Source organism: Cellulosimicrobium sp. So1_17 (assembly GCF_055181235.1).
Genome location: NZ_CM143702.1, coordinates 3151389 through 3208588 on the forward strand (window position 1 = coordinate 3151389; position 57200 = coordinate 3208588).

The 57200-nt window shown below is 73.8% G+C and carries 48 protein-coding genes and 1 pseudogene (1 of these 49 only partly in view); 28 read left to right on the forward strand and 21 right to left on the reverse strand.

Annotated features, from left to right (window positions below; all coding sequences use genetic code 11):
• The 4 genes from ACZCLJ_RS13915 to ACZCLJ_RS13930 form a co-directional block, all read left to right on the forward strand.
• Window positions 1–706, forward strand: partial view of a PIG-L family deacetylase gene (locus ACZCLJ_RS13915; protein WP_463104133.1) — the 3' end only. It extends 740 nt beyond the left edge of the window; the window shows 706 of its 1446 coding nt (coding positions 741–1446); its start codon lies off the left edge, out of view; the stop codon is at window positions 704–706.
• Window positions 707–789: 83 nt separating this feature from the next.
• Complete coding sequence (locus ACZCLJ_RS13920; protein WP_463104134.1) at window positions 790–1482, forward strand: glycosyltransferase family 2 protein; 693 nt, start codon at window positions 790–792, stop codon at window positions 1480–1482.
• A 77-nt stretch (window positions 1483–1559) separates the two neighbouring features.
• Window positions 1560–2246: a GAF domain-containing protein gene (locus tag ACZCLJ_RS13925; RefSeq protein WP_463104135.1), complete on the forward strand. Its 687-nt coding sequence runs from the start codon at window positions 1560–1562 to the stop codon at window positions 2244–2246.
• A 94-nt stretch (window positions 2247–2340) separates the two neighbouring features.
• Window positions 2341–2970, forward strand: coding sequence for a PAS and ANTAR domain-containing protein (locus ACZCLJ_RS13930; RefSeq protein ID WP_463104136.1), 630 nt, complete (start codon window positions 2341–2343; stop codon window positions 2968–2970).
• On the opposite strand, the gene ACZCLJ_RS13935 is transcribed toward ACZCLJ_RS13930, so the two are convergent.
• The 3 genes from ACZCLJ_RS13935 to ACZCLJ_RS13945 form a co-directional block, all read right to left on the reverse strand.
• Window positions 2971–3771: an SDR family NAD(P)-dependent oxidoreductase gene (locus ACZCLJ_RS13935; RefSeq protein ID WP_463104137.1), complete on the reverse strand. Its 801-nt coding sequence runs from the start codon at window positions 3769–3771 to the stop codon at window positions 2971–2973.
• Window positions 3768–4352 (reverse strand): DUF2231 domain-containing protein, encoded by a 585-nt coding sequence (locus tag ACZCLJ_RS13940; protein ID WP_251152833.1) that lies wholly within the window; start codon window positions 4350–4352, stop codon window positions 3768–3770. The genes ACZCLJ_RS13935 and ACZCLJ_RS13940 overlap by 4 nt, the downstream gene beginning before the upstream one ends.
• A gap of 130 nt (window positions 4353–4482) precedes the next feature.
• Window positions 4483–5145: an ANTAR domain-containing protein gene (locus ACZCLJ_RS13945; protein ID WP_251152832.1), complete on the reverse strand. Its 663-nt coding sequence runs from the start codon at window positions 5143–5145 to the stop codon at window positions 4483–4485.
• Between the two features lie 200 nt (window positions 5146–5345).
• Between ACZCLJ_RS13945 and ACZCLJ_RS13950 the strand changes: the two genes are divergently transcribed.
• The 4 genes from ACZCLJ_RS13950 (at window position 5346) to ACZCLJ_RS13965 (ending at window position 9189) form a co-directional block, all read left to right on the forward strand.
• Window positions 5346–6236 (forward strand): SDR family oxidoreductase, encoded by an 891-nt coding sequence (locus ACZCLJ_RS13950; protein WP_285821143.1) that lies wholly within the window; start codon window positions 5346–5348, stop codon window positions 6234–6236.
• 211 nt (window positions 6237–6447) lie between these two features.
• A complete protein-coding gene (locus ACZCLJ_RS13955) occupies window positions 6448–7329 on the forward strand; it encodes a manganese catalase (protein ID WP_463104138.1) in 882 nt (293 codons plus the stop codon).
• A gap of 10 nt (window positions 7330–7339) precedes the next feature.
• Window positions 7340–7825, forward strand: coding sequence for a DUF4383 domain-containing protein (locus ACZCLJ_RS13960; RefSeq protein ID WP_463104139.1), 486 nt, complete (start codon window positions 7340–7342; stop codon window positions 7823–7825).
• On the forward strand, window positions 7822–9189 hold the full coding sequence (locus tag ACZCLJ_RS13965) for a cytochrome P450 (RefSeq protein ID WP_463104140.1): 1368 nt from the start codon (window positions 7822–7824) through the stop codon (window positions 9187–9189). The genes ACZCLJ_RS13960 and ACZCLJ_RS13965 overlap by 4 nt, the downstream gene beginning before the upstream one ends.
• A gap of 28 nt (window positions 9190–9217) precedes the next feature.
• Here the strand turns inward: ACZCLJ_RS13965 and ACZCLJ_RS13970 are convergent, their stop codons facing one another.
• The 3 genes from ACZCLJ_RS13970 to ACZCLJ_RS13980 all read right to left on the reverse strand — a co-directional run bounded on the left by ACZCLJ_RS13970 (window position 9218) and on the right by ACZCLJ_RS13980 (window position 11365).
• Window positions 9218–9907 carry a GAF and ANTAR domain-containing protein gene (locus ACZCLJ_RS13970; RefSeq protein ID WP_463104141.1) on the reverse strand — a complete coding sequence of 230 codons (690 nt, stop codon included), beginning with the start codon at window positions 9905–9907 and terminating at the stop codon, window positions 9218–9220.
• Window positions 9904–10614 (reverse strand): ANTAR domain-containing protein, encoded by a 711-nt coding sequence (locus ACZCLJ_RS13975; protein ID WP_463104142.1) that lies wholly within the window; start codon window positions 10612–10614, stop codon window positions 9904–9906. The genes ACZCLJ_RS13970 and ACZCLJ_RS13975 overlap by 4 nt, the downstream gene beginning before the upstream one ends.
• Before the next feature lie 79 nt (window positions 10615–10693).
• A complete protein-coding gene (locus tag ACZCLJ_RS13980) occupies window positions 10694–11365 on the reverse strand; it encodes an ANTAR domain-containing protein (RefSeq protein WP_251152828.1) in 672 nt (223 codons plus the stop codon).
• 160 nt (window positions 11366–11525) lie between these two features.
• Between ACZCLJ_RS13980 and ACZCLJ_RS13985 the strand changes: the two genes are divergently transcribed.
• On the forward strand, window positions 11526–11966 hold the full coding sequence (locus tag ACZCLJ_RS13985; RefSeq protein ID WP_463104143.1) for an SRPBCC family protein: 441 nt from the start codon (window positions 11526–11528) through the stop codon (window positions 11964–11966).
• Between the two features lie 4 nt (window positions 11967–11970).
• Here ACZCLJ_RS13985 and ACZCLJ_RS13990 read toward each other — a convergent pair whose 3' ends face one another.
• Genes ACZCLJ_RS13990 through ACZCLJ_RS14010 form a run of 5 tightly spaced genes read right to left on the reverse strand, consistent with a single transcriptional unit; the run spans window position 11971 to window position 18196 of the window.
• Window positions 11971–13563 carry a phytoene desaturase family protein gene (locus tag ACZCLJ_RS13990; protein WP_463104144.1) on the reverse strand — a complete coding sequence of 531 codons (1593 nt, stop codon included), beginning with the start codon at window positions 13561–13563 and terminating at the stop codon, window positions 11971–11973.
• A gap of 52 nt (window positions 13564–13615) precedes the next feature.
• Entirely contained in the window at window positions 13616–14821 is a 1206-nt protein-coding gene (locus ACZCLJ_RS13995; RefSeq protein ID WP_463104145.1) for a zinc-dependent alcohol dehydrogenase, read from the reverse strand.
• A gap of 40 nt (window positions 14822–14861) precedes the next feature.
• A complete protein-coding gene (locus tag ACZCLJ_RS14000; RefSeq protein ID WP_463104146.1) occupies window positions 14862–15821 on the reverse strand; it encodes a carbohydrate ABC transporter permease in 960 nt (319 codons plus the stop codon).
• A gap of 13 nt (window positions 15822–15834) precedes the next feature.
• The gene (locus tag ACZCLJ_RS14005) at window positions 15835–16809 is read right to left on the reverse strand and encodes a carbohydrate ABC transporter permease (protein ID WP_463104147.1); all 975 of its coding nucleotides are present in this window, start codon (window positions 16807–16809) and stop codon (window positions 15835–15837) included.
• Window position 16810: 1 nt separating this feature from the next.
• Window positions 16811–18196 (reverse strand): type 2 periplasmic-binding domain-containing protein, encoded by a 1386-nt coding sequence (locus ACZCLJ_RS14010; protein WP_463104148.1) that lies wholly within the window; start codon window positions 18194–18196, stop codon window positions 16811–16813.
• Between the two features lie 197 nt (window positions 18197–18393).
• Between ACZCLJ_RS14010 and ACZCLJ_RS14015 the strand changes: the two genes are divergently transcribed.
• Complete coding sequence (locus ACZCLJ_RS14015; protein WP_463104149.1) at window positions 18394–19614, forward strand: SLC13 family permease; 1221 nt, start codon at window positions 18394–18396, stop codon at window positions 19612–19614.
• 59 nt (window positions 19615–19673) lie between these two features.
• On the opposite strand, the gene ACZCLJ_RS14020 is transcribed toward ACZCLJ_RS14015, so the two are convergent.
• Window positions 19674–20180: a nucleoside deaminase gene (locus ACZCLJ_RS14020; protein ID WP_463104150.1), complete on the reverse strand. Its 507-nt coding sequence runs from the start codon at window positions 20178–20180 to the stop codon at window positions 19674–19676.
• A 29-nt stretch (window positions 20181–20209) separates the two neighbouring features.
• Window positions 20210–21637, reverse strand: coding sequence for a nucleobase:cation symporter-2 family protein (locus ACZCLJ_RS14025; RefSeq protein ID WP_463104151.1), 1428 nt, complete (start codon window positions 21635–21637; stop codon window positions 20210–20212).
• A gap of 144 nt (window positions 21638–21781) precedes the next feature.
• Here ACZCLJ_RS14025 and ACZCLJ_RS14030 point away from each other — a divergent pair, with 144 nt between their 5' ends.
• Window positions 21782–22699 (forward strand): LysR family transcriptional regulator, encoded by a 918-nt coding sequence (locus ACZCLJ_RS14030; RefSeq protein WP_463104152.1) that lies wholly within the window; start codon window positions 21782–21784, stop codon window positions 22697–22699.
• Between the two features lie 157 nt (window positions 22700–22856).
• Entirely contained in the window at window positions 22857–24581 is a 1725-nt protein-coding gene (locus ACZCLJ_RS14035) for an alpha/beta fold hydrolase (protein WP_463104153.1), read from the forward strand.
• 43 nt (window positions 24582–24624) lie between these two features.
• Here ACZCLJ_RS14035 and ACZCLJ_RS14040 read toward each other — a convergent pair whose 3' ends face one another.
• Window positions 24625–25575, reverse strand: a complete 951-nt coding sequence (locus ACZCLJ_RS14040) for an SDR family oxidoreductase (RefSeq protein ID WP_463104154.1) — start codon at window positions 25573–25575, stop codon at window positions 24625–24627.
• Between the two features lie 105 nt (window positions 25576–25680).
• Window positions 25681–26433: a DUF3159 domain-containing protein gene (locus ACZCLJ_RS14045; protein ID WP_463104155.1), complete on the reverse strand. Its 753-nt coding sequence runs from the start codon at window positions 26431–26433 to the stop codon at window positions 25681–25683.
• A gap of 240 nt (window positions 26434–26673) precedes the next feature.
• Between ACZCLJ_RS14045 and ACZCLJ_RS14050 the strand changes: the two genes are divergently transcribed.
• Window positions 26674–27519 carry a helix-turn-helix transcriptional regulator gene (locus ACZCLJ_RS14050; protein WP_251152814.1) on the forward strand — a complete coding sequence of 282 codons (846 nt, stop codon included), beginning with the start codon at window positions 26674–26676 and terminating at the stop codon, window positions 27517–27519.
• 138 nt (window positions 27520–27657) lie between these two features.
• Here the strand turns inward: ACZCLJ_RS14050 and ACZCLJ_RS14055 are convergent.
• Together ACZCLJ_RS14055 and ACZCLJ_RS14060 are read right to left on the reverse strand one after the other, a co-directional pair.
• A pseudogene (locus ACZCLJ_RS14055) lies at window positions 27658–28692 on the reverse strand (MFS transporter); the annotation flags it as partial.
• A gap of 25 nt (window positions 28693–28717) precedes the next feature.
• Window positions 28718–29200 carry a glutathione peroxidase gene (locus tag ACZCLJ_RS14060; protein WP_251152812.1) on the reverse strand — a complete coding sequence of 161 codons (483 nt, stop codon included), beginning with the start codon at window positions 29198–29200 and terminating at the stop codon, window positions 28718–28720.
• Between the two features lie 74 nt (window positions 29201–29274).
• Here ACZCLJ_RS14060 and ACZCLJ_RS14065 point away from each other — a divergent pair, with 74 nt between their 5' ends.
• The 3 genes from ACZCLJ_RS14065 to ACZCLJ_RS14075 are packed head-to-tail and all read left to right on the forward strand — an operon-like array spanning window position 29275 to window position 31155.
• Complete coding sequence (locus tag ACZCLJ_RS14065; protein WP_463104156.1) at window positions 29275–30042, forward strand: SDR family NAD(P)-dependent oxidoreductase; 768 nt, start codon at window positions 29275–29277, stop codon at window positions 30040–30042.
• 1 nt (window position 30043) lies between these two features.
• Entirely contained in the window at window positions 30044–30760 is a 717-nt protein-coding gene (locus ACZCLJ_RS14070; protein WP_463104157.1) for a DNA alkylation repair protein, read from the forward strand.
• Window positions 30745–31155, forward strand: a complete 411-nt coding sequence (locus tag ACZCLJ_RS14075) for a nuclear transport factor 2 family protein (protein ID WP_463104158.1) — start codon at window positions 30745–30747, stop codon at window positions 31153–31155. Before ACZCLJ_RS14070 ends, ACZCLJ_RS14075 begins: the two co-directional genes overlap by 16 nt.
• Window positions 31156–31174: 19 nt before the next feature.
• On the opposite strand, the gene ACZCLJ_RS14080 is transcribed toward ACZCLJ_RS14075, so the two are convergent.
• On the reverse strand, window positions 31175–31966 hold the full coding sequence (locus tag ACZCLJ_RS14080) for a CPBP family intramembrane glutamic endopeptidase (RefSeq protein WP_463104159.1): 792 nt from the start codon (window positions 31964–31966) through the stop codon (window positions 31175–31177).
• Window positions 31967–32108: 142 nt separating this feature from the next.
• Here ACZCLJ_RS14080 and ACZCLJ_RS14085 point away from each other — a divergent pair, with 142 nt between their 5' ends.
• The 10 genes from ACZCLJ_RS14085 to ACZCLJ_RS14130 all read left to right on the forward strand — a co-directional run bounded on the left by ACZCLJ_RS14085 (window position 32109) and on the right by ACZCLJ_RS14130 (window position 47491).
• Entirely contained in the window at window positions 32109–32738 is a 630-nt protein-coding gene (locus ACZCLJ_RS14085; RefSeq protein ID WP_463104160.1) for a nucleoside/nucleotide kinase family protein, read from the forward strand.
• Between the two features lie 76 nt (window positions 32739–32814).
• Window positions 32815–33315 (forward strand): ATP-binding protein, encoded by a 501-nt coding sequence (locus tag ACZCLJ_RS14090; RefSeq protein ID WP_463104161.1) that lies wholly within the window; start codon window positions 32815–32817, stop codon window positions 33313–33315.
• A gap of 82 nt (window positions 33316–33397) precedes the next feature.
• Complete coding sequence (locus ACZCLJ_RS14095; RefSeq protein WP_463104162.1) at window positions 33398–34513, forward strand: N-acetylglucosamine kinase; 1116 nt, start codon at window positions 33398–33400, stop codon at window positions 34511–34513.
• Complete coding sequence (locus tag ACZCLJ_RS14100) at window positions 34503–35390, forward strand: MurR/RpiR family transcriptional regulator (protein ID WP_251152804.1); 888 nt, start codon at window positions 34503–34505, stop codon at window positions 35388–35390. The genes ACZCLJ_RS14095 and ACZCLJ_RS14100 overlap by 11 nt, the downstream gene beginning before the upstream one ends.
• Window positions 35387–38365: an FAD-binding and (Fe-S)-binding domain-containing protein gene (locus tag ACZCLJ_RS14105; protein ID WP_463104163.1), complete on the forward strand. Its 2979-nt coding sequence runs from the start codon at window positions 35387–35389 to the stop codon at window positions 38363–38365. The genes ACZCLJ_RS14100 and ACZCLJ_RS14105 overlap by 4 nt, the downstream gene beginning before the upstream one ends.
• Before the next feature lie 259 nt (window positions 38366–38624).
• Entirely contained in the window at window positions 38625–39605 is a 981-nt protein-coding gene (locus ACZCLJ_RS14110; protein WP_251152802.1) for a sugar phosphate isomerase/epimerase family protein, read from the forward strand.
• Window positions 39606–40087: 482 nt separating this feature from the next.
• Window positions 40088–43765 carry a PQQ-dependent sugar dehydrogenase gene (locus tag ACZCLJ_RS14115; protein ID WP_463104164.1) on the forward strand — a complete coding sequence of 1226 codons (3678 nt, stop codon included), beginning with the start codon at window positions 40088–40090 and terminating at the stop codon, window positions 43763–43765.
• 92 nt (window positions 43766–43857) lie between these two features.
• A complete protein-coding gene (locus ACZCLJ_RS14120; RefSeq protein ID WP_463104165.1) occupies window positions 43858–44886 on the forward strand; it encodes a sugar phosphate isomerase/epimerase family protein in 1029 nt (342 codons plus the stop codon).
• Between the two features lie 39 nt (window positions 44887–44925).
• The gene (locus tag ACZCLJ_RS14125) at window positions 44926–46200 is read left to right on the forward strand and encodes a hypothetical protein (RefSeq protein ID WP_463104166.1); all 1275 of its coding nucleotides are present in this window, start codon (window positions 44926–44928) and stop codon (window positions 46198–46200) included.
• A gap of 154 nt (window positions 46201–46354) precedes the next feature.
• Window positions 46355–47491: a WxL protein peptidoglycan domain-containing protein gene (locus tag ACZCLJ_RS14130; RefSeq protein WP_463104167.1), complete on the forward strand. Its 1137-nt coding sequence runs from the start codon at window positions 46355–46357 to the stop codon at window positions 47489–47491.
• Window positions 47492–47523: 32 nt separating this feature from the next.
• On the opposite strand, the gene ACZCLJ_RS14135 is transcribed toward ACZCLJ_RS14130, so the two are convergent.
• Both ACZCLJ_RS14135 and ACZCLJ_RS14140 read right to left on the reverse strand, forming a co-directional pair.
• Window positions 47524–48783 carry an MFS transporter gene (locus tag ACZCLJ_RS14135; protein WP_463104168.1) on the reverse strand — a complete coding sequence of 420 codons (1260 nt, stop codon included), beginning with the start codon at window positions 48781–48783 and terminating at the stop codon, window positions 47524–47526.
• A gap of 168 nt (window positions 48784–48951) precedes the next feature.
• Window positions 48952–49878 (reverse strand): PhzF family phenazine biosynthesis protein, encoded by a 927-nt coding sequence (locus tag ACZCLJ_RS14140; protein WP_463104169.1) that lies wholly within the window; start codon window positions 49876–49878, stop codon window positions 48952–48954.
• Window positions 49879–50040: 162 nt separating this feature from the next.
• Between ACZCLJ_RS14140 and ACZCLJ_RS14145 the strand changes: the two genes are divergently transcribed.
• Window positions 50041–53370 (forward strand): 3-keto-alpha-glucoside-1,2-lyase-like domain-containing protein, encoded by a 3330-nt coding sequence (locus ACZCLJ_RS14145; protein ID WP_463104170.1) that lies wholly within the window; start codon window positions 50041–50043, stop codon window positions 53368–53370.
• Between the two features lie 187 nt (window positions 53371–53557).
• On the forward strand, window positions 53558–55978 hold the full coding sequence (locus ACZCLJ_RS14150) for an MMPL family transporter (protein WP_463104171.1): 2421 nt from the start codon (window positions 53558–53560) through the stop codon (window positions 55976–55978).
• A gap of 214 nt (window positions 55979–56192) precedes the next feature.
• Here the strand turns inward: ACZCLJ_RS14150 and ACZCLJ_RS14155 are convergent, their stop codons facing one another.
• The gene (locus ACZCLJ_RS14155; RefSeq protein ID WP_251152793.1) at window positions 56193–56699 is read right to left on the reverse strand and encodes an FBP domain-containing protein; all 507 of its coding nucleotides are present in this window, start codon (window positions 56697–56699) and stop codon (window positions 56193–56195) included.
• Window positions 56700–57200 lie beyond the last annotated feature (501 nt).

Genomic DNA, 57200 nt, shown 5'->3' on the forward strand with positions numbered 1-57200 from the left:
GCTGCGCCACGCGGCCCGACCGGTCGAGGTGCTCGTCGAGACGGACGGGCCCGACCGGGAGGCAGGCCCGTCCGAGGCGGCCGGCGGGAGCGGGCGTGCCGACGCCGACCGCTCCCTGGCACGGGACTTCTTCGACCGCTTCTACACCGGTCGCGCCGACCCCTGGGGATTCGAGTCGCGCTGGTACGAGGAGCGCAAGCGCGCCGTCCTCCTCGCGTCGCTGCCGCGGCCGCGGTTCCGCGCGGCGCTCGAGATCGGGTGCTCCACCGGGGTGCTCACGGCGGAGGTCGCGTCCCGCGCCGACCGTGTCGTGGGCGTCGACGTCGCCGACGCGCCGCTCGCGGCGGCCCGCCGCCGCCTCGGCCCGGAAGTCGAGCTGCTCCGGCTCGACACCCCGGACGAGTGGCCGGAGGGCGAGTTCGACCTCGTCGTGCTCTCCGAGGTCCTGTACTACTACGGGCGCGAGGACCTCGACCGCGCGCTGGACCGGGCCGTCGGATCGCTCGCGGACGACGGGGTCCTCGTCGCGTGCCACTGGCGCCACGACGTCCCCGAGTACCCGCTCGCCGGGGACGAGGTACAGGCGCGCGTCGTCGCACGGCCCGAGCTGGGCGTCGTCGCGCACCACGAGGAGGAGGACTTCCTGCTCGACGTCCTGGCCCGGCGCCCCGCACGTTCGGTCGCGCGCGAGACGGGGCTGGTATGACCGCGGGGCGTCACGGCACGCGGGCAGCCGGCCCGGGCGGCGGTCGTGAGGGAGGTGCTCCTCCTGTCGGAGCGGTCCTCGTCGTGGTCCCCGCGCACGACGAGGAGGAGCTGCTCCCGGCCTGCCTCGACTCCGTGGGGCGTGCGGTCCGCACCCTGGGGGACGCGCGGCCCGGTCTGTCCGTCGTCGTGCTCGTCGTGCTCGACGGCTGCACCGATGCGAGCGCGGACGTGGTCGCCTCCGTCGGTGTGCCCGCCCTCGTCCTGGACCGCGCGGGCGTGGGCCCGGCGCGACGCGCGGGCGTCGAGGCGGCGTTCGACCTCCTGGGCGCGGGTGGGCAGGCCCGGGAGAGGGTCTGGCTCGCGTGCACCGACGCCGACTCGGTGGTGCCCGACCACTGGCTGACGCACCACCTCGCCCTGGCCGACGACGGTGCGGACGTGGTCGTGGGCACGGTACGACCCCGGCTCGACGACCTCTCGCCCGACCGTGTCGCGGCGTGGCGGGAGCGCCACGTCCCGGGGCAGGCGAACGGGCACGTGCACGGCGCCAACCTCGGCATCCGCCTGGCGACCTACGACGCGGCAGGCGGCTTCGCGGCCGTCGCCGAGCACGAGGACGTGGGGCTCGTGCACGCGGCGCAGCGGTCGGGCGCCCGGGTCGTCGCCGACGCGGTCGGGGAGGTGCTGACCTCCGGACGGCTCGTCGGCCGGACCCCGGGCGGCTACGCGCGGCACCTGCGAGAGGACCTGATACCCCTCGGACGGTCCGCCTAGGCGCGGCACCGCGACCCCCCGAAGAGGCGAGCGGGAGCGTGTGATGCAGACACTGAGGTGACAGGAGGGGAGGCTCAGTGGTCGACGCACTGCAACCGGGTCGGGTCGCCCGCCTGCTGGCCCGGCTGGATCCGGGACTGCCGCTGGCGAGCGGGCTGTGCAGCGCCTGCGTGGAGGTGCTCGGCGCACAGGGAGGGGCACTGACGCTCCTGCCGACCGGCGTCGAGCGCTTGAGCGCCAGCACGTCGGACGCGGTGACGCGACGGCTCGAAGATCTGCAGGAAGTCCTGGGCGAAGGGCCGGGCCGGCTGGCATACGTCGAGAACCGCCCGGTCGCCCTGTCGCTCTCGAGGGACGCGGAGGAGCCTCCGGCGCTGTCGCTCTTCGCCTCCGCGGCCGCCGGTGTCAGGGCGTCGGCGGGGGTGGTCGCCGTTCCCCTCCGCCTCGACCGGCGACCGCTGGGGTCGCTGACCCTGTACCAGGAGACCGGTCGAGCACCGATCCCGACCGACGACGCACAGCCGCTCGCGGACACGGCCTGCGCCGTGCTGCTCGGCTCTCGTGCCCCGCTCGAGCAGCAGTGGCCCGACCAGACGAGGAGGCATCGCGCGATCGGGATGGTGATCGCCCAGCTGCGGGTCGGGCCCGACGACGCGCTCGCGGTCCTCCGCGGGCGTGCCCTGTCGCGCGCGTCCACGCTCGCGGCCGTGATCGACGACGTCCTGGAACGCCGTCTGAGCTTCGGGTCGGCGCGAGCCTCGTGAGCGGTCGTGTCCCCGACCGGGTGAAAGTGGGCTAGGTTCGGACCGTCGAGTCTTGCCCTGGCTCCTCGCCGACATCGAGAACCGGTGGTCAAGGATGTCCGTCCACGACGCAGAGATCGAGCACGCCCTGGCCCGGGGCGCCGGCCAGCAGATCGGCCGCTACCGGCTCGACCTGGCCACCGGCGTGTGGTGGTGGTCGTCCGAGACGTTCCTCATGCACGGGTTCGCGCCTGGTGACGTCGTGCCGACCACCGCGCTCGTCCTCGCGCACAAGCACCCCGACGACCGTGACCGGGTGCGACAGGTGCTCGAGCAGGCGCGTCGCACGGGGGAGCCGTTCTCCAGCCTGCACCGGATCATGGACGCCCGTGGGCGCGAGAGGTCGCTGGTCGTCGTCGGCCAGGGACGACGACGCGCCGACACGGGGCAGGTCGTCGAGTTGCTCGGCTACTTCATCGACGTCACGCAGACGGTCCGGGCCGAGGCCGCGGCCCGGGCCGAGCGCGACATCGCCGCCGCAGCGCACAGCCGTGGACCGATCGACCAGGCCAAGGGCATGGTCGCCCTGGCCTGCGCGGTGGACCCGGAGGAGGCGTTCCGCCGTCTTCGCCGCGTGTCGAACGACCGCAACGTCCCGTTGCGCGAGCTGGCCGAGCAGGTCGTCGGCACGGCGACCAGCGGCGCACCGGACGTCGTGCGGCGCGTGGTCGAGATGCTCCGGTAGTCAGGCCCTCGGCCCGTAGAACCACCCGTGGAACGCGCTGCGGGCGCGCTGCGGGAGCACGCGGGACGCCAGGAGCATCGTCGTGCCCGCCGATCCCGTGGTGACCTCCGGGCGCCCCGCCTCGAGCGCGTCGAGGGCCTTGCGTGCCACCATGGCCGCGCCGGGTTTCGGCAGCCGTCCCACACGGGTGCGGCGCATCCCGGCCTCGGCGAAGAACGGGGTGCGCGTCGGCCCGGGCAGGAGCGCGGTCACGGTGACGCCGGTGCCGGTCAGCTCGCCCCGCAGCGACCAGGCGAAGGAGCGGAGGAACGCCTTCGACGCCGCGTACGTGCTGAACAGCGGGGCCGGCATGGTCCCGGCGACGGACGACGTGACGAGCAGCCGCCCGTCGCCCTGCGCGAGCAGCTCCGGCAGCAGCAGGTGGGTGAGGTGCACGACGGACCGGACGTTGAGGTCGACCAGCCCCAGCTCGGCCTCGAGAGGGGTCCGGAAGAACGGCCCGTGGACGCCGACGCCGGCGTTGAGCACCACGGTCCGCACGCCCAGGGAGCGGGCGCGGGCCGCGGCCGCCTCCACACCGGAAGGGGCCGTCAGGTCGACCTCCAACCCGGTCACCCGGACGCCGTCCCTGCTCCCCAGGTGCCGCACGGCGTCGTCGACCTCGCGGTCGGCGACCACCAGCACGTCGTGACCGCGCTCGACGAGCTCGCGCGCGATCGCGAGCCCGATGCCGCTCGAGGCGCCGGTGACCAGCGCGACGTCGCGGTCCGCCGGCCCGGCGGCCGGGCCCCGGGACCTCACGCCGCCCCCGAGGCGTCGTCCTCGGAACCCAGCGCGACGTCGGCCGGCGGCTCGCGCAACGCCTGCGCGAGGTGCCCGCCGAGGTAGGCGCTCGCTCCGGCGACGCCGTACGCGAGCAGCGAGACCGCGACACCCGCGCGTCGTCGGCCCCCGCGTCGCAGGAGCCACGACGCGCCGTACAGCACCGACACCCCGCCGTTCAGCGTCGCGTGGACGGAGCCCACGCGACGGGCCCGACGGTCGACCGCGAGGTAGTCCGCCAGCCCGGTGAGCGCAGTCGGGACCGCGGCGAGGAGGCCGAGACCCACGAGGCGCTGTGCCGCGGGGGCGCTGCGTTCGCCGCCCGTCAGGTCGAGCACCGCGGCGCTCGTCCACAGGCCGACCGGGACGTCGGTCAGGGTCGAGTGCAGCGCGTGGCCGAGCGACCGGCCGTGCAGCTCCTCGCGGAGCCTGCCGTGCGCGGGCACGACGGCGAGGGCGACACCCCGCACGATGCCCGAGAGGCCGTCGACGCTCGACGACTCCTCGAGCCGTCGCACGGCACCCAGCAGGGCGGGGGTGTCGGTCGGTTCGGTGGACATGGCGCCTCCTCGGTCGGTGCGCACAGGTCTCGACGCCTCGTCGTCGACCGTAGGCAGGATCCGCTCCGCACGCTCGCGCGCAGGACCGGGGTGAGAGGCCCCGAGGAAGGGTGCGGGACGACCCGGTCGCTCAGCCCCCGCTGACGGAGTCGTCGTCGGTGACCACCAGGGCCCGCAGGACCGTCTCCGCGACCTCCCGCCGGCTCACGTTGCGGTGCTGCGAGGCGGACTCCAGGATGCGTCGGGCCTCCGCCTCGCTGCAGCCGTTCGTGTGCATGACGGCACCGACGGCACGCTCGACGGCGACGACGTCGGACATCTCGCGGTAGAGGCCGGCGGTGCGGTCCTCCAGCTCGGCGAGCTCGAGGTGCAGCCGCACGGTGGACGCGACGAGCTGGGCGTACGAGTCGGCCGCCGCGCGCAGACGATCCGTCCAGGGGTCGGGCGACCGCGAGTAGAGGTTGAGCGCGACGCCGACGTCCGGTTCCACCAGGGCCGGGACGCCCAGCGAGGAGACGAAGCCCTCGCGCACGGCCTGGTCGCGCCACGCCTCCCAGCGGTCGTCCGTCGCGATGGCCGGCACGAGGACGGCCGTCCCGCGGCCGATCGCGTCGATGCACGGGCCGGCGTCGGCGAGCGCCTCCGCCTGGTCGCACCGCGCCGCGGACTCGGTGCTGCTCCCTGCGCGCAGGCTCAGTCCGTGCTCGCGCAGCGTGATGCTCACCTCGAGGTCGGACCCGAGGACCGCGGCCGCACGCTGGGCGAACTCGGACGGGTAGCGGGAGATGCTCATGGCGTCCGTCCTGTCTGACGGTGCACGCCGGTGTCCTGCGAGCGTGGCCGTCGTGTCGGCATGACGGCGGTCGTCGGACCGCCCTGACCTTCACCGTACGCAGGGCGCATGCGCTCGCACCGCAGGGTGCGTGCCGCTGCGAGCGCCGGGCGTCGTGCCCATGCTGGACGGACGACCGACCGACCGAGACGGGAGCACCCATGACGGACCAGACCACGCCTCAGGACCCGACCACGCAGCACCCGGAGCCGGAGCAGCCGGCCGACGACCTCCAGCCGCCCGGCCGCACGGGGGACATGTCGCAGGAGCCCGACCACGGGGAGGAGTCCTACGAGGGCTCGGGGCGCCTCGAGGGGAAGCGGGCGCTCATCACGGGCGGCGACTCCGGCATCGGGCGCGCGGTCGCGATCGCGTTCGCTCGCGAGGGCGCCGACGTCGCGATCTCCTACCTCCCCGAGGAGGAGGAGGACGCCCGCACGACGGCGCGCTGGGTCGAGGACGCGGGCCGCAAGGCCGTGCTGGTCCCGGGCGACATCCGGGAGGAGGCATTCTGCCGGCAGCTCGTCGAGGACGCGGTGGCGGGACTCGGCGGCCTCGACGTGCTGGTCAACAACGCCGCCTACCAGATGGCGCAGGACGACGGGCTCCGCGGCATCACGACCGACCAGCTCGACCGGGTCCTCAAGACGAACGTCTACGCGCTGTTCTGGATCACCCGGGCGGCGCTCGACCACCTGCCCCGCGGCGGCTCGATCATCAACACGACGTCGATCCAGGCGACGCAGCCGAGCCCGCAGCTGCTCGACTACGCGTCGACGAAGGCCGCGATCCTCAACTTCACGCGCGGGCTGTCGCAGCAGCTCGCCGAGGAGGGCATCCGCGTCAACGCGGTCGCCCCGGGCCCGATCTGGACGCCGCTCATCCCGGCGACCATGCCGGAGGAGAAGGTCGAGCAGTTCGGCGCGGACACGCCGCTCGGCCGCGCGGGCCAGCCCGCCGAGCTCGCGCCCGCCTACGTCTTCTTCGCCTCGCAGGAGTCGAGCTACATCACCGGCGACCGTCTCGGCGTCACGGGCGGCCGGCTGCTCTGAGACGTCGTGCCGTCGGCCGGGGTCGCGTCTCCCGGCCGCCTCCTCGCCGCATCCCTCCCGGTCGCAACCTCGGACACGTCCCGAGATGCGACCGGGAGGACGCCGGTCGACGCTGGTCGCACGTTCGACGCGTCGAGAACGAGGCGCGTGCCGGGGTCGTCCGGGCACGCGGTGCCGTGCCGCGGCGGCCGACTCTCTCGAAGGAGAGACCATGTTCTTCCACCGTCAAGAGCTGCAGCACAGCGCCAAGCCCGACAGGCCCGACGCGGTCTACGCCCGCAAGCTCCAAGAGGTGCTCGGCGGGCAGTACGGCGAGATCACCGTCGCCATGCAGTACGGGTTCCAGTCGTGGAACGCCCACCTGCCCGGGAAGTACCGGGACCTCCTCTACGGCATCGGAGCGGAGGAGATGGGCCACGTCGAGATGCTCGCGACGATGATCGCGCAGCTGCTCGAGAAGGCGCCGGTCGGGGTCGTGGAGGGCGCCATGCAGGACGACCCGACGATCGCGGCGATCGTCGGCGGGACCGACCCGCAGCACGCCATCGTCGCCGGTGCCGGCGCGCGCCCGGTCGACTCGAACGGCAACCCGTGGACGGCCGGCTACATCACCGCGAGCGGCAACATGCTCGCCGACTTCACGGCCAACGCGAACGCCGAGATGCAGGGTCGGCTCCAGGTCGCCCGGCTCTACCACATGACCGACGACGCGGGGGTGAAGGACCTGCTCTCGTTCCTGCTCGCGCGCGACACGATGCACCAGAACCAGTGGCTCGCCGCGGCGCAGGAGCTGCGCGACGAGGGCATCGAGGAGCTTCCCGTGCCGAGCACGTTCCCGCTGAAGCAGGAGGACCGGTCGGTGTCGTACCAGTACATCAACTTCTCCGACGGTGAGCACGCGTCCGAGGGCCGCTGGGCGAGCGGTCCGACCCCGGACGGCAAGGGCGAGTTCGAGTACGTGCCGACGCCGCCGGCGGGCGTCCCCATGCCGCCGCCCACCCAGCCCGACGAGCGGTTCCACGGCACCACGCCGAAGCCGTCCGGGCTCGAGAAGGCCGCAGGGGTCGTCAAGGACGCCCTGCACAAGGACTGAGGAGGACGCCATGACTGCCGCATCGGCCTCGGGCGCCTCGGGCGCCTCCGCGCGCCCGGCGCGCGCGCACCGGGGCGTGCACCAGTACCTCGCCCTCGTCATCGGGGTCGTCTACCTCCTCGTGGGAGCGGTGGGGTTCGCGATCACCGGGTTCGACGACTGGACGGTGCACGACCACTCGCAGACCCTCCTCGGGTTCGCGATCAACCCGTTGCACAACGTGGTCCACCTCGTGATCGGCCTGCTCGGCGTCCTGATGTGGAGCCGGTCGGGCAGCGCGCGCACCTACGGGTGGATCCTGGCGATCGGGTACGGGGCGGCGTTCGTCTACGGGCTGATCGTCGTGGACGACCCGGAGGCGAACCTGCTCAACATCAACGGCGCGGACAACGTGCTGCACGCCGTGAGCGCGCTCGCCGGTCTCGCGATCGCGCTCTGGCCCGTCCGGAAGGACACCACCGCGACCACGGGCACGACGACGGCCCGGCGTCCGTGACCGGCACCCCCGTCGACCTGACGGCGAGCGAGACCGGGCGCGTCCTGCAGGGCGTGCTCGGTCCGCTCGTCGCCCAGGGGGCCATCGTCCGACGGCCCGTCGCGACGGCGTGGGCGGAGCGTCGGCAGGTCGACCGGCGTGCGCGCCGGCTGCTGCGCGAGCTGCGCACCCGGTACGACGGCGCGCCGCTCGTCGTGCGCCTCGGCGCACGCCGGCTGGTGCTCGCCATGCGGCCCGAGCACGTCGAGCGGATCCTCGAGGGATCTCCCGAGCCGTACACCCCGGCCTCCTGGGAGAAGCGGGGAGCGCTCGCGCACTTCCAGCCCGACGGCGTCCTCGTCTCCTCGACCGAGGACCGGCGCGCACGCCGTCCCCTCAACGAGACGCTCCTCGACATGCGAGAGCCGGTGCACACGGACGGCGACACGTTCACGGCGGTCGTCGACCGCGAGATGCGCGACCTCGCCGACACGGTGGGCGCGAGCGGTCGCCTCGACTGGGACACGTTCGCGGCGTCGTGGTGGCGCGCGGTGCGAACCCTGGTCCTCGGCAGCGCCGCGCGTGACGACGAGCGCCTGAGCGACGTCCTGGACGCGCTGCGCCGGGACGGCAACTGGTCGTGGTTCCGTCCTCGGCGCCCGTGGCTGCGCGCGGAGCTCGAGCAGCGGGTCGCGGACCACGTCGCCGTCGCCGAGCCGGGCACGCTCGCTGCACGCGGTCGCGACGTCGGTGGGGCGGACGCCGTGCGCGGCCAGATCCCGCACTGGCTGTTCGCGTTCGACGCCGCCGGGGCCGCGACGTTCCGCGCGCTGGCCGTCGCCGCGGCCCGTCCCGTGGTCCGGGAGCGGCTCGTGACCGAGCTGACGACGTCCGGACGCGGACCGAGCGTCCTGCCGTACGGACGTGGCTGCGTCCTCGAGGCGGTCCGCCTGTGGCCGACGACGCTCGCCGTCCTCCGCGACACGACGCGCCCCGTGCAGTGGGGCACGCGCACGCTGCCCGTCGGCACCGGTTTCGTCGTGCTCAGCGCGTTCTTCCACCGCGACGGCGACCGGCTGGGGTTCGCGGACGCGTTCGCGCCCGAGGCCTGGCTGGACGGCCGCGCGGACGCCGACTGGGGCATCGTGCCCTTCAGCGGCGGTCCGGTCTCGTGCCCCGGCCGGAACGTCGTCCTGCTCGTCGCGTCGCACGCGCTGGCCCGGCTCGCGACGCTCGACCTGGCCGTGAGCCGGGGCCGCTACCTGGCGGAGGACCCGCTGCCCTGCACGGTCGACCACCTCGGCCTGCGGTTCGGCGCCCGGTCCGGCCCGCGTCCCGGGGCGGAGCCCGGCGGTGTCACCGTGGTGCGGGCGAGGGCCGCCTGAGGCGGTCCGGCCACGGTCCGGTGGCTGCTCAGCCTCCCTGGGCCTCGAGGAGGACGTCGTGCGCGACGGCGGTCAGCGAGACGCCGTCACGCTCGGAGCGGGCGACCAGCTCGTCGTAGGCGGCGGAGACGTCGACGTCGAGGAGGTGGGCGAGCGCTCCCTTCGCCTGCTCCACCACGACCCGGTCCCGCAGGGCCCGTGCGATGCTCCGGCCGAAGTCCAGCGTGCTGAGGCGGTAGGGCTGGCCCACGACGAGGGTGAGCATGTCGGCGCACGCCTGCACGCCACGGCGCTGCTCGTCGGTGAGGGGCTCGCGACCGAAGACGTTGAGGCCGCCGACGACGCCTCCCTGCCACGCGAGCGGCGCCGCGTGCACGACACGGAAGCCCGCGGCGACGATCGCGGGCCCCACGGTCGGCCAGCGGTCCACGATCTCCTGGCGGCCGACCGCCTCGACGGGTTGGCCCGTCTCGACCACGTCGACGCACGGGCCTTCTGCCCGCTGCGACTGGAACGCCTCGAGGTGCTCGGCCGCGTGCGACGTCGTGGTCAGCGTCTCCAGCCGTCCGTCCGCTCGGACGAGGAGCCCGGCCGCGTCCGCTCCGGCGAACAGCACCGCATCCCGGGTGAGGCGCGCGAGCAGGTCGGTGACGTCGTGCTCGCCGAGGAGCGCCCGGGCCGCGTCGGCGAGGGAGTCGGTGGGGGTGCGCGGCGTCATGGCTCCTCGGTCCTCTCGGTCGTGATCGCGTCGGTCTCGTGGTCGGTGAAGGCGATGCGTCGCGCGAGCACGTCCTGCGCGACGTCCTCCAGCGTGGCGGAGCCGGCGAACGCGTGCGCGCGCAGGACCGCCAGCGCGTCGCGCGGCGAGATGTGCAGCTGAGCCGTGACCATGCCCGTCGCCTGGTGGATGCGGGACCTGGCCGACCAGTCGATCGACTCGATCTCACCGAGCAGGGCGGTCCCGACGGCGTCGGCGAGGAACTGGACGTCGTCGGCGTCGCGCGCGAGCCGGGTGGTCGTGACGTAGAGGCTGAGCACCCCGATGACCCGGCCCCCGGCGTGCATGGGCACGGCGTACGCCGTGGCCGGGCCGCTGATGGTGGCCACGAGGTGCGAGAAGACGGGAAAGGACCGGTCCGTCGGACTGTCGCCGTCGAGCTCGGTGACGACGATGCGGTCCTCGTCGAGCGCGAGCTGGCCCGGCCCTTCGCCGAGCAGCTCCTCGAGGTTCTCGATCTCCGCCGACATCCCGTCGGAAGAGCTGACCGTCACGCGGTCCTCAGGCGTGGCGCGCACGGTCAGCGCGCCGCTCTGCGCCCCGAGGATCTCGACGCACGCACGGCACAGCCGCGAGGGCATCGCCATGTCGGGGTCGATGCCTGCGAGCGACCGCGCGAGCAGTCCGAGCAGCGCCGACGCGTTCACCGCGCCCCCTTCCTCCTGTCCACCCTCACCCTGCCAGACCGACAAGTTTTTCACCGATCCGCGTGCTCGCGCGCTGTCGTCAGCGCTCGCGGTCGTCGACGACGTCGTCCCCGCTGCCCGGCGCGAGCGAGCGGAGGATCGACTCGGCGATCACGCGCCGGCTCACGCCGCGGTGCTCCGACGCCGACCGCAGCACCTCGCGGGCCTCGTCCTGGGAGCAGCCGTTGGTCTCCATGATCGCGCCGACGGCCCGCTCGACGGCGACGCCGTCCGACATGCTCCGGTACAGCCCGGCCGCCGCGTCCTCGACGTCGGCGAACTGCAGGTGCAGGCGCACACCCGCGGCGATCAGGCGCGCGCAGGCGTCGGCCGTCCCGAGCATCTCGGCGGGCCAGCCGTCCGGGGACCGGGAGTACAGGTTGAGCGCGACGGACACGCCCGGGCTGACCTCCGAGGGCACGGCGAGCGCCTTGGCGAACCCCTCGCGCGTCGTCTGCTCGCGCCACGCGTCCCACCGTGACTCCTGCGCGACGTCCGCGACGACGAGGACGGACTTCCCGATCATCGCGTCGATGCAGGGCCCGGCGTCGGCCCTGGCCTCTGCCTGGTCGCACCGTCCGGCGCCGTCCCCGCTGCTGCCGGCGCGCATCGTGATGCCGTGCTCGCGGACCGTGATGGACGCCTCGAGGTCTCCGCCGAGGGCGTCCGCGGCACGCGCCGCGAACTCGTGGAGATAGCTGGAGAGAGCCATGGGTCTGCGTCCCGTCTGGCGACCGACGCCAGTAGCGAGTCCGCCGCGCTGGATCGCCCATCACGGTCTCTCGGTCCCGGGGGGACGCGGAGTCTCCCCGAACTTCCACCGTACGCCCCCCGCGGGTTGCCAGTGGGCGGGTCGTGGCTACGGTCGGACCATGGTGACCGTCACGCGGACCGTGCGCTGCTCGAAGGACGCGGTCCTGGCCGTGCTCGCCGACGGCTGGACCTACGCGACCTGGGTCGTGGGCACCGCCCGCATCCGCGCCGTCGACGACGGCTGGCCCGCACCCGGCGCACGCATCCTCCACTCGGTGGGCCTCTGGCCGGCGCTGCTCGACGACGAGACGGTCGTGCGCGCGTGGGACCCGCAGGGCTCGATCGACATCCAGGCCCGCGGCTGGCCGGCGGGGGAGGCGCACGTCCGGATCGACGTCGTCGGGTCGGGCCCCGACACGTGCCGGGTCCGCATCGTCGAGGACGCCGACCGCGGCCCGGGCACGCTCGTGCCGAAGCCCCTGCGCAGCGCCGTGATCGCGCCGCGCAACCGCGAGACCCTGCGCCGGCTGGCGTTCCTCGCCGAGCGGCGCACGGCCTGACGCGTCAGGTCTCCCGGAGCAGGCGGGCCCACGCCGAGCGCGCGAGCGCGCGCGGGACGGCCTGCCACCGGCCTGCGGCCCCCAGCGCGGCCCGGGCGGCGTTCCAGCCGCACGCGCCGTGCACGCCGCCCCCGGGGTGGGCGGACGCGCTCGCGAGATAGAGCCCGGCGACCGGCGTCTCCGGTCGCCCGAGCCCCGGGGTCGGTCGGAGGAACAGCTGCTGGTGGATGGCCGACGTCCCGCCGTTGACGGCTCCGCCGACGAGGTTGGCGTCGGCGTGCTCGAGGTCGGCCGGGCTCTGGACGTGGCGGCCGACGACGGCGTCGCGGAAGCCCGGTGCGACGCGCTCCACCGCGTCCTCCATGCGCTGGACCTCGTCCTCGACCGCCTCGGGCGTCCACGCGACGCCGTGCGGGACGTGCGTGTAGGCCCACGCGGACTCGGTCCCGCGCGGCGAGCGCGACGGGTCGGACGTCGTCATCTGGCCGAGGACGAGGAACGGGCGGGCCGGGACGTGGCCCTTCGAGAGGTCCGCCGCCACGTCGACGAAGCCGGACCGGGCCACGCCGAGGTGCACGGTCCCTGCGCCGACGGCTCCCTCGGCGGTCCACGGCAGCGGCCGGTCGAGGGCCCAGTTGAGCTTGAACGTCGGGTGGTCCCACTGGAACCGCTCGAGGTCGCGGACGAGGCGCGGGGGCAGGTGCGAGGCGCCCACGAGGTCCCGGTACAGCGTGGGCGCGGTGACGTCGGCGAGCACGGCGCGCCGGGCGCGGACGTGCTCGCCCTGCGCGGTGCGCACGCCCACCGCGCGACCGCCCGCGACGTGCACCCGGTCCACGCGGGCGCCCGTGACGAGCTCCCCGCCGCCCGCGGCGAGCCGCGACGCGAGCGCCTCGGCGAGCATCCCCGCCCCGCCGACCGGCACGGGGAAGCCGACGTCCTGGCCGAGCATCGCGAGCAGCCACCCGTACACGCCGCTGCCCCCGGCGTCGGGCGGGACGTCGGCGTGCATCGCGTTGCCCGTGAGCAGCAGGCCGCCGCCCTCGCCGCGGAAGGTCTCGTCCGCCAGGCGACGCACGGGCAGCGTGGCGAGGCGCGCGAGGTCGAGCGCGCCGGGCACGCCGAGCCGGCGCAGCAGCCGCACGACCGGACCCGCGGCCGGCAGTGGGCTGAAGAGCGCGTCGAGCAGCGGGTCGCGGACGCGTGTCCAGGACTCGAACATCCGCAGCCAGGCCTCGCCGTCGCCCGGGGCGAAGCCCTCGAGCCCGGCCGCCGTGTCCTCGGGGTCGTCGTGCAGCACGGCGGCGCGGCCGTCGTCGAGCACGTGCGCGAGGACCGACGGCGCGCGCGACCACGCGAGCCCGTGGTCCTCGAGGTGCAGGCCGCGGATCACGGAGGAGCCGGCGGCGAGCGGGTAGAACGCGCTGAACAGGTCGGTGCGGAAGCCGGGCGCTGCCACCTCGGCGGTCCGGACGGCGCCGCCGGGCGTGTCCTGGGCCTCGAGGACCAGGACGTCCCACCCCGCGTCGACGAGCGCGTTCGCGGCCACGAGGCCGTTGGGCCCCGCGCCGACGACGACGGCGTCTACCGTGCGCACCAGCGGTCGCCCTCGCTCGACCGGTGGCCCTCGCCCGCCCGACCGCCCGGGCTCACCCGGTGGTCTCCGCCCACGGGTCGAGCACGACCTTGATGCACCCGTCCTCCTTGCGCTGGAACGTCCGGTAGGCCTCGGGCGCCTGCTCGAGCGGGACGCGGTGGGTGCGCAGGTCGAGCGCGCCCAGCGGGTCGGCGTCGTCCTGCACGAGGGGCAGGATGTCGTCGGTCCAGCGCCGCACGTTGGCCTGTCCCATGCGCAGCGTCACCTGCTTGTCGAAGAGCTGCATCATCGGCATCGGGTCCTTCGCGCCGCCGTAGACACCGGAGATCGACACCGTCCCGCCGCGCCGCACGACGTCGAACGCCGTGTAGAGCGCGGCGAGCCGGTCGGCCCCGGCGCGCTCGGTGAGCGGAGCGGCGACGGCGTCGGGCAGCATGCCGACGACCTTCTGCGTCGCCTCCGCGACGGGCGAGCCGTGCGCCTCCATCCCGACGGCGTCGATCACCGAGTCCGGTCCGCGGCCGCCCGTGAGGTCGCGCACGGCGGACGCGAGGTCGTCGACCGTCGTCGGGTCGACCGTCCGCACGCCGTGCCGGTGCGCCATCGTGCGGCGCTCGGGCACCAGGTCGACGCCCACGACGAGACCCGCGCCGCGGTGCAGCGCGACGCGAGCGGCCATCTGCCCGATGGGCCCGAGGCCGAGCACGACGACGCTCCCGCCCTCGGGGACGTCGGCGTACTCGACCGCCTGCCACGCGGTGGGCAGCACGTCCGAGAGATAGAGGTACCGCTCGTCGGGGGTGCCGTCGTCGGGCACGACGACCGGCCCGTAGTGCGCCTGCGGCACGCGCAGGTACTGCGCCTGGCCGCCCGGGACCTGGCCGTAGAGCTTCGTGTATCCGAACAGGGCGGCGCCCTTGTCCTGCGAGTGGACCTGCGTCGTCTCGCACTGGGTCTGCAGACCGCGGGTGCACATCCAGCAGTGCCCGCACGCGATGTTGAACGGCACGACGACACGGTCGCCGACCTTGAGGTCGCCCGCCGCGGAGCCGACTTCCTCGACGACGCCCATGGCCTCGTGCCCGAGCACGTCCCCGCTGTCGAGGAACATCCCGAGCACGCCGTACAGGTGCAGGTCGGAGCCGCAGATCGCCGTCGACGTCACGCGCACGACGGCGTCGGTCGGTTCCTCGATCCGGGGGTCGGGGACGTCCTCGACGCTCACGCTCTCGCGTCCTTGCCAGGTCAGTGCTCGCACGGTGTCTCCTTAGGGTGGTGGTGCGTGGTGCGGAGGGGGGTCAGCCCTTGCTGCCGGTCGTCGCCACCCCCTCGACGAAGTGCCGTTGGCCCAGGAAGAACAGCAGGATCATGGGGATCGTCGTGATGACCGACGCCGTCACGACGATCTCCCACTGCGACTCGCCGCCCGGGCCGAACTGGTCGATGAGGGCCTTGAGCCCACGGGGGATCGTGAACGTGGACGAGTCCTGCAGGTAGATGAGCGGGCGCATGAGGTCGGTCCACGACGCCTGCGCCTCGAAGAGGAACGTGAGGATGAGCGCGGGTCGGCACAGCGGCACCGCGAGGCGCCAGAACTGCTGCCAGTTGTTCGCGCCGTCGAGCTTCGCCGCCTCGAACGGCTCGCGCGGCAGGCCGAGGAAGAACTGGCGCAGCAGGAAGATGTAGAACGCGCTGCCGAAGAGGTTGCCCGCCCACAGCGGCACGTTCGTCCCGACGAACCCGAGCTGGTTCCAGATGAGGAACGTGGGGATCATCGTCACCGCGCCGGGGAGCATCATCGTCGCGAGCACGAGGCCGAAGAGCGGCCCCCGACCGCGGAAGCGGAAGAACGCGAACCCCCACGCGACGAGCGCGCTCGACAGCGTCACGAGCCCGGCCGCCAGGACCGTGACCACGACGGTGTTGCCCAGCCACAGCGCGAGCGGCGCCTCCTGCCAGACGGTGACGTAGTTGTCGAGCGTGAACGTGCTCGGGATCAGGCGGTTGTCGAACACGTCGGCCCGCGGCTTGAACGACGCGGAGAGCAGCCACAGCAGCGGGTAGACGAACGCGACCGTCGCCAGGAGGAGCGCGACGAGCACGACGACGCGCAGCACGCGGCGCCGGGGGCTGCGGCTCCGCGCGGGGGCGCCCGGGGGCGGGGGAGGGACGACGGCGCTCGCGTCACCCGTCGCGGGGTCCGGCGCCGCGCCGGGTGCGGGGACCGCGGGGCGCGGGAAGGACGGGGCGGTGGTCATCGCTGTGCCCCTCTCATCGCTGTTCCCCCTCGTAGTAGACGAGGCGTCTCGACACGAGGAGCTGGACGACCGTCACGAGCATGATGACGACGAACAGGAGCCACGCCAGCGCCGACGCGTACCCCATGTGGAGCTCCTGGAAGCCCTCCTGGAACAGGTAGATGACGTAGAACAGCGCGGCGTCGTTGCTGTACGTCGAGTTGCCCGCGCCGAAGTAGGCCGAGTACGCCTCGGTGAACATCTGGAAGGCCGCGATGGTGTTGACGACGACGACGAAGAAGATCGCCCCGCTGATCATCGGGATCGTCACGGTGCGCGTACGGCGCCAGAAGCCGGCGCCGTCGACCCGCGCGGCGTCGTACAGGTCGTTCGGCACGTTGCGCAGCGCCGCGAGGAGGATGATCACGGCCGCGCCCACGGTCCACAGGCTGATGAGGACGAGCCCGGGCTTGATCCAGTCCTGGTCGGTGGTCCACGACGGGCCCTGGATGCCGAACCAGGACAGCACCTCGTTGACGACGCCGTACTGCCCGTTGAAGAGCAGCAGGAGCAGGACGCCCACGGCGACCGGCGGCGTCATCTTCGGGATGAAGAACGCCGTGCGGAAGAACCCGGCCGACCGGCCCGCCTGGTTGAGCAGCAGGGCGAGCCCCAGCCCGACGACCGTGTACAGCGGCACCTGGAGCACCGTGTACACGAGCGTGTTCCACAGGGAGAGCGAGACCTTCGGGTCCTGGAACATCTCCCGGTAGTTCTCCAGACCGACGAACGTCGGGTCGTTGATGACGTCGTAGTCGGTGAACGACAGGTAGGCGCTGTAGAGGATCGGCCACGCGGTGAAGACGAGGAAGCCGACGATCCACGGGCTGATGAACCGCAGCGCCGCGTTGCGCTCACGGCGCGCGCCCGGGCTGAGGCGCCGTCGGCGGCGCGTGTCGGCGCGTCCCTGTGACGCGGCGCCCGGTGCCGCGACGTCGACCGCGGTCACCTCACTCCTCCTCGTCCCACTGCGCCCACGCGTCGTCGAGGGCGCTCTGAGCCTCCTCCTGCGCCTGGGCCATGGCCTCCGCCGGCTCCTGCTGCCCGTTGAGCACGCGGTTCACCGCGTCCTGCCACGCCGTCTCGAACTCGTTGTCGGCAGGGTTCGCGGGGAGCGCGAACGTCGCGTCGTTCGCCTCGTACATCGCGTCGATCGCGTCCTGCCACGGCTGCGGGGCGTCGTCGGGCACGAGCTCGGAGCGGATCTGCTCGTCCGCCTCCTCGTTGCCCGTGAGGACGCCGGTGAAGACGAGGCCGTCCTGCTCGCGCGCGTCCGCGCGCGCCTGCGCCGCCGCGACCCACGCGTCGGTCTCGGTCATGAGCCGGGCGAACCGGCACGCGGCACCGGCGTTCTCGCTCCCGCGCGGCACGGCCCAGGCCGAGCCCGACGCGAAGGCGATCGGGTCGCCGTCGGTGGTGCGGACCGCGTCGAACGCCATGGGGGCGTCCGGCGACGACTCGTTGAGCACGTTGATGTACCACTGCTCCATGGGCATCGCGCCGAGCACGTCCGTCGCGAACTGGTTGCCGGCGCCGAAGAAGTCCGCCGAGTCGCGGTACGTCTTCACCGCGGGGAACCCGCCCTGGGCGTCGTAGATCGCCACGGCCCACTCGAGCGACTCGACGACCTCCGGGCTGTCGAGCTGCGCGGTCCGACCGTCCTCGGAGAGCAGGTCGGCGCCGACCGACTTGGCCCACAGCGGGAGGAACTCGGGCAGCTTGGAGTCGTAGCCGATGACGCTCAGCGTGCCGCCGTCCGCGGACATCAGCGCCTCGTTGGCCGCGGTGACCGCCTCGCGGTCGGAGCCGTTGACGTCCTCGACCGCGAGCCCCGCCGCGTCGAGGAGCTCGGCGTTGGCCATGGTCACCTGCACCTGGTTGAACTCCGGGATCCCGTAGACGCTGCCGTCGAACGTGACCTGCTCGACGGCGGTGTCGACGAACGCGTCCATGTCGACGTCCTCGGCCTCGACGCACTCGTCGAGGGACAGGATCGCGTCGCGCGAGGCGAACGTGCCGATCTGGTCGCGGTTCGCGTAGACGAGGTCGGGCGGGTTGCCGGACGCGACCGCCGAGAGGAACGCCTGGATGTCCAGCTCCCCCTCGGAGAGGTTCACGTCCGCGCCGAGCTCCTCGACCGCGCGCTCGTACCGGACCTCGCCGATCTCGTCGCCCGTGCCGAAGCCCATGACCGAGATCTCTCCGGGCGTCTCGTCGACCGAGAAGTCGGCGTCCGTCTCGGTGTCGCCCGTTCCCTGCGCACACGCGGCGAGGGCGAGAGCCCCGACCGCCAGCATGCCTGTCCGTGCGGCTGCGGTGCCGCGTCCTCGTCGCATCTCCGGCCTCCTCGTGGGATCCACGGGGGCGGACGCAGGGGTCGACGACGCCACCGTGCTGCTCGACGGCGTCGGCGAGTCTCTGCACCGACGCCGTCAGTGAAGCACCGCCCTCCGGTGCTCACACCCCGAAGCGCTCCTCCGCCGCGACGGCACGCCCGGGAGCGACCCGGGAGGCCGTGCCGTAGCCTGCCGCGGTGACGTCTCCTGGTCCGGACGCCGCGGGCCGGGACGTCGCGGCCGCGGGCTCCCGCCGCCGACGCCGCCTCCCGCTGTGGGCGGTCGCGGCGGGCCTCGTCGTCGCGCTGCCCGCGACGGGCCTCCTTCCCGCCGCCGACGCGCGGGACCTCGTCGTGCGCACCGGTCCGGTGCTCGTGTTCCTCCTCGCGATCACCGTCGTCGCGGAGCTCTGCGCGGGGGCGGGGCTGTTCGACGCGGTCGCCGGGCGCGCTGCTCGCGCAGCGCGGGGTCGTCGCCTCGTGCTGTGGGCGCTCGTCGTGCTCCTCGCGACCGTGAGCACCGTGGTGCTCTCCCTGGACACGACGGCGGTGCTCGTCACACCCGTCGTGCTCGCCCTCGCGCGCCGCACCGGGACGCGGCCCCTGCCGCTCGCGCTCACCGTGCTCGCGCTCGCCAACACGGCCTCGCTGCTGCTCCCCGTCTCGAACCTCACGAACCTCCTGGCGGCGCACCGGTTCGGGGCCGGGTACGTCGGCGTGATGTGGCGGCCGGCGCTCGCGGTGCTCGTCGTGACGGTCGTCGTGCTGCTGTGCCTGCACGGGCGGCTGGTCACGGGCCGGTTCGTCCTCACCGCAGCGGGTCCCACCCCGCCCGACCGCGTGCTCCTCGTGGTCACCGGCGTCGTGGTGGCCCTGCTCGCGGTCGCCTTCGCGGCCGAGCTGCCGGTCGCGCTCGCCGCCCTCGCGGGCATGGCCGTGCTCGGGCTCGCGACGTGGTGGCGCCGGGTCCCCCTCCTCGTCCCCGTCCGCGAGATGGTCCCCTGGCGGTCCGCCGTCGTGGTCGCGGGCCTGTTCGTCGCCGTCGAGACGTGGCACGCGCACGGGCTCGGCGACCTCCTCGCCGCGGTCGCCGGGGACGGCACGGACGGGGGAGACCTGGCGCGGCTCGCCGCGACGGGAGTCCTCGCCGCCAACGCGGTGAACAACCTCCCCGCGTTCCTCGCCCTCGCGCCGACGGCGGGCGAGGACGTCGACCGCCTCGCGACGCTGCTCGTCGCGGTCGACGCCGGGCCGCTCGTCACGCCGTGGGCCTCGCTCGCGACCGTCCTGTGGTGGCAGCAGTACCGGCGCCACGCGTTCGAGCACGGCCCGCCACCGACGTGGCAGGTCGTCCGGCAGGGTCTCGTGCTCGCGCCGCTCGCCGTCGCGGCGGGGGTCGCCGCCGTCGCGCTCGCGTGACCACGCCGCCGGTCGTGCTCGGCGACGCGCGACGTCGTGCTCGACGGCGCGTGGTGTCGTCAGCGCCAGAAGCCCTCGTGGGCGAGCGCGGCCTCGTCCTCGACGAGCGGCCCGACGACGTCGACGTGCCGCTGGCCGCGCGCGAAGACCTCGCGGCAGGGGAGCGCGAACGTCGGGTTCTCCGGGTTGTCGCCGGTCAGGCGCAGCAGCCGCTCCTCGGAGAGCGCGTAGACGACCCGCCCGACACCTGTCCAGTACACGGCACCGGCGCACATGGCGCACGGCTCCGCGCTCGTGAACAGCGTGGCGTCCCGGAGCTCCTCGAGCGGGACGGACCGGGCGGCCGCGGCGACCGCGGAGAGCTCGGCGTGCTGCGTCGGGTCGCCCTCGGGCGGCATCGAGTTGTTCCCCGCCTCCGCCAGGATCGTGCCGTCGGCCGCCGCGACGAGCGCGCCGAAGGGGTGGCGCCCGCGGTCCTTGGCCTCCTGCGCGATCGCGATGGCGCGGCGCAGGAGCTCGAGGTCCTGGGCGGTGCACCGCTCGGCGGCGGCGATGGTGTCGGTCATGGTGTCCTTCCGTTCTCCGGAGCGGGTGCTCAGGCGGTGTGGGTGGTGACGGTCTCGGTCGGGGCAGGGGAGCGGGCGGTGTCCGGCTGCTCGTCGGGTTCCTCCGGTGCGGGCGCGTCGGGTGCCGTCGAGGCGTCACCGCGTCCGAGCACCGCGTTGAGCAGGACGGCGGTCAGCGCGCCGAGGAAGATCCCGCTCTCGAGCACCATCGACAGCGGGCCCTCGATGCGGCCGAACAGCTCGGGCGACGCCATCGGCAGCACCCCGACGCTGATCGAGACGGCGACGACCAGCGCGTTGTTGGTCCCCGCGTAGCGCACCCGCGCGAGCTCCTGGATGCCCGCCGCCGTCGTCATGCCGAACATGACGATCGCGCCGCCGCCGAGGACCGCCGGTGGAATCGTCGCGATGACCGCGCCGACCTTGGGCAGCAGGCCGAGGACGATCATGATCGCTCCGCCGGTCGCCACGACGTACCGGCTGCGCACCTTCGTCATGGCGATGAGCCCCGTGTTCTGGCTGAACGCGTTGAGTGCGAACCCGTTGTACAGGCCCCCGAGCATGGTCGAGAGACCGTCCGCGCGGAAGGCGTCGCCGAGCCGGCGGCGATCGACCCGGACGTCGACGATCTGCCCGATCGCGAGCATGTTGCCCGTCGTCTCGGCGAGGATCACGAGCATCGCGAGCGACATGATGAGGATCGGCACGACGTGGAACTGCGGAGCACCGAAGGCGAGGGGCGTGGCGAGCCCGACCCACGCGGCGTCGCCGACCCCGCTGAGATCGGTCGTCCCCGTCACCAGGGCGGCGACGGTGCCGACGGCGAGGCCGACCAGCACCGACAGGCTGCTCCACAGGCCCCGGCCCAGCACGTAGACCGCGACGGTGACGACGACCGTGAGCAGGCCGAGCAGCAGGTTGCGGGGCGCCCCGAAGTCGTCGCTGCCCTGCCCGCCACCGAGCCAGCCGGCCGCGGCGGGCATGAGCGAGATGCCGACGATCGTGATGAGGCAGCCGATGACCACCGGTGGGAAGAACCGCAGGAGCCGGGAGAACACGGGCGCCACGGCGACGGTGATCGCCCCGGCCGCGATGACGGCGCCGAACACGGACGGCAGGCCGTACTCCTGGCCGATGAGGAGCGCCGGGGCGAGACCGATGAACGACGCCCCCTGGACGAGCGGGAACCGCGCGCCGAAGCGCCACAGCCCGAGCGTCTGGACCAGGGTGCCGATCCCGCCGACGACCAGGTTCGCGTTGATGAGGGTGACCGTCTGCGACGCGGAGAGACCGAGCACCTCGGACAGGATCAGGGGGACTGCGACGACGCCCGCGTACATGACGAGGACGTGCTGCAGCCCGAGCGTGAGCGAGCGGCCGAGCGGCAGCCGCTGGTCGACGGACGTGGTCGGCGCGGTGACACGGTCGCGCCGCCTGGTCGAGCGGATCAGGGACATGGGAACTCCCGGTGACTCTCGGGCGGTCGTCGACGCTGACGACCGCGAGCTCTGTCCTGTGTCGGACGTTGCGGGGACCGTAGTGCTCACATCGGCGATACAAGAAGTCACTTACCATCGACAGAACCGATAGGAGGTGGCCGCGTGCGGATCTCGCTCGAGCGTCTCGAGGCCTTCGTCGTCACGACGGAGACCGGGTCGTTCTCCGCCGCGGCCCGGCGTCTCGGCAAGTCGCAGTCGACGTTGTCCGCCGCGATCGCGCAGCTCGAGGTCGACGTGGGCACCGACCTGTTCGACCGGTCCACCCGCCGCCCCACCCTCACCGACGCGGGCCGCCGTCTCGCGCTCGAGGCGCGGACCGTGGTCGACCGCGCGCTCGACTTCGAGCGGCACGCGGACGCGTTCTCGCTCGAGGAGGCGAGCTCGCTCACCCTGAGCGTCAACGTGCCGCTCCGGGTCCTCGCGCCGCCCCTGCGGGAGTTCGGCACGGCGTTCCCCTTCGTGAACCTCGTCGTGCTCAGCTCGGTCGGCGACGCGGTGGACGCGCAGGTCCGGACGGGTGCGGCCGCGATCGGCGTGGGGTTCGCCGCGCAGAACTACGACCGGTCGCTCGAGTTCCGCCAGCTCGGCAAGCTGATCCTGCTGCACGTCGTCGGGCGCGACCATCCGCTTGCGAGCCGTCGACAGGTCTCCTTCGCCGACCTCCGGGAGCACCGCCGGCTCGCCTACAACGACCAGGTCGCGGTCCAGCCGACCACCGAGTACCTCCAGGCCGCGCAGACGTGGCAGATCTTCGGCTACGGACCTCTGGTCGAGCTGACGAAGGCCGGTCTGGGGTGGTCGACCGTGCCCCGCCAGCTCGTGCTGGGCGAGCTCGCGCGCGGAGACCTCGTCGAGCTCCAGCTCGAGGCCTACCCCTACACGGACTGGCTCGTCAGCGTGGACATGGTCTTCTCGCGCGCGCGGCGCCCGAACGCGCCCGAGCGCTGGTTGCGCGAGCGGCTCGCCCAGCACCGCGTCTCGGAGCGCGACCGCCACGGGAACGCCACCGCGCCGCACTGACGCCGCGACCGTCCCTGTGCCGACCACGACCTGAAGGTCGTCATGGGCCGTATGACGTCGCTCATGGCGTTCTCGAGGCGACCCTCGTGGTCGTGACGACGGCCGGGCGCGGCGCTCCGAGATGCACGTCCGGCCTGTCCGTGTTCGGGTGGTGGCGATGACTTCGCGATCGACGACGACACGAGCTGTCCGCGCCGCAGCGTCCACGCTGGCGGCGGTCCTCCTCCTCGGCGGTGTGCCCGCCGCGGCTGTCGCCGGGCCGGGGGGTGACCCACCGCGCGAGACCGGCAGCGCGCCGTCGGGCAGCGGTGGTGGAGGCCCGACGGCGGCGGGCCAGGTCGACGCGCCCGTGCCGGAGATCCCGTGGGGACCGTGCGACGGCGAAGGTCTCGAGGCGTTCGACTGCGCGAGCGTCGAGGTACCCACCGACTACGACCGCCCGGACGGCCGGACGACGACGATCGCCCTGACGCGCCTGCCGGCGACCGACCCGGACGCGCGCGTCGGGAGCCTGTTCACCAACTTCGGCGGCCCGGGCGGCCCGGGCGTCGCGAACCTGCACCTGCTCGGCGGGTCGATCGTCGCGCCCGAGGTCCACGCGGAGTACGACCTCGTCGGGTTCGACCCGCGCGCCGTCGGGACGTCGGACCCGGCGACGTGCTTCCGCGACGCCGAGCGGGAGAACGCGTTCTTCGCCGATGTCCCGGCGTTCCCCGCCACGAGTCGCGACGAGGTGCGCTTCCTCGGGCAGATGGCGGTGCTCGGCGCGAGCTGCTCGGTGTTCTCCGCGGACCGCATCTCGTCGTCGTCGACGGCGAACGTGGCGCGCGACATGGACCTGCTGCGCCAGGCCGTCGGCGACGAGAAGCTCACCTACCTCGGCTACTCGTACGGGACGGTGCTCGGCGCGACGTACGCGGCGCTGTTCCCGGACCGGGTCGGCTCGATGGTGCTGGACGGCACGATGGACGTCGACGCGTGGTCGGGCGTGGGCTCGGACGAGCTGCTCGGCGCGCGCATCGGCCAGGCGGCGGGCTCGACGGAGACGTTCGGCGAGTTCGTGCGCCTGTGCCAGGAGGCCGGTCCCTCGACGTGCGCGCTCGCGTCGCTCGGCGACCCCGCCGAGGTCGTCGAGGCCACGTACGCGGCCCTGCGCGAGGAACCCGTGGAGGCGCCGATGCCCGACGGCAGCACCGCCGAGATCGGCTACCCCGACACCGTCGGGCTCGTCTTCCAGTACCTGTACGAGCCCGTCGCCTGGGGCGACCTGGACCTCACGCTCGCGCAGCTCGCGGTGCTGAGCGGCGCCGTCGAGGCGCCGCCCGCGGCCCGACAGCCGCGTGCCCTGGGCGCCGCGCCGACGCTCGGCGAGCTCTTGCGTCGCGCCGGCTGGGCCGAGGACTACCCGTCGATCGGCGGGTCGCTCGCGAGCCTGTGCGTCGACACGACGACGCCCGGCCGCCCGTGGCAGCACCCCGCGAAGGTCGACGCGCTCGACGCGCAGTACCCGCACTTCGGCCGGCTGCGCGGCTGGGTCGGTGCGCCGTGCGAGTTCATCGCCGCGCACGACGAGGACGCCTTCACCGGCCCGTGGGACCAGACGACCGAGGCACCCGTCCTCGTGATCGGCACCCGCTACGACCCCGCGACCCCGTACGGCTTCACGCAGCCGTACGCGGACCGGTGGCCCGACGCGCGCGTCCTGACCGTCGAGGGCTGGGGGCACACGATCCTCGGCAAGAGCGCGTGCGCCGAGGAGGCGGTGGCCCGCTACCTCGTGGACGGCGAGGCGACCGACGGCGCCACGTGCGCACAGGACGTGGTGCCGTTCGAGTCCCCGACGGTCCCGCTCGGCGAGACCCTGACGACGCCGATGATGTAGCGGCGCCGGCGCGTCCCGCTGAGCTCTCCGACAGGGCGGTCGCTCACGCCGTGCCGGCGATGGTCAGCGGCACGCTCGTCAGCTCCTCCGAGACCCGCCAGACGCGGTCCGCCTCGACGGGGTCGCGCAGGGGAGGGAACAGGCGGTGCTCGGCCGGGCCGCCCCCGAGGTGGCCGGGCCCGTCAGGTCCGTAGAGCCGTCCGCCACGAGCCTGGGGGGACGTGGCGGCGTACAGCGCCGGCAGCGCAGCGCTCTCGGGCGTCCCGAGCAGGATCCCCGCCCGGGACAGCCGGCGGATGACCGCGATCTGCGGGGTGTCTCGGTCGCGGCCCAGCTCTGGCCGCGCGGTGAGCAGGCTCGTCGGGGCGACGCCGGGGTGGGACAGGTTGCTGGTGATCCCCCAGCCGTTCGCCCCGCTCCGCCGGTCGAGCTCGAGCGCGAAGAGCCCGAACGCGATCTTGGACTGGCTGTAGGCGCGCCGGCCGTCGTAGAGAGTCTCCCAGTTGACGTCGTTCCAGCTCATCGACCCGCTCCGGGCTGCCACGCTGATCTGCGACGTGACGCGCGCCCGTCCTGCGGACAGCAGGGGCAGCAGGTGCGCGACGAGCGCGACGTGCCCGAGGTGGTTGGTCCCGAGCTGGAGCTCGAACCCGTCCTCCGTGGTCTGGCGCTCGGGCGGGGTCATGACGCCGGCGTTGTTCACGAGCACGTGGATCGGACGACCCTCGTCGCGCAGGTCGCGGCCGAGGGCGGCCACGGAGCGCAGGGACGCGAGGTCGAGGTCCCGCAACGAGACGCGGGCAGACGGGTGCGCGGCGCGGATCCGGGCGACGGCGGCCTCTCCCTTGGTCCGGTTCCGGACGGGGAGGACGACCTCGGCTCCGGCGGCGGCGAGCCGCTGCGCGATGCCGAGGCCGATCCCGTCGCTCCCTCCGGTGACGACGGCGCGGCACGTGGACAGGTCAGCCAGGTCGAGGTGCGGTGTGCGAGGCATGGTGAGCTCCTGTGGTTCGGTCCGGACGCGCTCGACGGGCGGGCGGCGCGGCGGAGATGGTCGACGGACGGTGCAGGGTGACCGGTCCGTCGTGGGGTGTGACGCTCAGCGGTGGACGTGTGCCGGGGCGCCGGGCGAGGCGACGGTCGCGACGGCCACGCGGCGCGCGACGACCAGGGTCACGGCGAAGTGGACCGCGAACAGCGAGGTGGCCACGACCTGGATCGCGGCGAGCACCCCGGGGGCGTCGGCGACGTAGAACACGACGCGGACGACGAGGTTCGCCGTCGCCATCGCGAGGCCGACGACGGACGTCACGGTGTACACGCGCCGCAGGGATGCGTGCCCGGGCCAGTCGCGGGGGCCGCCGGCCAGGCGGTTGACCATGAAGCCCGTGAGGGGCCGACCGGCGACGAGCGAGACGACGTAGGCGAGGACGAAGACGACGGGCAGCACCATGCCGGGCAGGAAGAACGCGCGCGCCTCACCGGCGAGGGCCGCGACCGTCGCGCAGACCGCGGCGACCACCAGGCCCGCGACGGCCGCCCCGGGCGGCTCCCGCCGCGCGAGCCGCACGCCGCTCGCGACGACGGCGGTGACAGCCAGCGCGACGAACGCCGTCCCGAGCCCGGCCGCGGCGTCGGCGGCCACGAAGGCGATCGTCGGGGCGGTGGCGACGGCGAGGCCGACCGGCCCGCCGACGCGCTCGAGCGTCCGGCGGGCGGCGGCGCGCCCTGCGGACACCTCGACGAGGTCCGGCAGCCCGAGCACGCGGCGGACGGTCGCGCTGGCGCTCCGCGACGCGTCGGGAAGGGCGAGCTCGGGCGGCTGGTGGACAGGTGCGGGTCGAGCGATCACGGGTTCCTCCAGGGACTGTGGGGGCTGTGGGGGCTGTCGAGACGGTGGGGACGGTGCCGGGCGGTACTGGCGGTGCTGGCAGTGCTAGCAGTGCTGCCGGTGCTGCCACCTTCCGTCGCGGCGCCGACCGCAACCAGGGCCTCCCGATCCGTCCCTGGCGCAGCGGGGGATCGGGAGGCCGTGGTTGACGGCGGCTCGGCGCGGTACAACGGAGACACCCCAGCCGAAGGAGAGCGACCGGTGATCGACAGGACAGGGCTCGCGGAGTTCCTCCGCCGTCGGCGGCACGCGTTGCAGCCGGAGGACGTCGGCATGCCCCGAGGCCGGCGCCGACGGACGGAAGGGCTGCGCCGGGAGGAGGTCGCCGCGCTGTGCCACATGTCGACGGACTACTACGCGCGGCTCGAGCGCGAGCGCGGCCCGCACCCGTCGGCGCAGATGGTGGCCTCGATCGCCCAGGGGCTGCACCTGAGCCTCGACGAGCGCGACCACCTCTTCCGCCTCGCCGGCCACCAGCCACCACCCCGCGGCGCGCTGAGCGACCACGTCAGCCCCGGGCTGCTGCGCATCCTCGACCGCCTGACCGACACCCCCGCCGAGATCGTCACCGAGCTGGGCGAGACGCTGCGCCAGTCACCGCTCGGCGTGGCGCTGACCGGCGACGCCACCGCGTACACCGGACCGGCGCGCAGCGTGGGCTACCGGTGGTTCACGGACCCCGCGTCGCGCGAGCTCTACCCGCCCGAGGACCACGACCGGCTGTCCCTCGTGTTCGCCTCACAGCTGCGACAGGTCGTCACGCTGCGGGGACCCGGGTCCCGGGCCGCTCGCCTGGCCGACGTCGCGCTCGCGCACAGCGACGAGCTCCGGCGGCTGTGGGACGCCCACGAGGTCGGACACCGCCACCGCCCGGACGAGACCAAGCGGTTCGTCCACCCCGACGTCGGTGCGCTCGAGCTGCACTGCCAGACGCTCCTCGACCCGCAGCAGTCGCACCTGCTCCTGGTCTACACCGCCGTGCCCGGGAGCGAGAGCTACGAGAAGCTGCAGCTCCTCTCGGTCGTCGGCGCGCACGCCTCGGTCTGACGTCGGGGCGGACGACCCCGCCGGCACCCGGGGTGCAGGCCGCGAGCCCGAGCGCGCCGAGCCGCGACGCCGAGGAGCAGCGTGCCGGCGTCCTGCCCCGGCGAGGACGAGCGCGCCGACCGCGGCCCCGCCGCCGATGCCGAGGTTCGCCGTCGTGTTGACGAGCGCGCCGGTCATGTCGGGCGAGGCGCCGTGGGCCTTGATGGCCGCCGACTGGAAGACCGAGGCCACGCCGCCGAACCCGGCGCTCCACACCGCCGTCGCGACCAGCACGCCGACGAGACCGGGGAACGCCAGCCCGAGCCCGAGGAGCCCGCCCCCGACGGCCACGAGCATGACGACCGTGGTGCGCCGCGGCCGGTGGTCGAGCCGCGCCGCGGCGAACGCCGTCCCCAGGAGCCCGAGCGCCCCGAGCACGAGCAGGGCCGGCCCGAGCGCCGACTCGGTGAGACCGGCCGCGAGCAGCAGCACGGACACGTACGTGTACACGGTGTACTGGCCGAGGTAGGTCAGGGCGTTGGTCGTCACCACGACGGCGAGCGCCGCGCGCCGGGCCGACCGCGCGGCGTCGGCGGGTGGAGCGCCCCCGCCGGGGACCGGTGGGAGCAGCCACGCGATGAGGAGCGTGGTCACGGCGCAGACCCCGGCGAGGACGGCGAACGAGGCCCGCCAGCCGACGGCGGCCCCGAGCGCCGTCGACAGCGGGACGCCGAGCACGAAGCCCGCGCTCGCGCCCGACGTCACGAGCGCGAGAGCACGACCCGTGAGGTGCGGCCGGACCAGCCGCGACGCGTACCCGATGCTCACGGAGAAGAACACGGCGTGCGACGCGCCGCCGAGCGCCCGAGCGGCCGCCACGACGGCGAACGTGGGCGCGACGGCGACGAGCACGTTGCTCAGCGTATAGATCCCGAGCGTCGTGAGCAGCAGGCCCTTGCGGGGGAGCCGCCGCGTGCCGAGCGTCAGCGGCACGGCGAGCGCGGCGACCATGAGCGCGTAGGCCGTCACGAGCAGCCCTGCCACGGACTCCGTGACGTCTAGGTCCGTGCTGATGAGCGGGAGCAGCCCGATCGGCACGAGCTCGGTCGTGATCGCGACGAACGTCGCGAGGCTCAGCGCGACGATCCCGCCCGCGGCCTCACGGATGCCCCCGCGGACCGCTGGACGTGTCATCCGGCGAGCGTATCCGGGAGGTCGTTCAGCGCGGCAGGTGCGACTCGACCACGCCGACGACCGCCGGGTCGTCGGGCTCGGTCCGCGGACGGAACCGGTGGACCTCGCCGCCCGGCACGACGACGAACTTCTCGAAGTTCCACGTCACGCGCCCGGCCTTGCCGTCGGCGTCGGGGGTCTTCTTGAGCTCCGTGTACAGCGGGTGCTCGTTGCGCCCGTTGACGCGCACGCGGTCGACCACCGGGAACGTCACGCCGTACGTCAGGGAGCAGAACTCCTGGACCGCCTCGTTGCTGCCGAGCTCCTGGAGGAACTGGTTGCTCGGGAAGCCGATGACCTGGAACCCGCGCTCGCCGTACTCCTTCTGCATCCGCTCGAGCGTCGCGTACTGGGGCGCGAGGCCGCACCGTGACGCCACGTTGACGACGAGGACCACGTCGTCGCGGTGCTCGCCGAGGGTGTGCGTCGAACCGTCCATCGCCTGGAACGGGATGTCGTAGAGGGTCATGCGGCCCATCCTGCCTCGTTACGCTGGCGGGAGGGTCGCGACGAGGCGGCCGCTCGACGGCGAAGGGGCTGGGCATGCGGATCGACGGCACGGTGGCGCTCGTGACGGGGGGAGCGTCCGGGCTCGGTCGCGCGACGGCGGAGGGGCTCGTCGACGCCGGGGCGCGCGTCGTCGTCGCCGACCTCGCGTCGTCGGACGGGGCCGCGGTCGCCGACACGCTGGGCGACGCCGTGCGCTTCGTCCCCACCGACGTGACGAGCGAGGACGACGTCGCACGGGCGCTCGACGTCGCCGACGAGCTCGGCGGGGCCCGCGTCGTCGTGAGCTGCGCCGGGATCGTCCTCGCCCAGCGCGTGCTCGGCAAGCAGGGCGTGCACGCGCTCGACGCGTTCCGGCGGGTCGTGGACGTCAACCTCGTGGGGACGTTCAACGTCGTGCGGCTCTCGGCCGAGCGGATGCTCGCGCTCGACCTCCTGCCCGACGGCGAGGAGCGCGGCGTCGTCGTGCAGACCGCCTCGGTCGCCGCGACCGACGGCCAGGTCGGCCAGGCCGCGTACGCGGCGTCGAAGGCGGGCGTCGCGGGCCTGACCCTCCCGCTCGCGCGCGACCTCGCGCAGCACCGCGTCCGCGTCATGACGATCGCGCCCGGGATCTTCCGGACCCCGATGATGGCGTCGCTGCCCACGGAGGCCCAGGACTCCCTCGCCGCGCAGGTGCCGCACCCGAGCCGGCTCGGGAGGCCCGAGGAGTACGCGCGGCTGGTCCGGGCGATCGTCGAGAACCCCATGCTGAACGGCGAGGTGATCCGCCTCGACGGCGCGATCCGGATGGCGCCGCGCTGACATGCGACCCGACCCGACGACCACCGCCCCCGCGCTCGACGCCGCCACGTTCCGCGCCGAGCTGCTCTCGCTCGCGACACGCGAGCAGAAGCGACAGTACGCGCGGTTCTTCCCCGGCGACGCCTCGTTCGCCGGTGTGCGCATGGGCGACGTCTTCACGCTCGCGAAGCGCTCGCTCGCGATGCCCGTCGCAGAGATCGAGCGTCTCCTCGAGGACCCCGTCCACGAGGTCCGGGCCGGCGCGTGCTCGATCATGGGCAAGGCGTCGACAGCGCGCCGCGTCGACCCGGCACGGCACGCGGAGCTCGTCGGGCTGCTGCTGCGGCGCCACGACCGCGTCGACGCGTGGGACCTGGTCGACCTCACCGCGCACCAGGTGCTCGGGACATGGCTCCTGGACCGGCCCCGCGACCCGCTCTACGAGCTCGCGCGGGCCCCCGACTGGCCGCGACGGCGCACGGCCGTCGTGGCGACCGCCGCGTTCCTGCGCAAGGGCCAGGTCGACGACACCCTCGAGCTCGCGGAGATCCTGCGCGACGACCCCGAGCCGTTCGTCCAGAAGGGCGTCGGCTGGATGCTGCGCGTCGTGAGCGACGCCGAGCCCGAACGGTTCCGCGCGTTCCTCGACGAGCACGCCGGCACGATGCCCCGGGCGACGCTGCGGGCCGCCGTCGAGAAGCTGCCGCCCGCGGAGCGCAAGGCGTGGGCCGCCCCGTGACGCGCGACGCGACCGAGCTCTTCGCCGGCCTCCTGCGCGCGTGGGGGGACGCGCTCGTCGCGAACGACCCCGCGGCGATCGACGGCTTCGTCGATCCCGGCTGGGTGCTCGTGGGGACGGACGGGAACGCCCAGCCGCGCGCCGCGTTCCTGGCCGCCGTCGCGTCGGGCGACCTCGTCCACACGGAGATGTCGTCGCAGCTCGTCACCGTGAGCGTGCACGACGACGTCGCGGTCACCCTCGCGCGCGGTGTCTCGGCGGGCACGTGGCAGGGCGCGCCGTTCCGCGACGACGAGTGGTCGGTCGACACCTTCGTCCGGCGGGACGGCCGGTGGGTCTGCGTGCACACCACCGTCGCCCCGGCGAGCGGCCGGGGGACGGGCGCGCCGACCTGAGGGCGGGCCCGTCCGCGCCTCAGCCGACCGTCCCCGCCCCGAGCAGCCCGAGGCCGAAGAGCGTCCAGTCGTTGAGGACGTGCGCCCCCGCCGAGACCGCGAGGTTCTTCGTGAGCAGGTAGGGGACGAACAGGATGACGCGTGCCACGCCGATGATGAGCAGGCACTGGAGCAGGTTCCAGTCGTACGTCGGCAGGTGGATCAGCGCGAAGAGCACGGCCGCGACGAGGAGGGCGATGGTGATCGAGGCGCGCCGGCCCAGCCGCCACGCGACCGTCGCCAGGGTCAGCACGGCCAGGAACGGCACGACCGTGAAGACCTCCTCGCCGACGAGCTGCGGGATCATGCTGAGGAAGTACGCGATCCGGTCGCCCGTGCCGAGGTCGGCGAGCGCCGCGCCCGTCGGGTTGGGGGTGGCCTCGAACAGGGACGAGACCAGCAGGCCGACCAGGAACGTCACGACGACGTTGAGCACTGCGAACCCGACCATGAGGCCGACGTCGCGACCGCGCACCCGGCGGAACAGCGTGCCCCACGCGGTTCCCAGGCCGCCCAGCGCCCACGCGAGAGCGAGGATCGGGAGCCCCGCGAAGAGTACGCCGCGCACGACGATGCTGACCCAGGGCGGCCCCGGCACCCCGATGAACAGGTCGCACGCGAGGGCCACGAGCCACGCCCCGAGGAGCACGGCCCACTGGACCCCGGTGAGGCGCTTCGGGTCGCCCGCGTAGAGCGGGAAGTCGTGGCTGCGGGCGGCTGTGCCGCTCGCCGCGGGGATCGTGCCGTCTCCGGCGGTGGTCGCGCTGCTCATGCTGGGTCTCCTGGGGCGGGGCGGCGGTGACGCACTGCGACGCGGCCCGTGCGGCGTCACGAGCAGTATGTGACCGAGGGCCGGCGACCGCTCGCCCGATGCTGTGACGCTCCGCACGTCCGCACGGTGCGATGCTGGCACCGTGCACGTCGAACCGGTGTCCGAGGAGGTGCTGGTCCGGCGGGTCGTCGACACCGTGCTCGCCGCTCCGGGCCGCCCGGGCGCGTTGCGCGTGCTCGTCGACGGTCATCCCTCGACCCGCCCGGAGGCGCTCGCGGACGCCCTCGTCGACCCGCTGCGGGCCGCGGGCAGGCCGGTCGCCCGGCTGCACGTCGCGGACTTCTGGCGGGCCGCGTCGCTGCGGCTCGAACGAGGCCGGGAGGACCCCGACGCGCTGCTCGAGGACCGGATCGACGTCGCGGGCCTCAACCGCGAGGTGCTCGACGCCGTCGGCCCGGGCGGCCGTGGCCGGTACCTGCCGAGCCTGCGCGACCCGGTGACGGACCGCGCGACGCGCGCGGCGTACGTCGAGGTGGAGCCGGGCCTCGTCGTGGTGCTCGACGGGTCGCTCGCGCTGGGCCGCGGTCTCACGACGGACCTCGCGGTGCACCTCGCGCTGCGGGCCGCGACGATCGGGCGCCGGACCGTCCCGGCGGACGCGTGGATGCTCCCGGCGTACGCGCGGTACGCGGCCGAGGTCGCGCCGGAGCGGGTCGCCGACGTCGTCGTGCGGGTCGACGACCCGCGCCACCCCGCGCTCGTGGAGCGCTGAGCCCCGGTTCCTCGCCGTGCGGAACGTCGCCGCCCGTGGAACTCTCGAACCTTGCCCGCCGAGCGAAGGAGTCCTCATGACCGGTCCTGCTGTCGAGCCCCTCGCCGTTCCCACGACCGACGCCGGCCTGCCTCTGTCGCGCCCGCCCGCCAACTTCGTGCCCGTCCGCAGCTGGCGCCTCGACTCGCTCGACGGCCTGTCGGCGCTGCGGCGTGAGCTCGGGGAGGTGCTCGGGCAGGCGGAGCCCGGGGCGGACGCCGGTCTCGCGCAGACGCCGGAGAAGGTCGTGCTCGTCGCGTCCGAGCTGGCCACGAACGCGCTCGAGCACGGACTGCCCCCCACGGTGGTGAGCCTCTCGCGGGACAAGGACCTGTGGCTCCTGGACATCGCCGACCACGAGCGGGGCGTGCCTCCGGTGTACGCCGGGGTGCGCGTACCGGGCGCCGGCGGCATGGGCCTCCACCTGGCGCGGCAGCTCGCGCTCGACGTGGGCTGGTACACGACCGGGACGACGAAGAACGTGTGGGTGACGTTCCCGGTGGACCGCAACGACGAGGGTGACCCGGCGCTACGCTGACGGGGATCCGTGAGCCCGCGGAGCGCTGGCGAATTTCTCCACAGGCACTCCGCGACGTGAAACTTTATGCCATAATGGCGTCGTGCCGAATCCTGCTGGCGACGCCGCCTGGATCGTCGCGCTCGACGTCGGCGGTTCCGGGAGCCGGCTCGTCGCGCGTCGGCTGAGCGCCGCGCTCGCCGGCGACGAGGCGGCGCCGGGCGACGTCGTCCTCGCCGGCCGGTCCGTGACGATCCGTCCGGACGGGAGCGACGCGGTCGACGTCGTCCGCGAGCTGCTCGCGCGCCTGCGAACCGACGCGCCGCACGTGGCGGGGGTCGGAGCCGCGGCTGTCGGTGCGACCGGGCTCGCGACCCTCGTGCGCGACCCGGCCGAGCTGCACGCCGCGCTCCGGGACGGCCTCACCACCTCCGGTGCTCCCGACGGGAAGGACCTCTTCCGCTCGGCGGTCGCGGCCGACGCGCTGACCGCGCACCTCGGAGCGCTGGCCGGTCGCGGAGGGGCTGTCGTCGCCGTCGGGACGGGGGCGATCGCCCTCGGCACGGACCTGCGCACGACGTGGCAGCGGGTCGACGGCTGGGGGCACCTGCTCGGAGACCTCGGCGCCGGCTCGTGGATCGGCGCGCAGGGCCTGCGTGCTGCCGCCGCGGCCCACGACGGCCGGGCGAACGGCGGGTCCGCCGCCCTGCTGGACGCCGCGACGCGGCGGTTCGGCCCTGTACAGACGTGGCCGTCGCAGCTGTACACGCGCACGGACCGGGCGCAGGTGCTCGCCTCGTTCACGCCCGACGTCGCGGCCGCGGCGCGCGCGAGCGACGTGGTGGCCCGGCAGATCCTCGCCGGCGCGGGCACCCATCTCGCGACCACGCTCGCGGCGGCGGCCGTCGACGGCGTCCCGCCGCTCGCCGCGGCGACGGGCGGCGTCCTCGGCGTCGGGCCGCTCCTCACCGAGCCCTTCCGCGCGCGCCTCGCCGTGCTGCGGCCGGACGTCGAGCTCGTCCCGTCGGCGGGAACGCCGCTGGACGGCGCGCTGCTGCTGGCCGGACGGCTCGCGCAGGACCCGGCGGGCGTCGTCGGGCACGAACCGTGGCTCAGCGTGTCCGGCGCCGCGCGCGCCACGCCTCGCCCCGCATCTCGCCCCGCATCTCGCACCGCACCGCACGCCGACCTCTCCGAGGAGGACCCCGATGGCCGCTGACGGTCTCGTCCGCATCCGCCAGGCACTGCCCGCGCTGCGCCCCGCCGAGGCGCGGATCGCCCAGGCGGTGCTCGACGACCCCGCGTCCGTCGTGGGCAAGACGATCACGGAGCTCGCGGCCGACGTCGGCACGTCGCAGGCGACCGTCGTCCGGTTCTGCCGCGCGGTGGGCTACGCCGGCTACCCCGAGTTCCGCATCGACCTCGCGCAGGCGACGAGCCGGCGTGCCGTCGAGCAGGAGCGGGCGAACGTCGCGCACGGCGAGATCGACCCGGACGACACCGTGCAGGACGTCGTCGAGAAGATCGCCTTCCACGAGGCGCGGACCATCGAGGAGACGGCGCGCGCGCTCGACCTCGAGGCGCTCGAGGCCGTCGCGGCCGCGGTGGCGGCGGCGCCGCGCATCGACCTCTTCGGCGTCGGGTCGAGCGGTCTCACCGCGCAGGACCTCGCGCAGAAGCTCCAGCGCATCGGGCTCGTGTGCTTCGCGTCGCCGGACCCGCACGTGCAGCTCCAGTCCGCGGCGCTCCTCGGGCCGGGAGCGGTGGCGCTCGGCGTCTCGCACAGCGGCCTCACGGTCGAGACGAACCACGCGCTGCGCATCGCGCACGAGCGGGGCGCGACGACCGTCGCCGTCACCAACTTCCCCGAGTCGCCCCTGGTCGGGCACGCCGACCTCGTCCTCACGACGACCGCGCGCGAGACCCAGTTCCGCTCCGGGGCGCTGTCGAGCCGTATCGCCCAGCTCGCGATCGTGGACTTCCTCTTCGTGCGCGTCGCGCAGCGGCTCTTCGAGCGGACCACGGAGAACCTCCGGGCGACCTACGAGGCGGTGCAGCCGCACCGGCTCGGGTACGAGCGCCGGGCCCGCCCGTGACGTCCCGCCGGCCACGGACCGTCCGGCCCGCTGAGCCCGGGCCGGGGTTCGAGCTCCGGACCGACCTGCTGACCCGGGTCGCCCACGCGCATGACGCCTCGCACTACCTGCTGCGGCCCGACGTCGTCGTCCGGGCGCACGACCGGGGCGGTGTCGTCGCCGCGCTCCGCGAGGCGCACCGGCGCGGCCTGCCCGTGACGTTCCGGTCAGGCGGGACCAGCCTGTCCGGGCAGGCGTCGGGCGGCGGGATGCTCGTCGACACGCGCACGCGGTTCACGCGCGTCGAGGTGCTCGACGGCGGCGCGCGCGTGCGGTGCGAGCCCGGCGCCACGCTCCGGCTCGTCAACGCGCACCTGCTCCGGCACGGCCGCCGCCTCGGGCCGGACCCCGCGAGCGAGATCGCGTGCACGATCGGCGGGGTCGTCGCGAACAACTCGAGCGGCATGTCCTCGGGCACGACGCGCACCGCGTACCGGACCGTCGAGGCGATGACGGTCGTGCTCGCCGACGGGACGGTGCTGGACACGGGCGCCCCGGACGCGGACGCGCACCTGCGCGCCGTCCGGCCCGACGTCCACGCGGGCCTCGCCGCGCTGCGCGACCGCGTGCGGTCGAGCGCGACCGCGCGCGCCGAGATCGAGCGTCAGTTCGCGATGAAGAACACGATGGGCTACTCGGTCAACGCGCTGCTCGACCACGACGAGCCGGTGCGGATCCTTGAGCACCTGATGATCGGGTCCGAGGGGACGCTCGGCTGGGTCGCCGACGTCACGTTCCGCACCGTCCCGCTCCTGACCCACGCCGCGACCACCCTTCTCGTGCTCGACTCGATCGAGCGCGCGACCGACGCCCTCGTGCCGCTCGCCGCGTCGGGTGCCGAGGCGATCGAGCTGCTCGACGCGGCCTCGTTGCGGGTCGCGGCGGCCGATCCCGCGGCGGACCCGAGCATGCGGGCCCTCGCCGCAGGTGCCGGGATCACCGAGCAGACGGCGCTGCTCGTCGAGTACCGCGCCGCGACCGCGGACGGCCTGGCGCCGCTGCAGGAGGCGGCGCGCGACGTCGTCGGCTCGCTCGCGCCGTCGTCGGGGGTCCCGGCGACCCTGACGACCGACCCCGCGACGCGCGAGCGCCTGTGGCGCGTGCGCAAGGGCCTGTACACCGCGGTCGCGGGCGCTCGTCCCGCGGGGAGCACGGCCCTGCTCGAGGACGTCGCGGTACCGGTGGCCGACCTCACCGCGACCGTGCGCGACCTCGGCGGGGTCTTCGCGCGCCACGGCTACGACGACGCCGTGACGTTCGGGCACGCCAAGGACGGGAACCTGCACTTCATGATCACGCCGCGGCTCGGCGACCGCGCGGAGCTCGCGCGGTACGCGGCGTTCAGCGAGGACCTGGTGGACCTGGTCCTCGGCCACGGCGGCACGCTCAAGGCCGAGCACGGCACGGGCCGCATCATGGCGCCGTTCGTACGGCGTCAGTACGGCGACGAGCTCTACGACGTCATGCGCGAGGTCAAGCGGCTGCTCGACCCGCAGGGCCTGCTCAACCCGGGCGTCGTGCTCAGCGACGACCCCGAGGAGCACCTGCGGAACCTCAAGGTCGAGGCGTCGGCGGGCGGTGAGGACGCGCCGCTCGTCGACCGCTGCGTCGAGTGCGGCTACTGCGAGCCGGGCTGCCCGTCGCGCACCGTCACGACGACGCCGCGCCAGCGCATCGCGCTGCTCAAGGAGCTGTCGGTCGCGTCCCCGGCCGAGCGCGCCGAGCTCGAGCGCGCCTACGACCACGCGGCCGTCCAGACGTGCGCCGTCGACTCGCTGTGCGTCGAGGCGTGCCCGGTCGGCATCGACACGGGTGCGGTGATGAAGGGCCACCGCGCCCGTGCGCACGGTCCGCTGGCCCGCCGCGGGGGAGAGGTCGCCGCCGAGCACTGGGGCGGCGTGCTCACGGGGGTGCGCGGAGCGCTCGCCGTCGCCGACGTGCTGCCGACGCCGCTCGTGCGGGGCGCGTCGCAGGTCGGCCGCTCGTTGCTCGGGTCCGACGTCGTGCCGCTCGCGGGGGACGACCTGCCCGGCCCGGGGCCACGCCGCCAGTCAGGGTCGCAGGTCAGCGGGGTGTCCTCTCGCCCTGACAACCCGACGGCGGGCCGCGACCTGTCAGGGTCGCAGGTCAGCGGGGTGTCCTCTCGCCCTGACACGGCGCCGCGCGCGGTGCTGTTCGCCTCCTGCACCGGCGAGATGTTCGCGCCGGCGGCAGGGGGCCTCGGCGCGGAGGCGGCGCTGCGGGCGGTGTGCGAGCGCGCGGGCATCGGGCTCGCCACCCCCGCCGGGGTCGGTGGCCTGTGCTGCGGCACGCCGTGGTCGTCCAAGGGTCTGCCCGACGGCGCGGCCGCCATGGCCCGCCGGGTGCTCGACACGCTGTGGGTCGCGACGCGCGAGGGCGAGCTGCCCGTCGTGTGCGATGCCTCGAGCTGCACGCACGGCCTCGTGGAGTCCGGGCACCGTCTGGTGGACGACGAGGAGGCCCACGGCCGGTGGTCGAGGCTGCGGTTCGTCGACGCGGTGACCTTCGTGCGCACCGACGTCCTGCCGGCCCTCGCGGACCGGGGCGTCGACGTCGCGACCGTGGGCGACGTCGTCGTGCACCCCACGTGCGCGAGCGTGCACCTGGGTGCCGTCGACGACCTGCGCGCGGTGGCCGAGGCGGTCGCGGAGCGCGTCGAGGTGCCGGCCGCGTGGGGGTGCTGCGGGTTCGCCGGTGACCGCGGGATGCTGCACCCCGAGCTGACGGCGGCGGCGACGCGCGCGGAGAGCGCCGAGGTCGCGCACCGCGCCGCGGCGCTCCCGGCAGGACGTTTCGACGCGTACGTGTCGAGCAACCGCACGTGCGAGACGGGCATGACCCGGGCGACGGGCCACGACTACGTCCACGTCCTCGAGCTCCTCGAGGCCGCGACCCGCCCTGCGGTGACTGCGTGAGCGTTCCTCGACGGAGCCGCAGCTCCTGATGACAGCCGACGAGAGGCTCGTAGGATGACGACCGGGCGGTAGGTCGCACTCCGCCCGGACGCGGTTCGGACCCGGCCACCGCGCACGCTGCGCCGTGTGCGGTGGCCGCTCCTCTCGTACGACGACGTGCGAGGGGTCCCGCTCGACGGCGAGACGAGGAGGATCAGCCGCAGGGCGTGATGCCCTGACCTGCAAGGACACAGATCGGTCATCCCTCGAAGGAGAGACGATGAGCACGTCCCAGATGACACGTCGCAGCCTCATCAAGGCGCTCGCGACGTCGACCGTGGCCGTCGGCCTCGGTGCCGCCGCCGCCCCGGCGGCGAGCGCGGCGACACCCACCGCCGGGCCGCTCGCGGCAGCCGGCAACGGCCGGCTGCTGCCCCCCGGCAAGATCGGCATCCAGCTGTACTCGATCCGCGACAAGGTCTCGAGCCTCGGGTTCCGCGCGGTCTTCGAGCAGCTCGCCGACATCGGGTACTCCGAGATCGAGTTCGCGGGCTACAACCAGGGCCAGGTCGGGCCGATCACGCCGGAGGAGATCCGGCAGCTCCTCGACGACAACGGGCTCAGCGCCGTCGGTTCGCACGTCGGCCTCAACGCGCTGCGCAACGACCTCCCGCGCCAGCTCGAGATCGCCAACGTCCTCGGCATGCCGCATGTCGGGACCGCGAACGCGCCGACCAACGTCAACACCGTCGCCGGGTACCGCGCGGCGGCCGACGAGTTCAACGCCTGGGGGGAGCAGGCGCGCGCGGCGGGCCTCAAGCTCTACCAGCACAACCACGCCGGCGAGTTCGCGTTCGCCACGGACCAGCCGGACGTGCGCCTCTACGACGTCTTCTTCGACAACACGGACCCGCGGACGGTGTTCCTCGAGATGGACGTGTACTGGGCCTTCGTCGGCCAGTACCGCTTCCCGGGCTTCGAGCCGATCGACTACGTCCGGGACAACCCGCACCGCTACCCGCTGCTGCACCTGAAGGACGGCGACCGCAACGCGGCGAACCCCAACGGGTTCGACATCATCGAGTTCGACGCCGGCGACCTGCCGTACCGCGAGTTCCTCCGGGCCACGAAGGCGCGCGGGACCCGGTACGGCATCTGGGAGCAGGACAACGCCCCGACGACGGCGGTCCCGCCGAACCCGGTCGACTCGTTCGGCAACGCGGAGCGCAGCTACGCGGCGCTGCTCGGCCTGCGCGGCTGACGTCGCGGCGGACGTCCCGCACCGACCTGGTCCGTTCGACGGCGGGTCTCCCGCGATCCCCGCAGCACCCTGGAACCAGGGCCGCTGCGGGGATCGCGGCGTCTGCGGGTGCGCTGGAACCCAACTAACGATCAACTTCCAACTTTTGATTGACACCTGACAGAAGGTCCGTAGGATAACGACCGGGCGGTAGGTGAACGTACCCGACGCCCGCCCGCTCCGCGCACCGCGCAGGGGCCGGAGAGGTACTTCCTCCCGCACGCCGACGTGCGGGAGCTTCGCTCGACGACGAGACGAGGAGGACACGACGCCGGGCGCCCGTCCGCGCCCCACCAGTCCACACACACAGACCGGGCCACCCGATTCCGTCGTTGGCGCGACGGGGGCGACCCGGTCCGGATGACCCCTCACAGGCGACTGAAACCTCACAGGAGTGGCATCACATGAAGGATATCCGCAGGCGGTCACGCCTGAGCAGAGGGATGACGGCCGCACTCGCCGCCGGCGCCCTCGCGCTGACAGGCGTAGGCCTGGCGGTCGCGCCCGCGACCGCGCACGACGGCGTCGACCACGGGGCCGAGCCCGGTGCCGACACCGCGCTCGACTGGTCGAACTACGAGAAGGTCCTGCTGACGAAGAACGTCGGCGAACCCCTCGACATGGCGATCCTGCCGGACTCGCGCGTGCTGCACACCGCGCGCAACGGCGACATCCGGCTCACCGACCCGGCGACGGGCACTACGCGCACGATCAACCAGGTCCCCGTCTACGCGAACTCGGAGGATGGGCTCCAGGGCATCGCGCTCGATCCCGCGTTCGCGGAGAACGGCTGGGTCTACCTCGTCTACGCGCCGATCGACGCCGACGGCGACGGGCAGCCCGACACCCCCACGGGGAACGCCCCGAACTCGCTGCCCGCCGGCGCCGACGAGAGCTACTGGGACCAGTGGGTGGGCGTCAACCGTCTGTCGCGCTTCCAGTGGACCGACGACGCGCTCGACCTGTCGAGCGAGCAGGTCATCCTCGACGTCGAGGTCCAGCGCGGGCAGTGCTGCCACGTCGGGGCCGACATCGACTTCGACGGCGAGGGCAACCTCTACCTCACGACGGGCGACAACACGCCCGCGAGCACGCCCGGCGCCAACGGCTTCGCGCCCAACAACGACGCGCCGGGGATGAACCCGGGCTTCGACTCGCGCCGCGGCGCGGGGAACACCAACGACCTGCGCGGCAAGATCCTGCGGATCCACGTCGAGGAGGACGGGACGTACACGATCCCCGAGGGCAACCTGTTCGCCCCGGGCACCGAGAACACCCGGCCCGAGATCTTCATCATGGGCGTGCGCAACCCGTTCCGCTTCGAGGTCGACCCGGAGACGAGCTCGATCTCGTGGGGCGACTACGGGCCGGACGCGACCAAGGCCGTCGCCGACGCCAACGACCGTGGCCCGATGGGCTACGTCGAGTGGAACGTCGCGAGCCTCGACGACCCGCACAACGCGGGCTGGCCCTTCATGACGGGCGACAACTTCGCGTACAACGACTGGGACTTCGAGACGTCGACCGCGGGGGAGTTCTTCGACCCGGAGAACCTGCAGAACACGTCCCGCTGGAACACCGGCCTCGTCGACCTCCCGGCACCGCGCCCCGCGACGCTGTACTACGGCGACGAGCCGGGCGACCAGCCGTGGGACGAGCTCGTGAACTTCGGGACGAGCAACGGCCAGGCGCCGATGGGCGGCCCGGTCTACCACTACGACGCCGACAACCCGTCGACCACCAAGCTGCCCGAGTACTGGGACGGCAAGGCGTTCATGGGCGAGTTCTCGCAGGACTACATCGCGGCGATCACCGTCGACTGGTCGACGTTCGACGTCACGCACATCGAGGACTTCCTGCCGAACTCGGCACTGACGAGCGCCGCGCAGCCGATCCACGACAACCCGATGGACATCGAGATCGGTCCGGACGGCTCGATGTACGTGCTCGACTACGGCGACGGCTTCTTCCGCGCCAACCCCGACGCGGGCCTCTACCGCATCGACTACGTCGAGGGGAACAAGTCCCCGCAGGCGCGGTTCACCGCCACGCCGAACTCGTCGTCCGAGGCCCCGCTCGAGGTCACGTTCGACGCCTCGACGTCGTCCGACCCCGACGGTGACACCCTCACCTACGAGTGGGACGTCGACGGCGACGGCACGTACGACTACACGGGCGCGCAGGCGACGCACACCTACACCGAGATCGGTGCCTACACGGCACGGCTCCGGGCGACGGACGACGGCGGCCGGCGCGGGCTCACCTCGCGCGTCATCTCGGTCGGCAACCAGGCGCCCGAGGTCACGGTGGACTACCCGGGCAACGGCTCGTTCTTCGACTGGGGCAACGCGATCCCCTACCGGGTCACGACGACCGACGCCGAGGACGACGCCTCCGTCGAGACGCCGGAGCCGCACCTCACCGCGGACTCCCCGATCAGCGCGTGGCTCGCGGACCAGATCGGTCACGACGTCCTCGTCGAGAACCTCGGGATCGACGCGGAGACGCTCGGCGAGATCAGCGGGTACAGCCTCAACGAGCTCGTCGCGCTGTCCGGCGGCGCACTGTCGGCGGAGATGGTGCAGGGCGTGGTCACGGCCTACGCGGCGGCCTTCGAGGAGGCTCCGAGCGGTGGCGGGACCGTGTGCTCGCGCGTCGCGTGGACGTACGGCCTCGGTCACGACGAGCACGCCCACCCGGAGAACACGGGCACGGGCTGCACGGGTGCGTGGCTGACCGACCCGAACTCGCCCGAGCACGGGCCGGGCGCACAGCTCTACGGTGCGGTCGTCGTCACGTACACGGACGCCGGTCACAACGGGCTGCCCCCGGCCCAGGGCGAGGCCACCGTCCGCCTCAACCCGAAGCTCCAGCAGCCGGAGCACGCGACGCAGCGTCAGGGCGTCGTCGTGTACGCCGACGAGACGGCGTCGGGCGGCACGGCCGTCCGCGGCCTCGGTGCGGGCGGCGACTTCCTGCGCTTCGACCCGGTGAACTTCGCCGGGATCGACGGGGCGGTCGTCCGGGCGAACGGCGCCGGCCAGGTCCAGCTGCGCTGGGGTGCCGTCGACGCGGCTCCCTTCGCGACGGCGACGATCCCGGGGGGCGCCGGCTGGAAGGACGTCGAGATCGCGTTCGACGCTCCCGAGGGCAGCGGTCAGCTCTTCGTCACCTCGGCGGACGACCTCGCGCTCGACGCCATCACGATGATCGGTGCCGGCGTCGCCGACGTCACGGCCCCGACCGTGGTCCACACCCTCGCGCCGGCCGAGCCGACCGGGGTGGGCGGGGTCTTCAACGAGCCGGTCACGTTCTCGGTGGGTGCCACCGACGACGGGGCGATCCGGAGCGTGGAGTACTCGCGCGACGCCGGGGCGACGTGGCAGGCGCTCTCGTCGCGCCAGCAGTACTCCGTCGCGTTCTCGGAGAACGGCACGTACGACCTGCAGTACCGGGCGACCGACACCGGGGGCAACGTCTCCGAGCTCGGCAGCGCGTCGTTCACGATCGACCTCGACGCACCCGACGAGCCGACGGTGGAGTCGACCACGAGCATCGCGCTCGGTGCCGCTCGCGTCACCTACGGCGACCCGGGCGAGGCGGTCGTGACGGTCGCCGGCGAGGGCGGCGTGCCCACCGGCGAGGTCGTGCTCACGGCGGGTGACGCCGAGGTCGGCCGCGGGACCCTCGCCGAGGGCACCGCGACGATCGCGATCGACCCGTCGCTCGCCGTCGGGACGCACGTCGTCAAGGCCACGTACCAGGCGGACGGCACCTTCAAGGCGTCGTCGGCCGGGGCTCGGCTCACCGTGGCCCAGGCGAGGTCGACCCTGACCGGGTCGGTCATGCCGAACCCGGTGAAGCCGGCGGTCGCCGCCAAGGCGACGCTGCACGTCGAGCCGTCGACCGGCGTCGTCGCCACGGGTGACGTCGTCCTGACCGTCAAGAAGAACAACGTCACCGTCGCGACCCGTACCGGGACGCTCGACGCGGCCGGTGACGTCGTCGTGACGCTGCCCAGGCTCGGGGAGACCGGCACCTACCAGGTGCAGGCCCAGTACGCCGGTTCCGCCGGTGTCGCGAAGAGCTCGGCGACGTTCAACCTCACGGTCCGCAGCTGACCGTTCGCCGGTGGCCCGGGCCTCGCGCCCGGGCCACCGGCCCACCGGACGTCCCCGGGCTGTCCCGGGGCGGCTCACCTCGAAGGAGAGACATGAGTTCACAGCACCACCACCACCCGACGGTCCCGGCCAAGCCGATGAGCCGTCGCAACCTGCTCAAGGCGCTGGCCGCGTCGTCGGTCGCCGTGGGTGCGGGGGCGATCCTCGGCCCGGCGGCGGCCAGCGCGCTCGGCGGCTCGGGTCTGGCCGCAGCGCCCGCCCCCTCGGGCGGTCGCGGGCGCCTGGTCCCCGTCAACCGCATCGGCATCCAGCTCTACACCGTCCGCGACAAGGTCAGCTCGCTCGGCTTCCGCCAGGTGTTCGAGGAGCTGGCGGACATCGGCTACTCCGAGATCGAGTTCGCCGGGTACACGCAGGGCAACGTGGGCGCGATCACCGTGCCGGAGATCCGCCAGCTCCTCGACGACAACGGCCTGCGCGCCGCGGGCGCCCACGTCAACCTCAACCTCAACAACATCGACGCCGAGATCGAGAAGGCGCTCGTGCTCGGCATGCCGCACCTCGGGCAGGGCGGCCCGATCGCGGGCGGCTACGGCGGCCCGGTGCCGAAGGACGCGTGGCTCCAGGCGACCGACGTGTGGAACCAGATGGGCGCGAAGGCGAAGGCGGCAGGCCTGAAGCTCTACTCGCACAACCACGCCCAGGAGTTCAACTTCACGAGCGACGACCCGAGCACGCGCGTCTACGACCTGCTGTGGGAGAACCTCGACCCCGAGCTCGTCTTCTTCGAGATGGACGTGTACTGGGCCTACGTCGGCCGTCACCTGTACCCGGGGTTCGAGCCGATCGAGTACGTCAAGGCCGACCCGCGCCGCTTCCCGATCCTGCACCTCAAGGACGGCAAGACGAACGAGGCGAGCACGAACGGCTACGACATCATCGAGTTCGGCGCCGGGAACATCCCCTACGCCGCCTTCCTCTCGGAGCTGCGCGACCGCGGTCAGCGCTTCGGCATGTACGAGCAGGACAACGCCGCGACCGTGGCGGAGCCCGGCAACGAGCTCAACTCCCTGGGCAACGCCCGGCGCAGCTACGGCGAGATCTCCTCGCTCCGCGGCTGACGCGACCGACCACACGTTTCTTTCGAAGGAGAAGCACGCATGACATGGAAGTGGAAGGTCCCGTCCGCCGCGCTGCTCGCGCTGGCGACGGCCACGGTGGTCGCCCCGGCGGCGCACGCCGCGGACGTCGAGTGCACGGGCGACCTCGGTGACCAGACGATCAGCGGGGACCTCGTGGTCCCCGGCGGCGTCGACTGCGTCCTGGGCGGCGCGACCGTCGAGGGCGACGTGGTCGTCGAGCCCGAGGGCTGGCTCGACGCGACGTCCGTGACGGTCGGTGGCGACGTCGTCGCGACCGACGCGTACGGCGTCTCGCTCGACGGCACGAGCGTCGGGGGCGACGTGAGCGCGTACTCCGCCGACACGCGGGTCGGGTTCCTGTACCTCAACGACCTCACCGTCGGTGGCGACGTCGCGGCCGGGGGCATCGACGTCGAGATCAACGACTCGACGATCACCGGCACGCTCCTGACCCAGGAGGCGAGCTACGTCGACCTGCTGCGCACCTCGGTGCACGGCGACGCGACGCTCGACGGCTCGGCGTACGGCGTGTCCGTCGCCGGTGCGGTCGTCGGCGGCTCGCTCACGGTGAGCAACGGCCAGCGCGACCTGCTCGTCGGGGCGACCACCGACGGCCAGGCCGACGAGTGGGGCAACGCCGTCGCGGGCGACCTCGTGCTCACGGACAACTCGGGCAACCTCCGGGTCGCCGGCACGGCCGTGCAGGGCACGATCCGGACGTCGGGCAACGACCCGGCGGCGGCGTTCGGTCCCGGCAACACCGCGGGTGGCGTCGACGGCGACCACTCGGGCGAGGCGCCCGCACCGGCTCCCGAGGGCGACCAGGCCGTGGCCGTCACCGTCCCGGCGCAGTCGGGCGGCGAGCTCACGTGGCAGCTCGAGGGCTCGTCGAGCCTCGTCGACCTCGGTGTCGCCACCGAGGAGCTGAGCTACTACCAGGCGATGGGCCAGCTCGTCCCGGTGCGCGTGCAGGACACGCGTGCGGGCGACCCGGCGTGGTCGGTCACCGGCCAGGTGTCCGACTTCGTCGCGGGCGGGCAGACCGTCGAGGGCAAGTACCTCGGCTGGACGCCGGGCGTCCTCGAGAACGGCGGCGACGCGATCGCCGGCGAGCACGTGGCGTCCGGGTTCGACGAGGGCGAGGGCCTCGCGCAGGCCCGCACCCTCGCGCGGGCCGACGAGGGTCACGCGCGCGGCGCGTCCGTGGTCGGGGCGACCCTCGACCTCAAGCTGCCGCTCGACACCCCGCGCGGCACGTACACCGCGACGATCACCCTGACCGCTCTGGGGTGATCCACCCGCCCCGCCCCCCGGGCCGAGGGGAGCGGGGTGCGGCCGGCCGTCACGAGCGCCGTGGCGGCCGGCCGTATGGTCAGGCACCGGCGGGCCCCCGTCTCCACCGGACGGGCACCGCCGCCCGAGCATCACCGACGAAGGACCCAGCACCATGACCGACCGCCGCACGAACCCTCTCTCGTCCGCGAGCGCACGCCTGCGGCGCGTGCTCGCCGTGCTCGCCGCGCCGGTCCTGACGCTCGCGGTGCTCGTCGCTCCCGCCGCCGTCGCGACGGCGGACGTCGAGCCCGCGCCCGAGTCCTCGACGACCGTGCAGTGGGGCTTCCGCCCCGCCGACACCGCGCAGGGCACCGACCGTCCCAACTTCGCGTACTCGCTCGCGCCGGGCGGCTCGGTCCAGGACGCGATCGTCGTGACGAACCACGGCGACGAGCCGCTCGCCCTCGGGGTCTACGCGGCGGACGGGTTCCTCACCGACGACGGCACCCTGGACCTCCTCCCGACCGGCGAGGAGTCGACGGCGCTCGGGTCGTGGATCGTGCTCGCCCAGCCGGGGATCGAGGTCCCGCCGCAGGAGAGCGTCGAGGTCCCCTTCACGCTGACCGTGCCCCAGGACGCCACGCCCGGCGACTACGCCGCCGGGGTGGTCTCGTCCCTCGTCGTCGCCGCGGACGACGGCGTGACGACCGACCGCCGCCTCGGCTCCCGCGTCCACCTGCGCGTCCAGGGCGACCTCGTTCCCGCGCTCGTCGTCGAGGACGTCCACCTGGAGTACGAGGGCACGTTCAACCCGTTCGCGGCGGGGACCGCGACGATGCGCTTCACGGTGCGCAACGAGGGCAACACCCGGGTCGCCCCGGCGACGTCCGTCCGCGTGACCGGTCCGTTCGGCCTCGCGGGCGGCGCCGCAGCCTCCGTCGACGTCCCCGAGCTCCTGCCCGGGTCGTCGGTCGAGCGCACGGTCGAGGTCGACGGCGTGCGGCCGCTCGTGCGGCTCGACGGGACGCTCACCGTCGGCGGCGAGGTCGTGCCCCTGCCGGGCACCGTCCCCGATCCCGAGGTCGTCGTGCCCGGCGTGACGGCCTCCGCGTCCACGTGGGCGGTCCCGTGGGTCGCGCTCGGGCTGCTCGTCCTCGTCGTCGCGCTCGTGGTGTGGCGGGTCCGGGCGCGCCGCCGCGCGAAGGCCGCGCAGCAGCGCGCCGTCGACGCGGCGGTCGCCGCCGCCCTCGCCGAGCGCGAGGCTGCCGACGCCGTCGCGGCGGGGGACCGCGACCCGACCGGGGTCTGAGCCCGCGTCGGACGACCCGGCCCGGTCCCGCGTCAGACGGCCGAGCCGTCGCGCGCCGGGCGCGGCTCCGCCACCGGGCGGACGGCCCCGGCGACGGCGAGGCTGAGCACGGTGGCGGCGCAGAGGACGAGCAGCGCGTGGCGCGCCCCGACACCGTCGACGAGCAGGCCGAGCAGGGGCGGTGCGCTGAGCATCGCGACGGTGGAGAACGACGTCGCGACCGCGACCCGCGGGCCGGCGTGCGCCGGGTCGTCGGACGCGGCGGCGATCGCGACCGGGTTCGCGAGGGCGGCGCCGCACCCCCAGAGCACGATCCCGACCCAGGCGAGCGGCAGGCTCGGTGCGAGACCGAACGCGAGGAGCCCGACGAGCGCCGACGCCCCGGAGGCGCGCAGCACCGTGACGCGGCCGAACCGGTCGATGAGCCCGGTCCCCGCGAACCGGAACACCGTCATCGCGCCCACGAACGTGCCGTACGCGACCGCCCCGACCGCCTCGCGCACCGCAAACCCGTCCACGACGGCGATCGACAGCCAGTTCCCGGCCGATCCCTCCGACAGCGACGACGCGAGCAGGACGAGCCCGATGAGCAGCGTGCGCGGCTCGCGCCAGGCGGCGAGCGCCGCGCGGACACCGGCTCCGCGGCGGGGCGAGGCGGTCCCGCCCGCGTGCTCGGGGGCGAGCGCCGTGGCCGGGCGGATCAACGTGGCACGGGCGACGGCGACGGCGAGGCTCACCACGACGAGCTGGGCCGTGATGCCGACGTGGGCCCACGAGAACGCCGCCGCGACGAGCGCGCCGCACGCCGCACCGATGGAGAACGCGGCATGGAAGTGGGGCAGGATCGCCCGCCCGACGTGCTGCTCCACGGAGGCCGCGCAGATGTTGATCGGCACGTTGGTCAGCGCGCCGCACGCACCGTTCACGAACGCGCCCACCGCGAAGAGCCCGACGCTCCCCGTTCCGGTGCCGGCCGCGACGAGCGCGAACCCGACGACGTTGCCCGCCGTCGCGACGACGAGCGTCGTGCGGCTGCCGAACCGTGCGACGACCGCCCCGGTCACGACGACCGCGGAGAGCGTGCCGAGCCCACCCACCACGAGCAGCGCCCCGAGCTGTCCGGAGCTCAGCCCGAGCGCGTCGCGGACCGACGGCAGGCGGCTCATCCACGACGTGCCGACGACCCCGAAGAGGGCGAACTGCGCCATGAGCGCCCAGCGGGCGCGCGCCACCGTGGCGGCGTCGGCGGCCTGGGCAGGGGTGTTCCCGGAAACCGTTGGGAGTCTTGACACTTGCCGCAGTCTACGGAGCGTCGTGCCGCCGAACCCCGGGTTGCAGGTCGCTGAATCCGTACAACGGCGCGCAACCCGGGGTTCGGGGCAGCCAGCGGCACACGGCCCATGGTTCGGCGGCAGCCCGGCGGCAGCGCGGCGGTAGCGCGGGGTCCGGCGGCCGGCCGGTCAGAGGCGGACGGTACCCGCGACGACCGTGACGCAGTCGCCGCCGACCCACACCGTCCCCGCGTCGTCGCGCTCGACGCGCACCCGGCCCGCACGACCGAGGGCGGCGCCCTGCGCGGCGACGTACCGGTCGGGCAGCCGTTCGTCGCGCACGAGCCACTGCCCGACGACCGCGTTGAGCGACCCGGTCACGGGATCCTCGGGGATGCCCATGGCCAGGGCGAAGCCGCGCACCTCGGCCGCTGCGCCGTCGGGCCCGGACGCGTCGTCGGACCGGGAGGCGTAGAGGCCGACGACGCCCACGGACAGGTCCGGGTGCTGCGCGCGCAGTGCCGTGAAGTCGGGCGCGAGCGCCGCGACGCGCTCCGCCGAGTCGAGCAGCACGACGCGCCAGCCGGGTCCGTTGTCGAGGAGCCGGTGGTCCACGACGGCGTCGGCGGGGACGCCGAGCGCCGCGACGATCGCACCGAGCTCGTCGTCGCCGAGCGGAGCGTCGGTGAGGAGGGCCGGCGCGGCGAAGGCGAGGGAGCCGGAGTCGTCGCCGGCGTCGACACCCCTCCGGATCGTCACGAGGCCCACGCCGCACTCCTGCACGACGACGCCGCTCGCCCGGGGCGTGCCGCCCGCCTCGAGCCAGGCGTGGCACGAGCCGAGGGTGGGGTGCCCGGCGAACGGCAGCTCGCCTGCGGGGGTGAAGATGCGCAGGCGGTAGTCGGCACCGTCGGCGGCGCCCTGTGCCGTGGGCGGCAGGACGAACGTCGTCTCGGAGAGGTTGGTCCACCGCGCGAAGGCGGCCATCTGCTCGTCGCTCAGCCCGTCGCCGTCGAGCACGACGGCCACCGGGTTGCCGAACGTCGGGACGGCCGTGAAGACGTCGACCTGCGCGAACGGTCGCGACGGGTCGACGTCGCCGTGGCGTGCACTCATACGAGCGAGCCTACGCGGCGGCGCGCGACGGGTGACTTTTGCCGATCCTTTGACAGAAGTTGTCGACAGGACGGCTGAACCGGGGTTACATTGTCCAGCGTTGTCATCGACGGGGAGACAGCGTTGTCCCCGCCGGTCCGGTCGGCCTCACGAGGAGCGAAGATGCTCGTACGCACGTCACCCCCACCACCTCGGAACGGCGTCGCCAGACGACGGCGCGGCATCGCCGCCCTCGCCCTCGGCGCCGTCGCCGTCACCGGTCTCGCCGCTCCCTCAGGGGCCGCAGACCTGCCCGAGCAGGAACCCGGCGTCACGCTGCGGACCTTCCAGCTCGCGTCGGACCCCGGTGCGGTGTGCACCCTGAAGTCGGGCCAGACCCCGAACGTCGACAAGCTCATGCCGACGATCGACTGGACGACGGCCGAGCAGTTCGGGGCCGAGGACCGGTTCATCTCCCAGGTCACCGCCAACCTGACGGTGGAGACCGCGGGGCAGTACACCTTCCGCGTCACCAACGACGACGGCGCGATCGTCTACATCGACGACCAGCAGGTCATCGAGAACGACGGGCCGAACGACTCGACGTCCGTCGAGGGGAACGCCACGCTCACGGCAGGCGTGCACGCGCTCCGCGTCGACTACTACGAGGGCGGCGACAAGCAGCGCCTCACGCTCGCGTGGAAGAAGCCGGGCAGCTCGACCTTCGAGGTCGTCCCCCAGTCGGTGCTGAGCACCGAGGCGGACGTCGTGCGCGTGACCGCGCCCGGCTACAAGTACTGCGAGGGCGACAGCGACACCGCCGGCGACGGCCTGCGGCTCGACACCGTCAACCCCAACTACGAGCTCACCGACCTGCGCCCCGAGGGCTTCGAGCCCAAGGTCTCGGGTCTCGCGTTCACCCCGGACGAGCAGCTCGCCGTCGTCACGACGGGCGAGGTCAGCTCCGGCGGCTGGCGACCCGACCCGGTGTCGGGCGAGGTGTACTTCCTCGACGGCGTCGTCGACGCCGACGGCCCCGAGGACGTCACGGTGACGAAGGTCGCGGACGAGCTCCTCAACCCCATGGGCATCGAGGTCATCGAGGACTCGATCTTCGTCTCGGAGCGGTACCAGCTCACGCAGCTCACCGACCCCGACGGCGACGGGTTCTACGACGTCCACACGAAGATCGCGGAGTGGCCCGACGGCGGCAACTTCCACGAGTTCGCGTTCGGCCTCGTCCACGACGAGGACTACTTCTACGTGAACCTGTCCGTCGCGATCGACAACGGCGGCGCGACGACCAACCCCCAGCCTGCCCAGAACCGCGGCACGTCGATCAAGATCGACCGCGAGACCGGCGAGGTCACCTACGTCGCGGGCGGTCTGCGCACCCCCAACGGCATCGGCTTCGGCCCGGAGAGCGAGCTGTTCGCGACGGACAACCAGGGCGCGTGGCTCCCGTCGAACAAGCTCGTGCACATCGAGCAGGACCGGTTCTTCAACCACTTCACGAACCCCGCCGGGCCGTTCGACACCAACCCCGTGACCCCGCCCGCCGTGTGGCTCCCGCAGAACGAGATCGCCAACTCCCCGGGCAACCCGATCCTCGTCGAGGAGGGTGAGTTCGCCGGCCAGATGCTGCTCGGCGACGTCACCTACGGCGGCATCCAGCGCGCGTTCCTCGAGAAGGTCGACGGCGAGTTCCAGGGTGCGGTCTTCCGCCACACCGCGGGCCTCGAGGTCGGCGTCAACCGTGTCCTCACCGGTCCCGACGGCGCGCTGTACGTCGGCGGCACCGGCGAGGGCGGCAACTGGGGCGAGTCCGGCAAGCTGCGCTTCGGCCTCCAGAAGCTCACGCCCGTCAACGAGGACTCCTTCGACATGAAGGAGATGCGCGTCGTCGAGGGCGGCTTCGAGATCGAGTACACCGACCCCGTCTCCGACGAGGTCGTGGCGAACCTGGCGGACGCGTACCAGCTCAAGCAGTGGCGCTACGTGCCGACGCAGCAGTACGGCGGCCCCAAGGTCGACGAGCAGCCGGTGTTCGTCACGGACGCCCAGGTGTCCGAGGACCGCACGACCGTCACGCTGCAGGTGGACGGCCTCAAGCCGGGGCACGTCGTGCACCTGCGCTCCCCGCGTCCGTTCGCCTCGGCCGAGGGCACCGAGCTCCTCAGCACCGAGGCCTGGTACACGCTCAACTCGCTGCCGGGCTACGTCGCGCCGGCCGACCGCGGCTGGTACGAGGCCGAGACGGCGCAGCCGCTCGGTGGCTCCAGCATCGCCGCCGACCACAGCAACTACTCGGGCACCGGCTTCGCCGCCGGCATGACGAACGTGGGCTCCGGCCGCACGTTCACCGTGACCGTCGACGAGGCGGGGACCTATCCCGTGAACGTGCGGTACGCGAACGGCATCCACCCCTACACCGAGCTGCGGGCGAAGAACGTGTCGCTCCACGTCAACGGCGAGGACCTCGGGCAGTGGAACTTCCCGACGACCGGTGACTGGAAGAACTGGGGCACGCAGACGCGCGACCTCGAGCTCCAGGCCGGGACGAACACCATCACGCTCCGGTACGAGGACGGCGACGAGGGCAACGTCAACCTCGACGTCCTCTCCGTGGGCGAGACCCCGGACATCTGCACCCCGGGTGAGGTCGAGGAGGGCTACACCGCCCTGTTCGACGGGACGCTCGCGAGCCTCGACGCCGGGTGGCGCATGGCCGGCCCGGGCGGGTTCGGTCGGCAGGACGACTGCTCGATCCGCGGCGAGGGCGGCATGGGCCTGCTCTGGTACACGGCCGAGGAGCTCGGCGAGTACTCGCTCAAGCTCGACTGGAAGCTGTCCAAGGACGACAACGGCGGCGTGTTCGTCGGCTTCCCGAACCCGGGCAACGACCCCTGGGTCGCGGTCAACCAGGGCTACGAGATCCAGATCGACGCCACGGACGCCGACGACCGCACGACCGGTGCGGTCTACACGTTCCAGGGCGCTGACCTGGACGCCGTGGACGAGGCGCTCAACCCCGTCGGGCAGTGGAACGCGTACGACATCCGCGTCGAGGGAGACCGCATCCGCATCTACCTCAACGACGTGCTCGTCAACGACTTCACGAGCACCGACCCGGCGCGCGACCTGTCGAGCGGGTTCGTCGGCATCCAGAACCACGGCGGCGGCGAGATGGTCTCCTACCGGAACATCCGGGTGAAGGACCTCGCGGGCGCCGAGGAGCTGGCGGTCGACGCGACGGCGCAGGTGCGCTGCCTCGCGGGCAAGACGTACGTGGCGGTGCGGGCGACCAACGCCGACACCGTGCCTGCGGACATCACGCTCACGACGCCGTTCGGGACGAAGACCGTGACCGGCGTCCAGCCGGGCGCGTCGGCGTACCAGTCGTTCGCGACGCGGGCGACGTCGGTCGAGGCCGGCGCGGCGCAGGTGTCCGCGTCCGGTGACGGCCGCACGGCCCAGCTCGACGTCGCGTACGACGCGGCGAGCTGCGGCTGACGCACCACCCAGGGGGCCTCGCGCCCGGCGTCACGCCGGGTGCGAGGCCCTCGCCCGTCCGCAGGGCCGTCCACAGGCCCGCGCCGGCCGGGCGTGACGGGAGCGCGGTCCGACGGCGCTCCCGTCACGACGTACGCTGCTCGGGCCACCGACCCACCGGTCGCTAGACCTTTCCGCGCCCCGGCCCATGACCGAGGCGCACCTCGACGAGGAGGAACCCATGCTCGAACGGCTCGGTCGCGCCGTGGCCCGACGACGCGGGCTCGTCCTCGCGGTCTGGGCGGTGCTGCTCGTGGCCGGTGCCGTCCTGGGCGGCGCCGTCTTCGACCGCACGCAGCCGATCGCCGACGCACCCGCGGGCAGCGAGTCGGCGCTCGCGGACGCGTGGCTGACCGAGGTCACGACCCCGACCGGTGAGGAGCCCGAGGGCGAGCTCGTCAGCGCGGTGATCAGCGGTCGCGACTTCTTCGACCCGACGCTCGTCGAGAGCGCGACCGCGGTCATGGCCGAGATCCGCGCCGTCCCCGGGGTCGTCGACGTCTACGACGCCTACACGGCCGGCGGGCTCATCAGCGACGACGGGCAGGGCTCGCTCGTGAACGTCGAGCTCGATCCCGCCCTGGACGACGACGCGGCGCTCGCCGTCGCGGACCAGGTCGCCGCGGCGCTGCGCACCGTCGACGCACCCGAGGTGCTGGTGGGCGGCGAGCTGCTCGCCGAGCGCGCGTTCGTCGACCGCGCCATGACGGACGCCGCCGTCGGCGAGGGGATCGCGCTCGCCGTGCTCCTCGTCGTGCTCGTCGTCGTGCTGGGTGGTCTGCGCGTCGGGGCCCTGCCGGTCCTCGCCGCCCTCGCGACGATCGCCGTCGCGCTGCTCGTCCTCTCCGGGCTGCTCGGCGTGGTTCCCGTGAACGAGTTCGCGGTGAACGTCGTGACGCTGCTCGGGCTCGGCCTCGCGGTCGACTACGCCCTGCTCGTCGTCGCGCGGTTCCGCGAGGAACGATCGCTCGCCCCGGACGAGGCGACCGAGGTCCTCGTCGGCCGGGCCGTCGCCACCGCCGGTCGCGCCGTGCTCGTCTCCGGCGTCGCCGTCGGCATCGCGCTGACCGGCCTCCTGCTGCTCGGCGACCCGCTGCTGTCCGGGATGGCCGTCGGCGGCGCCGTCGTCGTGCTCGTCGCGACCGTCGCCGGCCTCACGCTCGTGCCCGCCCTCGTCGCGACGTGGCACCGCCACGTCCCCGCGCCGGGGGTGCGGACGTGGTCCCGGCCATGGCTGCCGCGACCGGCCGCCGGCCCGGACACCGCTCGCCGGACCTCCACCGGCGCGAGGGACGCTGCCACCCCGGACCGGACCGCGGTGCCGGGCGGGACGACGTCGGGAGGGACGGGACTGCTGGGGCGCTTCGCGCGCCTGGCCCAGCGGCACGCGGTGCTCGTGACCGTCGGCGCGACCGCGGGGCTCCTCGTGCTCGCCGCGCCGCTCGGCTCGCTCACGCTCGGCAGCTCCGAGGTGCGGTCCCTCCCCGCCGACGCCGAGGAGCGCCGCGCGTACGAGGCCCTCACGACGGGGTTCTCCGACCTCGGCGTCGAGCCGGTCACCGTGATCCTCGACGCGCCCGTCGACGACCCCCGGGTTCCGGACCTCCTCGACGAGGCCGCCGCGCTGCCCGGCGTCGTCGACGCCGGGCTGAACCTCGACGCCGTCGACCCCGACGTGACCGTCGTCGACCTCACGCCCGCCGGTGACGCGACCGGTGCCGAGGCCCAGCAGGTCGTGCGCGACGTGCGCGAGCTGCGGGACGCCCGGTTCGGCGTCGGCGACGCGCAGAGCCTCGCCGTGCAGGTGGCCGGGCCCGCGGCCGAGGTCGTCGACACGCAGGCGCAGCTCGTGCAGCGCCTGCCGCTCGCGCTCGGGGTCGTCGTCCTCGCGACGTTCCTGCTGCTGCTCGCCCTCACACGGTCGGTCGTCGTGCCGGTCAAGGCGCTGCTGCTCAACGGACTGACCATCGCGGCGACGCTCGGCGCGCTCACCGCGATCTTCGGGTGGGGCTGGGGCGAGGGCGTGCTCGGGTTCGACTCCTGGGGCGCGCTCGACGTCACGACACCGCTGCTGCTGTGCCTGCTCGTCTTCGGGCTGTCGATGGACTACGAGGTCTTCCTCCTCGCGCGCATCACCGAGGAGTGGCGGCGCCGCGACCCCGCCGAGGACGCGCGCGTCGCGAACGACCGCGCCGTCCTGCGCGGGATCACCGCGACCGGTCCCGTGGTGACGACGGCGGCCGTCGCCATCACCATCGTGTTCCTCGGGTTCGCGATCGGCGACGTCGTCGCGATGAAGGAGGTCGGCGTCGGCATGGCGATCGCCGTCGTGCTGGACGTGACCGTCGTGCGCGGACTGCTCCTCCCCGCGACGATGACGCTGCTGGGGCGGTGGAACTGGTGGCCGGGGTCGTCCGGGGGCTCCGCCGGCGACGGCTCCGCCGGGGTCGGGTCCGCCGACGTCTCCGCGGGGGTGGGGCGGGTCTACCATCCGCCCGCTCGTTCCTCGCGGGCTCCCGCCAGACCCGCCACGACCCGCCCCACCCCCGCGGACACGTCGGCTCCCTGAGTGGCGTCACCACCCGCGCTCGCCGAGGTAGTACCCGGGTTGGGCGAGGTAGTACCCCGGTTCCGCGAGGTAGTACCGGGGTCACTCGAAGTAGTACCGCGGTTGCGCGAGGTAGTACCGCGGTCGCCCGAAGTAGTACCGCGGTTGCGCGAGGTCGTACCGCGGTCGTCGGGGAGGACCCTGGTCGGGGAGACCAGAGTCCTCCCCGTGGTCGTCAGACGTCGCGGAGGACCTCGGTGACGAAGCGGGCCGAGCGCTCGCGCAGGCCCTGGATGCGCAGCTCGATGAAGAGGTCGCGCATCGCCTGGTCGTCGCCCATCTCGGTCCGCGTCGGGGTCCGGCGGACGTTCGCGGAGCAGAGGAACTCGGTGCAGATGAGCGTGCCGACGGTGTTGCCGCGGCGGCCGGCGGCGCCGGTGCGACGTGCGACGTAGAGGCTGACGTCCTCCGTGACGACGACGTCCTCGCACCACGCGCACACCGCGCGCTTGCGCGGGCCGCCGGTCTTCGCGTCGGACGAGCGCAGCAGGATGCCGGTGGGCTCGCCGTCGAGCGGGACCACGGCGTACGACGCGAGCGGCGCCTTGCGATCACGCCACCCGAGGTAGTCGAGACGCTCCCAGTCGAGGGTGTCGAGGTCGGGGAGCGTCGCCTGCGCTGCCTCGCGCTTGGAGGCGTTGACGAAGGACGAGCGGATCTGCTTCTCGGTCAGGGGGTTCATGGGTTCACGGCTTCCGGTGCGGTCGGGTGCCGACGGCGGTCGGGGCGTCGCGGGCGACCGGGCACGGCCGTGCGCGGTGCACGACGGCGCTCCAGGCCCGGGCGACACGAGTCACCGGCGGCGGAGTCGGCGGGTGAGGCCCGACGCCGGGACCGGCCACGGGAGCGGGAAGAGCTCAGGGGCGGGCGGGCGACGTGCGGGTCGACGCGCTGGCCGAGCAGGCCGACGCGGCCACCTCGCAGCCTGCGGTGACGCCGTGCATCCGCTGTCTCCTCGTCCCTGTGACGTTCCGGCGCGGACCGGTCACGGCCCGCGAGGTCGGTCTCAGATGGTTGACCGACCCAACCATGGTGCCCCAGCGATCGCGTCGAGTCCACCGACTTCCCCGCCGAACCACGGCGTGACGGTCACGAACGGCCGCCGCTGCCGCACGAACCGGGGCTCGGCGGGCGGATGCCGCACGACCCGGGTGCGGCGGGTGGGCTGCCGCACGACCCGGGG

What these genes read in the sequence shown, in the direction of transcription:
- ACZCLJ_RS13930 (WP_463104136.1), top strand. Translation starts at nt 2,341, where the DNA reads ATGTCCGTCCACGACGCAGAGATCGAGCACGCCCTGGCCCGGGGCGCC.
- ACZCLJ_RS13940 (WP_251152833.1), bottom strand. Translation starts at nt 4,352, where the DNA reads ATGTCCACCGAACCGACCGACACCCCCGCCCTGCTGGGTGCCGTGCGA.
- ACZCLJ_RS13945 (WP_251152832.1), bottom strand. Translation starts at nt 5,145, where the DNA reads ATGAGCATCTCCCGCTACCCGTCCGAGTTCGCCCAGCGTGCGGCCGCG.
- ACZCLJ_RS13950 (WP_285821143.1), top strand. Translation starts at nt 5,346, where the DNA reads ATGACGGACCAGACCACGCCTCAGGACCCGACCACGCAGCACCCGGAG.
- ACZCLJ_RS13955 (WP_463104138.1), top strand. Translation starts at nt 6,448, where the DNA reads ATGTTCTTCCACCGTCAAGAGCTGCAGCACAGCGCCAAGCCCGACAGG.
- ACZCLJ_RS13960 (WP_463104139.1), top strand. Translation starts at nt 7,340, where the DNA reads ATGACTGCCGCATCGGCCTCGGGCGCCTCGGGCGCCTCCGCGCGCCCG.
- ACZCLJ_RS13970 (WP_463104141.1), bottom strand. Translation starts at nt 9,907, where the DNA reads ATGACGCCGCGCACCCCCACCGACTCCCTCGCCGACGCGGCCCGGGCG.
- ACZCLJ_RS13980 (WP_251152828.1), bottom strand. Translation starts at nt 11,365, where the DNA reads ATGGCTCTCTCCAGCTATCTCCACGAGTTCGCGGCGCGTGCCGCGGAC.
- ACZCLJ_RS13985 (WP_463104143.1), top strand. Translation starts at nt 11,526, where the DNA reads ATGGTGACCGTCACGCGGACCGTGCGCTGCTCGAAGGACGCGGTCCTG.
- ACZCLJ_RS14000 (WP_463104146.1), bottom strand. Translation starts at nt 15,821, where the DNA reads ATGACCACCGCCCCGTCCTTCCCGCGCCCCGCGGTCCCCGCACCCGGC.
- ACZCLJ_RS14010 (WP_463104148.1), bottom strand. Translation starts at nt 18,196, where the DNA reads ATGCGACGAGGACGCGGCACCGCAGCCGCACGGACAGGCATGCTGGCG.
- ACZCLJ_RS14020 (WP_463104150.1), bottom strand. Translation starts at nt 20,180, where the DNA reads ATGACCGACACCATCGCCGCCGCCGAGCGGTGCACCGCCCAGGACCTC.
- ACZCLJ_RS14025 (WP_463104151.1), bottom strand. Translation starts at nt 21,637, where the DNA reads ATGTCCCTGATCCGCTCGACCAGGCGGCGCGACCGTGTCACCGCGCCG.
- ACZCLJ_RS14035 (WP_463104153.1), top strand. Translation starts at nt 22,857, where the DNA reads ATGACTTCGCGATCGACGACGACACGAGCTGTCCGCGCCGCAGCGTCC.
- ACZCLJ_RS14040 (WP_463104154.1), bottom strand. Translation starts at nt 25,575, where the DNA reads ATGCCTCGCACACCGCACCTCGACCTGGCTGACCTGTCCACGTGCCGC.
- ACZCLJ_RS14060 (WP_251152812.1), bottom strand. Translation starts at nt 29,200, where the DNA reads ATGACCCTCTACGACATCCCGTTCCAGGCGATGGACGGTTCGACGCAC.
- ACZCLJ_RS14065 (WP_463104156.1), top strand. Translation starts at nt 29,275, where the DNA reads ATGCGGATCGACGGCACGGTGGCGCTCGTGACGGGGGGAGCGTCCGGG.
- ACZCLJ_RS14070 (WP_463104157.1), top strand. Translation starts at nt 30,044, where the DNA reads ATGCGACCCGACCCGACGACCACCGCCCCCGCGCTCGACGCCGCCACG.
- ACZCLJ_RS14080 (WP_463104159.1), bottom strand. Translation starts at nt 31,966, where the DNA reads ATGAGCAGCGCGACCACCGCCGGAGACGGCACGATCCCCGCGGCGAGC.
- ACZCLJ_RS14090 (WP_463104161.1), top strand. Translation starts at nt 32,815, where the DNA reads ATGACCGGTCCTGCTGTCGAGCCCCTCGCCGTTCCCACGACCGACGCC.
- ACZCLJ_RS14100 (WP_251152804.1), top strand. Translation starts at nt 34,503, where the DNA reads ATGGCCGCTGACGGTCTCGTCCGCATCCGCCAGGCACTGCCCGCGCTG.
- ACZCLJ_RS14110 (WP_251152802.1), top strand. Translation starts at nt 38,625, where the DNA reads ATGAGCACGTCCCAGATGACACGTCGCAGCCTCATCAAGGCGCTCGCG.
- ACZCLJ_RS14115 (WP_463104164.1), top strand. Translation starts at nt 40,088, where the DNA reads ATGACGGCCGCACTCGCCGCCGGCGCCCTCGCGCTGACAGGCGTAGGC.
- ACZCLJ_RS14120 (WP_463104165.1), top strand. Translation starts at nt 43,858, where the DNA reads ATGAGTTCACAGCACCACCACCACCCGACGGTCCCGGCCAAGCCGATG.
- ACZCLJ_RS14125 (WP_463104166.1), top strand. Translation starts at nt 44,926, where the DNA reads ATGACATGGAAGTGGAAGGTCCCGTCCGCCGCGCTGCTCGCGCTGGCG.
- ACZCLJ_RS14130 (WP_463104167.1), top strand. Translation starts at nt 46,355, where the DNA reads ATGACCGACCGCCGCACGAACCCTCTCTCGTCCGCGAGCGCACGCCTG.
- ACZCLJ_RS14140 (WP_463104169.1), bottom strand. Translation starts at nt 49,878, where the DNA reads ATGAGTGCACGCCACGGCGACGTCGACCCGTCGCGACCGTTCGCGCAG.
- ACZCLJ_RS14145 (WP_463104170.1), top strand. Translation starts at nt 50,041, where the DNA reads ATGCTCGTACGCACGTCACCCCCACCACCTCGGAACGGCGTCGCCAGA.
- ACZCLJ_RS14150 (WP_463104171.1), top strand. Translation starts at nt 53,558, where the DNA reads ATGACCGAGGCGCACCTCGACGAGGAGGAACCCATGCTCGAACGGCTC.
- ACZCLJ_RS14155 (WP_251152793.1), bottom strand. Translation starts at nt 56,699, where the DNA reads ATGAACCCCCTGACCGAGAAGCAGATCCGCTCGTCCTTCGTCAACGCC.